Origin of the sequence: Pseudovibrio sp. Alg231-02 (assembly GCF_900143565.1) — a bacterium.
In the GTDB taxonomy this organism is placed as follows: Bacteria; Pseudomonadota; Alphaproteobacteria; order Rhizobiales; family Stappiaceae; genus Pseudovibrio.
Genome location: NZ_FREX01000001.1, coordinates 1,150,248 through 1,207,918, shown reverse-complemented (window position 1 = coordinate 1,207,918; position 57,671 = coordinate 1,150,248). Strand labels below are relative to the sequence as shown.

General features: G+C 50.3%; 51 protein-coding genes (2 of these 51 cut by a window edge). 24 read left to right on the top strand and 27 right to left on the bottom strand.

What is annotated here, in order from left to right:
- The 3 genes from feoB to DHN43_RS05305 form a co-directional block, all read right to left on the bottom strand.
- Positions 1-384 carry the start of a ferrous iron transport protein B gene (feoB, locus tag DHN43_RS05315; RefSeq protein ID WP_108817928.1) on the bottom strand. The gene continues 1,959 nt to the left of window position 1, outside the view, so the window shows 384 of its 2,343 coding nt (coding positions 1-384); the start codon lies at positions 382-384; its stop codon lies beyond the left edge, outside the window.
- Complete coding sequence (locus DHN43_RS05310) at positions 381-701, bottom strand: FeoA family protein (RefSeq protein WP_063295402.1); 321 nt, start codon at positions 699-701, stop codon at positions 381-383. Before DHN43_RS05310 ends, feoB begins: the two co-directional genes overlap by 4 nt.
- Before the next feature lie 142 nt (positions 702-843).
- Positions 844-2,412, bottom strand: coding sequence for a bifunctional aminoglycoside phosphotransferase/ATP-binding protein (locus tag DHN43_RS05305; protein ID WP_208994858.1), 1,569 nt, complete (start codon positions 2,410-2,412; stop codon positions 844-846).
- A 299-nt stretch (positions 2,413-2,711) separates the two neighbouring features.
- Between DHN43_RS05305 and DHN43_RS05300 the strand changes: the two genes are divergently transcribed.
- Positions 2,712-4,385 (top strand): thiamine pyrophosphate-binding protein, encoded by a 1,674-nt coding sequence (locus DHN43_RS05300; RefSeq protein WP_108817926.1) that lies wholly within the window; start codon positions 2,712-2,714, stop codon positions 4,383-4,385.
- Between the two features lie 24 nt (positions 4,386-4,409).
- Here DHN43_RS05300 and DHN43_RS05295 read toward each other — a convergent pair whose 3' ends face one another.
- Positions 4,410-7,127 (bottom strand): bifunctional acetate--CoA ligase family protein/GNAT family N-acetyltransferase, encoded by a 2,718-nt coding sequence (locus DHN43_RS05295; RefSeq protein WP_108817925.1) that lies wholly within the window; start codon positions 7,125-7,127, stop codon positions 4,410-4,412.
- Positions 7,128-7,324: 197 nt separating this feature from the next.
- Positions 7,325-8,155, bottom strand: coding sequence for a universal stress protein (locus tag DHN43_RS05290; protein ID WP_057463776.1), 831 nt, complete (start codon positions 8,153-8,155; stop codon positions 7,325-7,327).
- 450 nt (positions 8,156-8,605) lie between these two features.
- On the opposite strand from DHN43_RS05290, the gene DHN43_RS05285 reads away from it, so the two are divergent.
- The 4 genes from DHN43_RS05285 (at position 8,606) to DHN43_RS05270 (ending at position 12,785) form a co-directional block, all read left to right on the top strand.
- On the top strand, positions 8,606-9,625 hold the full coding sequence (locus DHN43_RS05285; protein ID WP_108817924.1) for a C4-dicarboxylate TRAP transporter substrate-binding protein: 1,020 nt from the start codon (positions 8,606-8,608) through the stop codon (positions 9,623-9,625).
- Between the two features lie 141 nt (positions 9,626-9,766).
- Positions 9,767-10,438 (top strand): TRAP transporter small permease subunit, encoded by a 672-nt coding sequence (locus DHN43_RS05280; protein WP_108817923.1) that lies wholly within the window; start codon positions 9,767-9,769, stop codon positions 10,436-10,438.
- On the top strand, positions 10,435-11,802 hold the full coding sequence (locus tag DHN43_RS05275; RefSeq protein WP_057463773.1) for a TRAP transporter large permease: 1,368 nt from the start codon (positions 10,435-10,437) through the stop codon (positions 11,800-11,802). The genes DHN43_RS05280 and DHN43_RS05275 overlap by 4 nt, the downstream gene beginning before the upstream one ends.
- 149 nt (positions 11,803-11,951) lie before the next feature.
- A complete protein-coding gene (locus tag DHN43_RS05270; protein ID WP_208994856.1) occupies positions 11,952-12,785 on the top strand; it encodes a GNAT family N-acetyltransferase in 834 nt (277 codons plus the stop codon).
- 367 nt (positions 12,786-13,152) lie between these two features.
- Here the strand turns inward: DHN43_RS05270 and xseA are convergent, their stop codons facing one another.
- Positions 13,153-14,688 (bottom strand): exodeoxyribonuclease VII large subunit, encoded by a 1,536-nt coding sequence (gene xseA / locus DHN43_RS05265; protein ID WP_108817922.1) that lies wholly within the window; start codon positions 14,686-14,688, stop codon positions 13,153-13,155.
- Positions 14,689-14,884: 196 nt separating this feature from the next.
- Between xseA and DHN43_RS05260 the strand changes: the two genes are divergently transcribed.
- The 4 genes from DHN43_RS05260 (at position 14,885) to DHN43_RS05245 (ending at position 19,745) form a co-directional block, all read left to right on the top strand.
- Complete coding sequence (locus tag DHN43_RS05260; RefSeq protein ID WP_108818016.1) at positions 14,885-15,613, top strand: 16S rRNA (uracil(1498)-N(3))-methyltransferase; 729 nt, start codon at positions 14,885-14,887, stop codon at positions 15,611-15,613.
- 23 nt (positions 15,614-15,636) lie between these two features.
- Complete coding sequence (locus DHN43_RS05255; protein WP_108817921.1) at positions 15,637-17,472, top strand: adenylate/guanylate cyclase domain-containing protein; 1,836 nt, start codon at positions 15,637-15,639, stop codon at positions 17,470-17,472.
- A gap of 146 nt (positions 17,473-17,618) precedes the next feature.
- On the top strand, positions 17,619-18,437 hold the full coding sequence (locus DHN43_RS05250) for a hypothetical protein (protein WP_208994845.1): 819 nt from the start codon (positions 17,619-17,621) through the stop codon (positions 18,435-18,437).
- Positions 18,438-18,866: 429 nt separating this feature from the next.
- The gene (locus DHN43_RS05245; protein ID WP_063287123.1) at positions 18,867-19,745 is read left to right on the top strand and encodes a LysR family transcriptional regulator; all 879 of its coding nucleotides are present in this window, start codon (positions 18,867-18,869) and stop codon (positions 19,743-19,745) included.
- Between the two features lie 135 nt (positions 19,746-19,880).
- On the opposite strand, the gene DHN43_RS05240 is transcribed toward DHN43_RS05245, so the two are convergent.
- A complete protein-coding gene (locus DHN43_RS05240) occupies positions 19,881-20,204 on the bottom strand; it encodes a DUF1127 domain-containing protein (protein WP_057463768.1) in 324 nt (107 codons plus the stop codon).
- A 194-nt stretch (positions 20,205-20,398) separates the two neighbouring features.
- On the opposite strand from DHN43_RS05240, the gene DHN43_RS05235 reads away from it, so the two are divergent.
- A complete protein-coding gene (locus DHN43_RS05235; RefSeq protein WP_057463767.1) occupies positions 20,399-21,298 on the top strand; it encodes a LysR substrate-binding domain-containing protein in 900 nt (299 codons plus the stop codon).
- Between the two features lie 50 nt (positions 21,299-21,348).
- On the opposite strand, the gene DHN43_RS05230 is transcribed toward DHN43_RS05235, so the two are convergent.
- The 3 genes from DHN43_RS05230 to DHN43_RS05220 form a co-directional block, all read right to left on the bottom strand.
- Positions 21,349-22,287, bottom strand: coding sequence for a DMT family transporter (locus tag DHN43_RS05230; protein WP_199914769.1), 939 nt, complete (start codon positions 22,285-22,287; stop codon positions 21,349-21,351).
- A 125-nt stretch (positions 22,288-22,412) separates the two neighbouring features.
- The gene (locus DHN43_RS05225) at positions 22,413-23,036 is read right to left on the bottom strand and encodes a hypothetical protein (RefSeq protein ID WP_108818015.1); all 624 of its coding nucleotides are present in this window, start codon (positions 23,034-23,036) and stop codon (positions 22,413-22,415) included.
- An 85-nt stretch (positions 23,037-23,121) separates the two neighbouring features.
- Positions 23,122-24,306, bottom strand: a complete 1,185-nt coding sequence (locus DHN43_RS05220) for a Na/Pi symporter (RefSeq protein WP_193757737.1) — start codon at positions 24,304-24,306, stop codon at positions 23,122-23,124.
- A gap of 258 nt (positions 24,307-24,564) precedes the next feature.
- Here DHN43_RS05220 and DHN43_RS05215 point away from each other — a divergent pair, with 258 nt between their 5' ends.
- From DHN43_RS05215 to DHN43_RS05205, 3 genes are all read left to right on the top strand, one after another.
- Positions 24,565-25,362 (top strand): transporter substrate-binding domain-containing protein, encoded by a 798-nt coding sequence (locus DHN43_RS05215; RefSeq protein WP_208981743.1) that lies wholly within the window; start codon positions 24,565-24,567, stop codon positions 25,360-25,362.
- Between the two features lie 173 nt (positions 25,363-25,535).
- Complete coding sequence (locus DHN43_RS05210) at positions 25,536-26,360, top strand: amino acid ABC transporter permease (protein WP_063306523.1); 825 nt, start codon at positions 25,536-25,538, stop codon at positions 26,358-26,360.
- A gap of 110 nt (positions 26,361-26,470) precedes the next feature.
- On the top strand, positions 26,471-27,169 hold the full coding sequence (locus DHN43_RS05205) for a type 1 glutamine amidotransferase (protein WP_108817918.1): 699 nt from the start codon (positions 26,471-26,473) through the stop codon (positions 27,167-27,169).
- A gap of 103 nt (positions 27,170-27,272) precedes the next feature.
- On the opposite strand, the gene DHN43_RS05200 is transcribed toward DHN43_RS05205, so the two are convergent.
- Genes DHN43_RS05200 through DHN43_RS05195 form a run of 3 tightly spaced genes read right to left on the bottom strand, consistent with a single transcriptional unit; the run spans position 27,273 to position 28,856 of the window.
- Positions 27,273-28,175: an MBL fold metallo-hydrolase gene (locus DHN43_RS05200; protein ID WP_108817917.1), complete on the bottom strand. Its 903-nt coding sequence runs from the start codon at positions 28,173-28,175 to the stop codon at positions 27,273-27,275.
- Between the two features lie 15 nt (positions 28,176-28,190).
- Positions 28,191-28,343, bottom strand: coding sequence for a hypothetical protein (locus tag DHN43_RS27270; RefSeq protein ID WP_208994839.1), 153 nt, complete (start codon positions 28,341-28,343; stop codon positions 28,191-28,193).
- A gap of 6 nt (positions 28,344-28,349) precedes the next feature.
- Positions 28,350-28,856: a DsbA family protein gene (locus DHN43_RS05195; protein WP_208994837.1), complete on the bottom strand. Its 507-nt coding sequence runs from the start codon at positions 28,854-28,856 to the stop codon at positions 28,350-28,352.
- A gap of 95 nt (positions 28,857-28,951) precedes the next feature.
- Between DHN43_RS05195 and DHN43_RS05190 the strand changes: the two genes are divergently transcribed.
- Positions 28,952-29,869: a LysR family transcriptional regulator gene (locus DHN43_RS05190; protein WP_108817916.1), complete on the top strand. Its 918-nt coding sequence runs from the start codon at positions 28,952-28,954 to the stop codon at positions 29,867-29,869.
- A gap of 14 nt (positions 29,870-29,883) precedes the next feature.
- Here the strand turns inward: DHN43_RS05190 and DHN43_RS05185 are convergent, their stop codons facing one another.
- Entirely contained in the window at positions 29,884-30,777 is an 894-nt protein-coding gene (locus DHN43_RS05185; RefSeq protein WP_108817915.1) for a LysR family transcriptional regulator, read from the bottom strand.
- Between the two features lie 101 nt (positions 30,778-30,878).
- Here DHN43_RS05185 and DHN43_RS05180 point away from each other — a divergent pair, with 101 nt between their 5' ends.
- Together DHN43_RS05180 and DHN43_RS05175 are read left to right on the top strand one after the other, a co-directional pair.
- Complete coding sequence (locus DHN43_RS05180) at positions 30,879-31,808, top strand: tyrosine-protein phosphatase (protein ID WP_208994828.1); 930 nt, start codon at positions 30,879-30,881, stop codon at positions 31,806-31,808.
- Between the two features lie 273 nt (positions 31,809-32,081).
- Entirely contained in the window at positions 32,082-33,629 is a 1,548-nt protein-coding gene (locus DHN43_RS05175; protein WP_108817913.1) for a hypothetical protein, read from the top strand.
- 73 nt (positions 33,630-33,702) lie between these two features.
- On the opposite strand, the gene DHN43_RS05170 is transcribed toward DHN43_RS05175, so the two are convergent.
- From DHN43_RS05170 to DHN43_RS05160, 3 genes are all read right to left on the bottom strand, one after another.
- Positions 33,703-34,206: a hypothetical protein gene (locus DHN43_RS05170; protein ID WP_108817912.1), complete on the bottom strand. Its 504-nt coding sequence runs from the start codon at positions 34,204-34,206 to the stop codon at positions 33,703-33,705.
- A gap of 147 nt (positions 34,207-34,353) precedes the next feature.
- Positions 34,354-35,424, bottom strand: a complete 1,071-nt coding sequence (gene fbaA / locus DHN43_RS05165; protein ID WP_108817911.1) for a class II fructose-bisphosphate aldolase — start codon at positions 35,422-35,424, stop codon at positions 34,354-34,356.
- Positions 35,425-35,702: 278 nt separating this feature from the next.
- Positions 35,703-36,518: a (Fe-S)-binding protein gene (locus tag DHN43_RS05160; RefSeq protein ID WP_063293686.1), complete on the bottom strand. Its 816-nt coding sequence runs from the start codon at positions 36,516-36,518 to the stop codon at positions 35,703-35,705.
- A 215-nt stretch (positions 36,519-36,733) separates the two neighbouring features.
- Here DHN43_RS05160 and DHN43_RS05155 point away from each other — a divergent pair, with 215 nt between their 5' ends.
- From DHN43_RS05155 to DHN43_RS05145, 3 genes are all read left to right on the top strand, one after another.
- Complete coding sequence (locus tag DHN43_RS05155; protein ID WP_108817910.1) at positions 36,734-37,510, top strand: glycoside hydrolase family 16 protein; 777 nt, start codon at positions 36,734-36,736, stop codon at positions 37,508-37,510.
- Positions 37,511-37,704: 194 nt separating this feature from the next.
- Positions 37,705-38,361 (top strand): oxygen-insensitive NAD(P)H nitroreductase, encoded by a 657-nt coding sequence (gene nfsB / locus DHN43_RS05150; protein WP_063293838.1) that lies wholly within the window; start codon positions 37,705-37,707, stop codon positions 38,359-38,361.
- A gap of 189 nt (positions 38,362-38,550) precedes the next feature.
- On the top strand, positions 38,551-38,994 hold the full coding sequence (locus DHN43_RS05145; protein ID WP_208994827.1) for a GNAT family N-acetyltransferase: 444 nt from the start codon (positions 38,551-38,553) through the stop codon (positions 38,992-38,994).
- Positions 38,995-39,059: 65 nt separating this feature from the next.
- Here DHN43_RS05145 and DHN43_RS05140 read toward each other — a convergent pair whose 3' ends face one another.
- A complete protein-coding gene (locus DHN43_RS05140) occupies positions 39,060-39,458 on the bottom strand; it encodes a c-type cytochrome (RefSeq protein ID WP_108817908.1) in 399 nt (132 codons plus the stop codon).
- 340 nt (positions 39,459-39,798) lie between these two features.
- Here DHN43_RS05140 and DHN43_RS05135 point away from each other — a divergent pair, with 340 nt between their 5' ends.
- From DHN43_RS05135 to glcF, 3 genes are read left to right on the top strand one after another with little or no spacing between them, the layout of a single operon-like run.
- Complete coding sequence (locus DHN43_RS05135; protein ID WP_108817907.1) at positions 39,799-41,295, top strand: FAD-linked oxidase C-terminal domain-containing protein; 1,497 nt, start codon at positions 39,799-39,801, stop codon at positions 41,293-41,295.
- Positions 41,296-41,330: 35 nt separating this feature from the next.
- Positions 41,331-42,530 carry a glycolate oxidase subunit GlcE gene (gene glcE / locus DHN43_RS05130; RefSeq protein WP_108817906.1) on the top strand — a complete coding sequence of 400 codons (1,200 nt, stop codon included), beginning with the start codon at positions 41,331-41,333 and terminating at the stop codon, positions 42,528-42,530.
- Positions 42,531-42,533: 3 nt separating this feature from the next.
- The gene (glcF, locus tag DHN43_RS05125) at positions 42,534-43,844 is read left to right on the top strand and encodes a glycolate oxidase subunit GlcF (RefSeq protein ID WP_108817905.1); all 1,311 of its coding nucleotides are present in this window, start codon (positions 42,534-42,536) and stop codon (positions 43,842-43,844) included.
- A gap of 53 nt (positions 43,845-43,897) precedes the next feature.
- On the opposite strand, the gene DHN43_RS05120 is transcribed toward glcF, so the two are convergent.
- The 3 genes from DHN43_RS05120 to DHN43_RS05110 form a co-directional block, all read right to left on the bottom strand.
- Positions 43,898-44,398 (bottom strand): PEGA domain-containing protein, encoded by a 501-nt coding sequence (locus DHN43_RS05120; RefSeq protein ID WP_108818014.1) that lies wholly within the window; start codon positions 44,396-44,398, stop codon positions 43,898-43,900.
- 362 nt (positions 44,399-44,760) lie between these two features.
- Entirely contained in the window at positions 44,761-45,531 is a 771-nt protein-coding gene (locus DHN43_RS05115; RefSeq protein ID WP_108817904.1) for an adenylate cyclase, read from the bottom strand.
- A gap of 210 nt (positions 45,532-45,741) precedes the next feature.
- A complete protein-coding gene (locus DHN43_RS05110; protein WP_108817903.1) occupies positions 45,742-46,452 on the bottom strand; it encodes a L,D-transpeptidase in 711 nt (236 codons plus the stop codon).
- A gap of 447 nt (positions 46,453-46,899) precedes the next feature.
- Between DHN43_RS05110 and DHN43_RS05105 the strand changes: the two genes are divergently transcribed.
- Entirely contained in the window at positions 46,900-47,649 is a 750-nt protein-coding gene (locus DHN43_RS05105; RefSeq protein ID WP_208994826.1) for a protein phosphatase CheZ, read from the top strand.
- 155 nt (positions 47,650-47,804) lie between these two features.
- A complete protein-coding gene (locus DHN43_RS05100; RefSeq protein ID WP_108818013.1) occupies positions 47,805-48,461 on the top strand; it encodes a DNA-3-methyladenine glycosylase I in 657 nt (218 codons plus the stop codon).
- Positions 48,462-48,544: 83 nt separating this feature from the next.
- On the opposite strand, the gene DHN43_RS05095 is transcribed toward DHN43_RS05100, so the two are convergent.
- From DHN43_RS05095 to DHN43_RS05070, 6 genes are all read right to left on the bottom strand, one after another.
- Complete coding sequence (locus tag DHN43_RS05095; RefSeq protein ID WP_208994825.1) at positions 48,545-49,378, bottom strand: GNAT family N-acetyltransferase; 834 nt, start codon at positions 49,376-49,378, stop codon at positions 48,545-48,547.
- Between the two features lie 209 nt (positions 49,379-49,587).
- A complete protein-coding gene (locus tag DHN43_RS05090) occupies positions 49,588-51,099 on the bottom strand; it encodes a calcium-binding protein (protein WP_159096787.1) in 1,512 nt (503 codons plus the stop codon).
- A gap of 283 nt (positions 51,100-51,382) precedes the next feature.
- Positions 51,383-52,780: a calcium-binding protein gene (locus tag DHN43_RS05085; RefSeq protein WP_108817900.1), complete on the bottom strand. Its 1,398-nt coding sequence runs from the start codon at positions 52,778-52,780 to the stop codon at positions 51,383-51,385.
- A gap of 314 nt (positions 52,781-53,094) precedes the next feature.
- Positions 53,095-55,593: a calcium-binding protein gene (locus DHN43_RS05080; protein WP_108817899.1), complete on the bottom strand. Its 2,499-nt coding sequence runs from the start codon at positions 55,591-55,593 to the stop codon at positions 53,095-53,097.
- Between the two features lie 257 nt (positions 55,594-55,850).
- Positions 55,851-56,816: an ATP phosphoribosyltransferase gene (hisG, locus tag DHN43_RS05075; protein ID WP_108817898.1), complete on the bottom strand. Its 966-nt coding sequence runs from the start codon at positions 56,814-56,816 to the stop codon at positions 55,851-55,853.
- Positions 56,816-57,671, bottom strand: the 3' portion of a protein-coding gene (locus DHN43_RS05070; RefSeq protein ID WP_108817897.1) for an ATP phosphoribosyltransferase regulatory subunit. 266 nt of this gene lie beyond the right edge of the window; the window shows 856 of its 1,122 coding nt (coding positions 267-1,122); its start codon lies off the right edge, out of view; its stop codon occupies positions 56,816-56,818. Before DHN43_RS05070 ends, hisG begins: the two co-directional genes overlap by 1 nt.

The following is a 57,671-nucleotide window of genomic DNA, read 5'->3' as shown; positions in this document are numbered from 1 at the left end:
CACCGCTACAATTGGCACATCAAATGCGAGTGCTTGTAGCAAAATGGCAAGAGAACGCTCCAGCGCAATCGGATCAAGCACAACGGCCAGTGCAGCCGGGCGATCAGACAAAAGCGCCTGACGGGTTATGCGCTCGTCAATGCGGTCATCTTCAGGGGAGGAAAGTGTTGCAACGCCTGGCAGGTCCAGCAGGGCGAGCGTAGAGGTCTGAGTCTGGCAAATGCCAGTCTTGCGATCAACAGTAACACCCGGCCAATTGCCGATAACCTGACTGCGGCCAGTCAGCTTGTTAAACAGACTGGATTTGCCTGAGTTAGCTGTTCCTAGCAAATGAACTTGGGGTTTGTCTTCGCAGCGACAAGAACCAGTGTCGTGGCAGCTCATTGGCTAACCTCTTCCACCAAAATGGTGTCAGCCAGATCAACGCCAACTGCCACGCGCTGAGAGCCAATAGAAAGGATACGTGCCCGCTTGCCACTACCTTCAAAAATGGAAAGTGGACGGTCACTCGTCAGGCCAAGAGATCGCAACTTCAGGGCATCTGCCCGATTTCGCCCAAGGCGAACAACTTTCAATTCAACACCTGCACGCGCTTCTGTCAGCGGCTTGGCCTGTACTGGTGGAACGAATGTTTCGCGGTAAGGCGCGAAGACTTCTTTATGGGGTGCTTGCTCGAATGTTTCTCTGGCTAGCAAAGACATCAACGTCTCCAAAATCTTATTTCTTGAAGACATAAAACTGCAATTGCGAATGACTTGCAATGACGGCAATCAAACAAAAAGGGAAGATTCCCGCATAATAGAGTGCTGCTATCACTTTGGAATTATTATAAAAAATGGAATATTACTGTAATTGAGACAGTCCTGTCACTCTACGCGCTTGTTCTAAAACAGCTTCTTTGGATTTAGCACTATCCAGCCTAACCCAGTGGATCTCGCCCAGGTCGTAACTTTGCTGCACCCGCACCACCTCAGAGTCTGCATCTGATGCGTCGCCGTGTCGCGCATCAACACGGTTGATAAGCGTCTCCACATCAGCTTCCAGCCAGATCCCCTGAAATTCAGCACCCGTCTTCACGGCAAGTTTCTCAACTGAGTCTCTTTCTGCCGGCTTGCTATAAACCCCATCGATAATGACGGAGTGCCCGGCTGCCAACACCACTTCAGCCCGATGCAGCAACTCAGCATAGACCTTATTAGAAAACTCTGGTGTGTATGTCTCTTTACCAGCAGTCTCCACCTCACCGATCTCCAGCATCTCCTTACGCAAAACATCCGTACGCAGATGCACAGCTCCCGGCATGCGCCCAAGTAAGGGGGCCAGCCCTTGAGCAAGCGTGGTTTTACCAGTGCCGGAAAGACCACCAATCACACAAAGAACAGGTGGTGTTGGTTCAAGCGCTCTTTGGCAAATCTTGAAATATTCTTGTGCCTGATACTCGGTCTTCCGCCGTGTTTCACCCTCTTGGTGCAATGACGCCGCTGCCCCGATCTTGGCGCGGATCGCAGCTCGCATCATCAGGTAGAACCTTAATACGCGAAGGTCTTCCAGATGCTTCGGCTGTCGCGCCAGTTGGAGATAGGTGTTCAACACGATGTTCGCTGCTTCGGGCTCTTTTCGCTCACATAAGTCTAGTAGTAAAAAGGCGAGATCATAAAGAACATCTCCCGTCGCGATCGCATCATCAAACTCAACCGCATCAAAAAGAAGCGGCTTCCCGTCATGCATAACGATATTGGCCAGGTGGGCATCACCATGATTGAGACGCACAAGCCCCAACTCGCCGCGGTCCCGGATCATGCCTTCGATATGTTGGTGCTCTTTGCGGGCAGCTTCGTCCAGCGCTAACACTTGATCACCGGGAAAAAACTGCGGGAACTCTTGGAATGCAACAAGGTTTTGGTCGGTGTAATTGAGCAGATCATCAATCCACGGCTGGGCTTCCCGCAGTGTTGTTCGGCTATGGGCATCTACCATCAGTTTCGCTAAGTCTACCGCCAGCTCTCTGCTGATACCCTTTTCCTCAGCAACTCTATCCAGCCCGAGGTGTTCGTTAAAGCGGTTCATATGGACCACCCACTCAACGACAGCGCCATGACCGGCCAGCTCTAAAGAACCATCCCGCTCTAATGTGATGGGCAGGGTACTGCGGTAGATCTGAGGGGCGTACTGGCTGTTGAGTTTGATCTCGGCTTCACAAGCTGTCTTCCGCTTCTCCAGCGTGGAATAGTCAAGGAACGGAAACTTCACATCCCGCTTCATCTTGTAGGCGTCATTCCCAACCAGAAAGGCAATATTCGCATGTGTGTCGATGCGCTTGACCTCTTGCCCCCGGTGCGCCTCCGGAGAGGTGAAAAAGCTGATGATGTCGCTTTGGGTCAGAGTATCCACGTCAAAACTGTCAGCGGTCATGGGTCCATCCATCAAAACTACGCGAAAGCAAACTCTCTGGAGGTGTTGTGCACCTTCAGGCTGCAATTGCCAATCTATCAATCGGGCTTAGGAGGTATTCTAGGGCCATAGATTTATTGTGAAAGTGAAAAACAGGGGTAACTCAACAAACTACTCAATCTGTCATGCAGGCTTCATCATTCACACTGTGTTTTGCCCAGTTCATTCCATCCAGGAATAATAAAGAGAAATACTGCAGATTTTCACGAGAGCATAATCCGCGTATCTTCGCCTCAATCGAATTAGGACTGGAGTGAGGGATGAGCCAGACAATGCGGACCGGTGGTCAGTTAATCGTGGATGCGCTGGAAGATCAGGGCGCCGAGCGTGTCTTCTGTGTGCCGGGTGAGAGCTATCTTGCTGTTCTGGATGCGCTGTATGATGCCTCCGTTCCAATAACCCTGTGCCGTCAGGAAGGCGGCGCCGCCATGATGGCAGAGGCTTGGGGTAAAATGACCGGCAAACCAGGCATCTGCATGGTGACTCGTGGTCCGGGCGCAACCAACGCATCTGCTGGCGTGCACATTGCGCAGCAGGATTCCACACCGATGATCCTGTTTGTTGGTCAGATTGCCCGCGATATGCGCGAACGGGATGCCTTCCAGGAAGTCAACTACCGTCAGATGTTTGGCAGCATCGCCAAATGGGTTGCTGAGATTGATCAAGCGGACCGCATCCCGGAAATGATCTCGCGCGCTTACCATGTCGCAACATCAGGCCGTCCCGGTCCTGTCGTTTTGGCCTTGCCAGAAGATATGCTGATCGAACTGGCTGAAGCACAACGTGTTCCGGCTATGCGCCCAATTGAGACTTATCCATCCAATCATCAGATGGAAGAGTTTAAACAACTGCTGGAAGGGGCCGAGCGTCCATTCTTCATTCTCGGCGGTTCACGCTGGTCAGAAGAGACCTGCGACACCTTTAAGGCTTTTGCTGAAAAGACCAGTTTGCCGGTTGGCGTATCGTTCCGCCGCCAAATGCTCTTTGACAACGGCCATACCTGCTACGCTGGTGATGTGGGCATTGGCATCAACCCGAAGCTCAAAGCTCGCATAGAGAACTCAGATCTCATTGTCCTGCTCGGCGATATCCTCTCCGAGATGCCGAGCCAGTCTTATTCCATGCTGAACATTCCAGTACCGGCACAAAGGGTCGTTCACATCCATCCGGGTGCAGAGGAACTTGGTCGCATGTACCTGCCAACGCTGGGCATCAACGCCAGCCCTGCTGGTTTCTGCGAAGCTCTGGCAGAATTAGACATAAAGCAGCAAACTGGCTGGAAAGCCCAGGTTGAAGAAGCGCATGCTGATTATCTGGCATGGTCAGGTGCTCGCCCAACTGTGACGGGTGATCTGCAAATGGCTGAAGTGATGGAGTGGATAGAGAACAACCTCGACGACACCACCATCTTCACCAATGGCGCAGGCAACTACGCCACATGGGTGCACCGCTTCCATCGCTTCCGCAAATACAACACGCAGCTGGCTCCAACCTCCGGCTCTATGGGCTATGGCCTGCCAGCAGCCGTCGCAGCCAAGCTCAAGTTCCCTGAGCGCGATGTGGTTTGCTTTGCGGGTGACGGATGTCTGCAGATGACCATTCAGGAGCTGGGTACCGCTGCTCAAGATGGTGCGAACATCATTGTGGTCGTTGTCGACAACGGCATCTACGGCACAATCCGGATGCATCAGGAACGTGAGTATCCAGGTCGCATCAGCGCAACCACGCTGCACAATCCAAACTTCGCTGATGTTGCAAAAGCCTATGGCTTCCACTCAAGCACAGTGAAAACGGCTGATGAGTTCGGTCCCGCCTTTGAAGCTGCAAAAGCAAGCGGCAAGCCAGCTCTGTTGCACCTGCATCTGGACCCAGAAGCGATCACGCCAATCCGTTCGCTGTCGCAGATCCGCGAAGCCTCAATGGCGACCAGTTAATCTGAAAATATCGGAGACGGTGATCTAACTCATCGTCTCTCGATCAAGCGTAGTGACGTCCAGAACAACATCCGCAAGCGCATCATCATCAGGAGAGCGCTTTACGCGGAAGCCGAGACTGCGGCACATATCCAGCATGGTGGTGTTCTCGCGTAAAACCTCGCCTTTGACGGTCTGGATGCCGTCGACCTTCGCATAACGAATAATCAACTTCATCAAAACCCAGCCAAGGCCCATGCCTTTGAGGTTGGACTGAACCATCACCGCATACTCGCCCTCTGTATGGTCTGGGTTTGCATGAAGTCGGACCACTCCCAAAATATCACCTGTTTCAGGATCAATAGCTGAAAATGCCATAGCCCGCGCATAGTCCAACTGCACGAGACGAGCTAGGAACGTGTGCGAGAATTCTTTGACTGGAGCAAAGAAACGCAGGCGCAAGTCTTCAACTGAAACCTTCTCAAAGAAGTTCTTCAGTTTGCCTTGGTCTTCAGGCCGGATTGGCCGGATCAGGATCGTCTTACCGTCCTTCAGCTTGTGTGTGTGCTCCCATTCAACAGGGTAGGGCACGATAGACAGGCGAGACGCGCCTTGTCGTCCCGGACGTTTTTCCGGAGCACTGATCGCGACACGCGCGTCAAGGACAACAATGCCATTCTCATCGACCACCACCGGGTTCAGGTCCAGCTCCCGCACTTCCGGGAAATCAACGGCAATCTGAGAGAGCTTCACCAAAAGGTGCTCCACCTCTGCAACATTGGCAGATGGTCGGTTACGGAACCCCTTCAACAGCTTGGCTGTGCTGGTACGGGAAATCATTGCCTTGGCGAGGTTAAGGTCAATCGGCACCAGATCAATCGCCCGGTCGCCAACCACCTCAACGGATGTGCCGCCTTTGCCAAACACGACCACGGGCCCAAACACCGGATCATCCGCAAGGCCAGCATAAGTCTCTAATCCAAACCTGCGCGTCACCATTGGCTGGATCTCAACACCGGTAATGTCTGCATGCGGATAGGAATGTTTCACATTGCCAAGGATCTTCTCAAAAGTTGCTTTCACACCAGCAACGCTGTCAACGCCAAGATGCACGCCGCCAACATCGGACTTGAAAGTTAGATCAGGGCTGCTGACTTTAAGAACAAGCTGATCGTGTTTGTCGAACAGGACCTCAGCAACCTTCGCAGCTTCCTCAACGGTTTTGACCAGATGCAACTCTACCTGGTTGACCGAATAAGCCCGCAGCAGTTCCCTCGTTTGCAAAGGTGTAAGCCACTTCTGCCCGTTCTCCAGCGCAACGCGGATCGTTTCTTTCGCCAGTCGCAGGTTGGGCTTGTAATCGCTGGGCAGGCTGTCTGGGACAGCGGAAAGATGGTCCTTCGCTTCCTTGTATCGAACCAGATGCATGAAGGAGCGGATTGCGCCAGACGGGCTTGGATAACAAGGCACACGTGCTTCATCCAGAACCTGTCGCGGAATATTGGCACCACCAGCCAGCGTAGTCACAAAAGCCTGATGCTTGCCGAGCCGTTTGCGGTCTTCCTGACCTGCTTCAGCAAAGGCTTTCGCAACCTGAGAGAAATCCTCAAAAGCTGTCGGTGCAGCAATGGCCAGCACACCGTCGGAATTCGGGTCTCTCAATAAAGCGCTGATGCCTTCTTTGAACTCCTCAGGACTAGCAGCTTCAGACAAGACCAACGGATTGTCCGCCCGCGCATCAGTCCGGGTCAAAGAGCACAGCTTCTCTTTGGTCTCCTTACTGATAGGAGCCAGTTTACCGCCAACCTTCGCAAGGCGGTCAGCAGCCAGTGTTGCCAGACTACGACCATTCGCGATGATAGAAAGACGCCGCCCCGCTGATGGAGCAACACGGGTGACAGTCTCTGCGGCTTCAAACATCTCATCAAGGTCGTAAACACGAAGCACGCCAGCACGCTGCAAAGCGGCATCATAAACAGAATCGCGCGTTGCCAGACGGCTGGAGTGGGCAGTACCTGAAATGTGTTGGTCACGGCTCGCACCACTGCGAATAACGATCACTGGCTTTGAGCGTGCCGCTGCCCGTGCCGCTGACATAAACTTGCGCGGGTTTGCAATGGTCTCAAGGTGCACAAGGATCGCTTTGGTCCGATAATCCTGCGCATACCAATCCAGCAGATCAGAAACATCAACATCCAAGCGGCGACCAAGAGAAACAACACCAGAGAACCCGATGGAGTTGGCTTTGGCCCAGGACAAGGTGGTGTTGAAGATAGTGCCGGAGCGGGAAATAAGCGCCAGTTCCCCTTTCAAAGCTTGCTCACTTGTCAGGAGCGTAGAGAGCTTGGAATGTGGGGAAGCGATCCCGAGGCTACCCGGGCCGAGAATTCGAATATTGTACGGATGTGCAGCTTTCAAAAGCGCATCAAGGTGTTCATCGCGCCAGCTGTCAAAGCCGCTTGCGGGAATAACCACAGCGCGTGTGCCTTGCTCGCCGAGAAGCCTGATGTCATCTGCAGCTGTAGTATGGTCTCCCAGCAAAATGGCAAGATCTGCTTTGCCATCCACCTCTGGAATAGAAGCGATACTCCTAATTCCATCTGCCGAAGTTCCGGACAAGCCAATAAACGCTTTAGGACCAGAAAACCCACAACCAACAAGGCTGTCGATGAGACGCTGCAGGACCACCTCCTGCTTGCTGTTTGGGCCAACAATGGCAATAGAGCGTGGAGAGGTCAAACCCTCTAGATTGCAGATCGTCATAGCGCATTTCCCGTCAAACTCTGTTGAGTTTTAGGTGCTGTTACTAAGGTATTCAATTCAGACCAATGCCCCTCATAATGGAGCTGGAGGGCGTTTGATCTTCAAAATAGAAGAGAGGTGCGACAGCAAAGCGACACCTCTCTCCCTTTCAAAATGGGCAAGGATCGGGAGACAAAGTGGGACGCCCCCCGACTAAATTAGTGAGCCATCAGAACTGGAATAGTCATGGAATGCAGAATGTCACGGGTCGCTCCACCTACGAGATATTCACGCATGCGGCTGTGACCGTAACCACCCATAACAAGCAGGTCTGTTCCATTTTCTGAGACATAGTTGAGAAGCGCATCGCCAACACCAATTGGTGGGTTGTTGATCACATCAACGTTGATCTCCAGGTCGTGGCGAGCAAGGTACGTTGCAATGTCGGAACCTGGCTCACCTTCAAGAGGCAGACCTTTGTTCACGATCACGATTGTAACATGCTCTGCCATTTCCAGAATTGGAAGCGCTGCATGCACTGCACGTGCTGCTGTCGCGCTGCCATCCCAAGCCAAAACAACTTTCTTCGGCTTAAAATCACCTTTAGAGATGAATGGAACGATCAGCGTAGGTACGCCAGATTCGAACAGCAGACCTTCGATCAGCATTTCGCGCATTGGCTCAGGTGCTTCAGGGTTGTCCTGACCAATCACAACCATGTCGCTCAAGCGGCAGTGACCCATGATGGATTCAAGGCTGCCACCGGTGACGATCTCTTCCACACGAGTTTCAGTGGAGATACCAGCGAGTTCTGCATAGCCTTTGAACTTCTCAGTAGAAGTCTTGGCAGCATCGATGGCCTGATTTTTAGCAACCTGCAAATAATCGGTTGGCATTGGTGCTGCCAGAAAACCGGGCACGATTGGCTCAAATGCCAGCGCAAGCCCTGTCGCATGTGCACCTGCCTGACGGGCAAATTCAACAGCAACCTTAGATGCTGTTTGATCGCCGTTCAGGTCTGTAATGGTGAGAATGTCCTTGATTGCCATAAGCCTTGTCTCCTTGCCCTCTATTTCTTAGCGGTACGGGAGGTTGTCCCTCGCCTGAAATATTAGGTCAGCATTGCAATAGCTGCTTTGATCCTTATCAACCTTAATCATTGGGATAAGGTTTTGAAAAATAATGCAGTTTCACTATTATTATAAGTTAGGGAGTGTAAGGTAGCCCAGTTTCGACCCAAATAGGTATACTTAAAGTCTTTATACTTTAGGCAAAGAAGAACTTATTGGCTGAATAAAAGCAGAGTTTTTATACACTTGCACCCTGCAAAGATATTTTAAACGAATGAACCTAGGGGCATGTGAATAGTCATTAAATCTTCGAATTACTAAGGTTTATTACTGAGAAAATTGTGATATTTCTATATCTGACGGAATTCAGGGAGGGGCTGGATTTGCGCCTATTGCAAGGACGGCCAATTTATTTTCGGGAGTTTATAAATGAAAAATCTTAAGGTTGCGACAGCTGCGCTCGCAGCAACAATGGGCTCCGCATTTGTGGGCGAAGCTCTGGCTGCAGATGTGACCTGGAATGTCTCGTTGTGGGGCAAACGACGCGCATTTACCGAGCACGTTGAAAAGCTATCAGAAGAAGTGGCAACACGCACAAACGGCAAGTTCGAAATCAAGCTGCATTACGGTGGAGCACTCTCCAAATCTCGCGAAAACCTTGATGGCATCTCTATCGGTGCGTTCGAGATGGCGCAGTTCTGCGCATCTTACCATGCAGACAAAAACCCGACATTGACCACCACCGATCTGCCATTCCTCGGCGTGCCGGATCTGGAAACTCAGGTGAAGGTAGATTTCGCGCTCTACAATCACCCTGCAGTTCAAAAAGATCTGGGTCGTTGGAATGCAAAGCTGTTGATGCCATCTCCAATGCCGCAGTACAATCTGCTGGGTAAAGGCGATGCACCTGCAAAGCTGGCCGACTTTGAAGGCATGCGTGTACGTGCTCTTGGTGGCGTTGGTAATGCGATGAAGACCATTGGCGCTGTTCCAACAACCGTGACAGCTTCTGAGGCGTATCAGGCGATCGATTCTGGCACCGTGCAGGCAGTTGCTTTTGCACCTCACGCACATCTGTCATTCAAAACAGTTGAAGCTGGTAGCTGGTGGACCAACAACCTGAACCCAGGCACTGTGAGTTGCCCGGTTGTCGTCAGCACAGATGCCTACGACATGCTGTCACCTGAGTTCCAAAAGGCACTGGATGAAAGCGTAGCTCCTGCAGTTCAGCACTACCTGGACACCTACGCAAAGGTTTATGACAAGTTCTATCCAGCTCTGGAAGCAAACGGTGTAAAGCAAATCTCCTTTACTGAAGAAGAGCTTGAAGGTTTCAAGGCTGTTGCCGGCAAGCCTATCTGGGACAAGTGGGTTGAAGACATGTCTGCAAAGGGTCTTCCAGCAGCAGAACTGCTCACACTCGTACAAAACACAATTGCAGGTAAGTAATTACCTATCAAAAGGCGCACTTTGTTTGGTGCGCCTTTTTTAATCCGATGGGGCTGCTCATCGGAGGTTTATTTAAGAGCCTGCTCGAATGTACTCGCTCAGAGCAGGGCACAACATTTCTCTTAAAATCGGGCTGATAACATGTCCAAATCAAACGGCCCCGCATATCCCAAGTCGGATATGGCCTATCTCCGCTTTAACGGCGTGTTGGGGAAAATCGAAAACCTGTTCAACCTCATTGCAGCAACATCCATCCTCGTCTTGATGTTGCTGGCTGTCGTTCAGGTCGCTGGACGCAACTTGTTCAACCAGCCCGTACCCGGTTTTATTGATATTACAGAGCAAGCCATGGCCGTGTTTGCGTTCATGGGCATCGCTTACTGTCAGCGTGTTGGCGGCCATATCCGTATGGAGTTGGTAATCGGCATCTTCAGAGGTCGTACTCAGTGGATTGCAGAGTTCCTCGGTGTGCTGGCAATCCTCCTCGTTGTATCGGTGTTGATGTATGGCTCCTTCCTGCACTTTGATCGTGCATGGACCTTTGGGGACAGCACGATGGATATTTCTATCCCGACCTGGCCGTCCAAGTTTATTGTTCCACTTGCATTGTCCTTGTTGTGGCTTCGCCTCGTTCTTCAGCTGTTTGGCTACTCCCGCCTGATCATCAACCCGTCAGCCTCAGTTTTGGATTTGCCGCACGTGATGGATGCTGCTCAGCATGCAAAAGCTGAAATTGAGGAGACATTCCATTCCGCCGAAAACGGAGAAGAGGGGCCTGAAATGAGAACACCTGCCCACGGAGGTGCATCATGACCCCGTTTGATATCGGTCTCATCATGACCGGGATGCTCTTGCTCCTCGTCATCATTGGTGTTCGTGTTGCCTTTGCGGCAGCGTTCGTTGGCATTATGGGCATGGTTGCGATCTTTTCCATGCGCCTCGGGTTTGAACGCGGTGTCATGACCGCTGCAAAAATGGCTGGCACGATCCCGCATTCCAAATCTGTAACCTACGCACTGTCCGTTTTGCCCACCTTCATCCTGATCGGCTTTCTGGCCTATTACGCTGGCCTGACAAAGCAGCTGTTTGAAGCCTCAAAGCGCTGGCTTGGTTGGCTTCCAGGTGGTTTGGCAATCGGCACCGTTTTCGCCACAGCAGGTTTTGCTGCTGTATCAGGCGCATCAACAGCAACTTCCGCCGTGTTCGCTCGTGTCGCGATCCCGGAAATGTTGGAAGCAGGCTACTCCAAACGCCTGTCTGCCGCGGTGGTTGCGGCTGGTGGAACACTGGCCTCGCTTATCCCACCAAGTGCGATCCTCGTGATCTACGCCATTTTGGTGGAAGAGAGTGTCGGCAAACTCCTCATGGCTGGCTTTTTGCCCGGTGTTGTTTCCGTTCTCATCTACGCAGCTATCATTTATGTCATCGCCGCATGGCAGGGCGGAGCACCTGCAATCGGTGGCTACAGCTGGAAAGAGCGCTTTGAATCTGTACCCGGCACGTTCCCTATCATTGGCGTGATCCTGATCATCTTCAGCAGCCTCTATTTTGGCTTTGCAACACCAACAGAAGCGGGTGCGTGTGGTGCATTCGTGGTGCTGCTGGCTGCGTTTTACAAAGGCATGCGTACCAAGCAGCTTTTCCTGGCCCTTCACGAGACAGCAAAGCTGACGGTGATGATCTTCACGCTCATCTGGGGTGTACTCGTCTATGTCCGTTTCCTCGGCTTTGCAGGCCTTCCGGATGCATTCCGTGAGTTCATTGTTGCACTCGATTATCCACCAATGATGATCATTGTTTGCATTCTGCTTGGGTATGCTGTGCTTGGCATGTTCATGGATGCAATCGGTATGCTGGTTCTCACTCTTCCAGTGGTCTTCCCAGCGATCATGGCACTGAATGGTGGTCTCGATGTCAGCGCGGCAGAAAGCACACTCGGCATGTCCGGTGCAGCCTGTGCAATCTGGTTCGGCATCATCGTTGTGAAGATGGCCGAGCTCTGCCTGATTACACCGCCCATTGGCTTGAACTGTTTCGTGGTCTCCGGTGTGCGTCCAGACATCCCGGTTCAGGAAGTCTTCCGCGGTGCGACACCGTTCTTTGTAGCGGATGTGGTGACTGTAGCTGTCTTGGTGGCTTTCCCGGCAATCATAACTTTCCTGCCATCCTTGATGTAAAATGGCTGTTCAATTGAGATAATGGAAAACCCCGGTCGGTGGACCGGGGTTTTTTGTTGCGCCATACTCTGTGGTTTCCAACAAAGAGCATTGCCATGAAAATCAAAAAATTATCCAATCAACATCAAGAGGTAGTTTGGTCGTTCTTGATGAAACACGCCTACAGCTCAATGTTTTTGCTCAACAACATCGAACAAACTGGCCTTGAATATACGGGCGAGCTCTATTCGGGAGAGTATTGGGGCGCTTACGATGAAGCTGACGAGTTAAAGGGTGTTTTGGCACAGTTCTGGAACGGTAACTTGATGTCTCAGGCACCTGACTTGAACGCTCTGGAAGCTCTCAGTTCGCACTTCCGTGAATTTGTTAAGCGCCCGGTTGCCGGAATGGTTGGCGATGGTGAGCAAGCCAGATTTGTATTGAACAAACTGAACTTTCCCGCAAATGCCTACAATACCAACCGCAGCGAAGGCCTCTATCAACTGGCCTTGGAGGACCTGCAACTCTCTGAGAAAGCAACTAGCGATCAGTTCAGTCTGATCCCAACGTCAGAAGCTGATACGTTATTACTGTTCGATTGGCTAAAAGCGTATGAGCTGGAAGCCTTTGACGGTGAAGCCAGCAAAGAGCATGACAAACACATCACAAACCGCGTAATGGAAATGCAAAAAAGCGGCAATGCATGGGTCTTGCTGGATAGAGAGCAACCTGTTGCGCTGAGCGGGTTTAATGCAACCCTCGCAGAAATCGTGCAAGTCGGCCCTGTCTGGACACCACCAGAACATCGCAACAATGGATATGCCAGAGCCGCCGTTGCACTCACACTGGATCTTGTGAAGAAGCAAGGCGTACAGAAGTCCGTTCTGTTCACCGATAATCCGGCGGCAGCGAGAGCTTATGAGGCTATCGGTTTCAGGCAAAACGGAAGCTTCCATCTTGCCTTGCTCAAAGAACCAGTTGAATTATCGAGTGTCTCAGCCTGATCTGCTTTTGTCTCGCTTGGGCCACACATACCCCTTAGTCTCTCGGATAGTGATTTCTACCGAGGCTCGGTAGCATCCAGAAACCCATCTCCTTTGCAAAGCAGCAGCGTGAGCCAGTCCATGCAGTCGGAGAGATTAAGCACTCCGATCGTAGCAATGCCTGGTGAAGGAGGTGGTCGATGGATGAAGCTTGAACTTAAGTTCAAAATAGAAAAAGCACGGAACAGACTGGTACTCTGGTTCCGTGCCACTTTCAAGTAATCCACCGGGAAAGGGGGCGGAAGCTCCCTTTCTCTTCCTCAATATAGTCCTGATCTCTCAATCACGCAATAATGAGGAAATAGAGGGTATTCCTCCGTAATCACTTCTAAAATAAGCTGCCTTGCGCGTCTGGATCGACAACATTTTTCTTCTTGCGTGCTGGTTTTATGGCCTGCTTTGCTTTCGTCTGAGCCACATGCTCTTCCAAGTTTTTTGGAGGAGAAGTCGGCTCCGCAGTAGCCTCAACGACAGGTTTTGACACTGGCCTTACTGCTCGTGGCGGTGTTGGTGTTACACCACCTCCATCAGCCACAGCACCAACAGTACCACCCTTCATCTCCAGCTTCAGGGCTTGCCCCGCCTGAACATCCTGCGCGCTAGCCAATGGGACACCAGCCTCATCACGCACCACCGCGTACCCGCGCTCGATTACCCGCTCATAGCTTAGCGATCCTAAAAGTCCGGCAGAGTTGGTGAGACGTAAACGCTGTCGTTGCACCTGGTTAGAAAACGCTGCAACAGCTCGACCTTTCAGTACCTGAAGACGTTCTCGTCCTTGTGCAACCTGACGCTCAAGCGTGATTGGGCGCAATCCGGAAGAAACTGCTGTCAGAGAGTTCCGGTGGATTTGCGTGTTCATCTTCAGGCCGTGCTCAAGACGACCCGCCACCATATCAAAGCGCTGGCGTGGAAGAGCGAGAAGGTCTCGTGGAGCAGGAAGTGCAGCACTTGCTGCCCGCAGTTCTGTCCGGCGTGTTTGGATCAAGCGCAACAGGCCCGTTGAGAGACGACGAGATAAATCGTCCACCTGGGCGGTCATCTCAGCCTTTACCGGAACTGCAAACTCAGCCGCACCAGTTGGTGTCGGTGCGCGCACATCGGCGGCCAAATCAATCAGCGTCCAGTCTGTCTCGTGGCCAACAGCTGAAATCAGTGGGATTTGAGAGTCTGCTGCCGCACGAACCACAGTTTCATCATTAAAGCCCCAGAGGTCTTCAATTGAGCCACCACCACGCGCAACGATCAGAACGTCAGGGCGTGGGATCGCTCCGTTGGCCTCAAGTGCGTTAAAACCGCGAATACCAGCAGCAACTTCGGAGCCGCAGCTCTCACCCTGAACGCGAACTGGCCAAACCAAAACATGCAAAGGAAAGCGGTCGCTGATGCGGTGCAGGATGTCGCGAATAACCGCGCCAGTTGGGGACGTAACAACGCCAATCACGCGTGGCATACGTGGTAAGGCAACCTTGCGCTCTTCTGCAAACAAACCTTCTGCCGCCAGTTTGCGCTTGCGCTCTTCCAGCAGTGCCATCAGCGCTCCAGCGCCGGCTGGTTCAAGGCTATCAATCACCATCTGGTACTTGGATTGCCCGGGAAAGGTGGTGATTTTACCCGTCGCAATGACTTCAAGGCCTTGCTCTGGCTGCACCTTGAGCCGTGAAGCATTGCCACGCCAGATAATGCCGGAAAGCACGGATTTATCGTCTTTTACATCCAGATAGATATGCCCTGAAGCTGGTTTGCTCACACGACCCAACTCGCCCCGCACACGGATATAACCAAACTTGTCCTCAAGCTCGCGTTTGATATCACCGGAAATCTCGGAGACGGTATATTCAGCAATGTTGGAGCGTTCAGACAATGTCAGACTTCTTTCATATGCGGCAAAAAGTAAACCATTCTCTCTTAGTGTAGCCCGTGACAATTGCAAAGGGGAACCGTGAGAAGCGCTTCCACCTGTTGAGACATTGAGTTCTCACCAGCAAATCTTTAAGCGCAAAGTGGTATCTGCCGTGTGCTTGGCATATGGTGCCCCCATGTCCCGCTATGAGTTTCGCATGCAACGCTTATTTGTCGATCAAGATCTCCGCGCAGGCCTTCAATTGGAGGCAGACCGCGCACAGGCCAACTACCTTCTGAATGTCCTTCGCATGAAGGAGGGAGGCGATGTGCTCGTCTTCAACGGCAAGCATGGAGAGTGGCGGGCTCAGATACTGCCGACGGGGCGTAAGTCCTGTCACCTGATTGTGACTGAGCAGTTGCGTGAGCAGACACCGATGCCAGACTTGGACTATCTGTTTGCACCGCTGAAACTGGCGCGTCTGGATTACATGGTTCAAAAGGCTGTGGAGATGGGAGCAGGGCGCTTACGCCCGGTGCTCACCCAGTTCACCCAAAACCCAAAGGTGAAGCTAGAGCGCATGGAATCCAATGCGCTTGAAGCCTGTGAACAGTGCGGCGTGCTTTCAATCCCCTCCGTAATGGAGCCGCAGCAACTTAAGAAACTTCTTTCAACATGGGAGCAAGAAGAAGGTGATCGTCATATTATCTTCTGTGACGAAGGCCATGGGACGCACAATCCGTTGGATGCACTGAAAGATGTTCCTAAAGGACCTCTGGCCGTATTAATTGGCCCGGAAGGCGGTTTCTCTGAGGAAGAGCGTGCGCTTTTGCATAGCAAACAATTTGTACATGCTATCCCGCTTGGCCCACGGATTTTAAGAGCAGACACAGCTGCCGTCGCGGCTTTGGCCGTTGTTCAGGCAAAATTGGGAGATTGGTTCTAAGGTACCTCCAAATGGAGGCCTGAATGGACCTGAACAACAAGACTGCTGACGCTGAAAAGCAACCCCAAAAAGAGAGCTCAAAAAAGAAAGACCGCAAGAGATGGCGCCTGTCCATCTCCGCCGTCTTCAGCATTGGTGCGGCGATGCTGCTGGCCTTAATTGGCGGTTCCATGCTGCTTTATGTATCTGATGCCACAAACCGTCAGACAACCGTCATTATGCGCGAAACCGGGGCTCTCATTGTCGAACGTGGTCTTGAGGTTGTTGAAGATTTCTTCCGCAATGAAGAACGGATGGGGCTGTTAGCGGCCGAAGTCCTGTCAGATCCACTAATCTACAACGCGCCTGTAGCTTTACGTGAGCAGTTGATTTCCATCCTATCACGCCAGACCAATATTAAGCGGATTTCCTACACTTTCCCGACGGGGCGGCGGATCTCGGTTCAGTTAGATCACGCGAGCCAGCCGGTTCAGCAGATGATGGTCATGCCTCCTAATGAACAGGATATGGAAGTCGGCAATCATCGTTGGGCTCCTCCGTATTATGATGAGGGCATAGGCGAAACGTTTATGCAGTTTGCCGTCTACATCAGAAATCCGGTCGACAATACAATCTCTAAACTCACGTTGGATTATCCAATATCTCTACTCGGTCAACTGATGGCTCGCATCAAGTGGCGGGCTTCTCAGATTCCGTTTATCCTTTATGGGCGAGATCAAGTGCTGGCGAGCTCAGAGCAAGCGTTTCTGAGCTTCAAGCCGAGCAAGGCAAAGCCGATCCCATTAATCTCAGATCTGCAGGACACACCTCTGAGCAATATCTGGTCCGAAAATGCCAACCGCAGGTCTCTCAACACCAATTATAAAGCCCACATCGACACAACCACCCATGGCACCTATCTGTATCTTTATGACGATTTGAGAAACGGAAATCGCTTCCCCATCATCATCGGTAGCTATGTATTAGCGTCTGAGTTCAGTGTTCCCTTCGAGAACCTGCACAAAATCTTTGTTGCAGCCACGGCTTTTCTGGCTGTCGGTGTGCTTCTTATGTTTTTGATTGGCCGAAGACTTGCAGGACCGTTTGTGGCTCTCGGAACCCAAGCAAATGCTATCCGTAAACTTAATATGGAAGGGTTGAGTGCGCTGCCAAGATCGCGGCTTAAAGAGGTAGATCAAGCCAACCAGGCCTTCAACTCAGCAGGCGTGGCTCTGAGTGCATTCTCCAGATATGTGCCTAAGGACCTTGTCAGAGTGTTGCTGGAACGAGAATTTGAAGGTCTCAACAGCACGGAGCTTCGCGAGATGACAATCTTGTTCTCTGATATCGCTGGGTTCACTGGTGTTGCCTCTAAGCTGACAGCAGAAGAGACCACGTCCTTACTCAACACGCACTTCCAGGAGCTTGCCGATTGCATAAGCCACACCCATGGAACCATCGACAAATACATTGGTGATGGTTGTATGGCGTTTTGGGGAGCTCCGGAAACCATGGAAAACCACGCGCAAGCAGCTATTGATGCAGTACATCTCATTGCGCAAAGGTTGGAGACAGAGCTTAAAAACGAGGAGGGCGCGACTGAAAAGCCACGATTGCGTATAGGAGTTCACACAGGAACCGTTGTTGTCGGCAACATCGGTGCTATTGAGCGGATGAACTATACTGTCGTTGGAGATGCAGTGAATGTGGCTGCACGTCTACAGGAGCTTGGCAAAACGGTGGATCCTGATGCCCGAGTGATTGCCCTTGCCAGCAACGCGACGGTGGACCATCTCAGGGATAAATCTCATACGAAACATTTGGGAGATTATCAGTTGCGTGGCCGTGAGGAGGCCGTTGATGTCTACCGGATTGTTTAGAGCGGGTATCACTATTGAACCCAATTCAATCAAATTTCGTCTCTTAGACATAATATTTGCAGAATACTACATCCAAAATTAGGGAACTGACGTTACGTCTGATGAGTGATTAAATAGCCGAGAGAAGCTTACGAGGGGAAAACCTCATGTTACGACATCCCAATAACAATATGTTTTCCCTTATGGAAATGCTCAGCCAAAACTATGCAAAAGCCTATAAGGACTACTGTGAGACTAGCCACGGTTTTATGCCCTTCATGCAGAAAGAGGAAATGCCCTCTGGAAAGTCGGGTGCAAAATCTGCAGGTGTTCCTGAGTTCCCATACATGAATTGGGCTGATCCGTCTAAATGGCAAGGGATGACCGGGTTGCCACAGCAGGCTATGCTCTCTCAAGTTATGAGCATGTTCAGTGGTGATAAAAACATCAGTGCAGCCATGCAACGCCACCTCAGTCGCAAAGATGCTATGAATGTTGAAAGCTGGATGGAGCTAATGCCCATTTTACTGATGCTTTCCTATGGCAACATGATGAAGAATTATCTGGCAGGGCCTCAGCGCACTATGATGGAGGCCTACTTGCAAGGCTTTGCAAAAGGATGTCCAGAGTTACATCAGGACACGGATGCTGCGCGTAACCCAATCTTGGATGCACGGGAAGCCTTCTGGTCGCAGATGATGCCATTAGAAAATCCGATGCTTGAATTCTGGACAAATGCTCTGCAGGGCACAAGCACAGCTTCTGATGAGCACAATGAGTCACCAAAAGAATCTACAACGCAAAACACACGAGCCAAGAAGCCATCGTCTCCGGGGAATGGATCAGGCCGTAAGGCGCATCAATCCACTGCGAAGGAATCGGGTGTGCCATCCTTGTCTGGAGGTTTGGCAGCAATGCAACAAGCTCAGGGCGAGGCTTGGCAGCAATATTGCGACGTTTTTTGGCCAACTCGATCTCATAGGTAACAATATTTCACATATACCTGAGGATAACTTTTTGTGATGAAGATCACTAATTGAGGAAGTTGTTTACTGCAATTTCCTCCGTTTCCGTTCAGACCGAGAGTTCAGAACTAGCCTGATCGTCCAAGCTAATACAAACCGACATGAATTAATCTAGCATAACTCTCTATCTATGAGAGAATTACTAGGTGTTTTTTATATCGTAACTCCAAGTTGATTGATCTCTTTCGGGTTTTATTTTGACTATTGGATTCTTTCGTGAGGCTAACCCAGAATAAGAGCAAGTTTGATTATATGAAATATTGTGATAGGTCATCTTAAGCTCCCTAAAAGAGGGAAACGACTGCGATAATAAAGTATTATATTCCAACTCTCGGTTTTCTTTCCACCAGTTTGCTGTATATTCATATCAAATTGTTATGGATTGGGGACATGACAGCACTATTAGACTTAGATTCTCTGCGAACTCTGGTAATGATTGCGGATACTGGGAGCTTCACAAGAGCAGCAGAAGAACTTGATAAAACGCAATCAGCGATTTCCATGCAAATGCGTCGTATGGAAGATAAACTTGAGCGCACGGTCTTCCGGAGAGAAGGGCGGCACTCAAAACTGACAGAGGATGGTGAGCTACTGTTGCGCCATGCCCGTCAGATGCTGCGTTTGAATGACGAGACATTAGCAATGTTCTCGGAGCGCGAAGTGACCGGTAAGGTTCGTCTTGGTCTTGCGGAAGGCATTGACGAAACCAGAACCGCAAAGATTATCTTCGAGTTCTCTAAGAACAATCCAAAAGCTGAAGCATCCATCGTCTGCGCACCGGCAGCAGATCTTCGTAAGGCTTTGGGAGAAGGCAAACTGGATCTTGCCATCATCGGCAGCCTCGCAGATGAAGCCGAAGCTGGTGAGGGGAGTGTTCTTTCCAGCGAGCGTCTCGTTTGGGCAGCTGGCAGCAATTTCAAACTTGCCAGTGAAAGAGAATTGCCATTGGCTGTTGGTCTGGAACAATGCCGCATTCGAAAAGCTGCTGTTGAAGCGCTTGAGGATGATGAACGCGCATTCCGTATCCAATACAGTTCAAGCAATCCAGGTCTTGTTGAAATGACGGCAGCAAGCGGTATGGCAATCACAATTCAGCCGCGCTCATCTCTTGTTGCATCTGATGCTGGGCTGCTGGAACTGGAAGGCCTGCCGCAGTTGCCAAACTACGTGGTCAAGCTGGTTCGCGGTAAGGAAAGCCATTTCAAAGCAGCAAACGCTTTGAGTGATTATCTGGCGAAGTCCTTTGAGAAAACCGCAGCCTCTGCCTGAGTGGTTTGCAAAGAATAAGTCCGAGTTATCGGAAAAGAAAAAGGGCCTGCGCAATGCAGGCCCTTTTTATATGTGGGTGATGAATTTTTGGCGGTTCAATTAGGGGTAGAGCCGCCAATTGAGGCTCCCACAAAATTATGCGCGCTGGCGGCGCTTTTCCATTTCGGCGCAGCGGCGTTCACTGGCACGAATACGCAGATGCCAGCTTGGGTCTTTACCATCACCAGCAGAAAGCGCGCTGAAGACGTCATCACGAGTAATGCCGATGTCGTCCAGCATACGGTCTTCCAAGCGTGCAAGCTCAACCATTGCGCGACGATCCTGGTAGTGTTTCCAGAGCTTTAGAGGCAAAGCTGTCAGCAGGTGCAATGTGTGAGCCAGCGTCAGTGGTTCAAAGGTGCCTGCATTAGCGCGATTTGGGTTGCGATATTCAGAAGGGGTAGGGAATGCAAGCGTCATGGTATCACTCTCCCGTTTGGATAGGCTGCTCTGGCCATCCATTGGAACTGGTATAAGGGGTTATAAAAAGAGGGAACGGTGTCGTTCGATGCGTTAAATATCACCGAAAAGTTGTAGGTAAACAAGAGAATGTTTTCGATTGAAATCCATTCAAGATCGTGATTGATTGATCATCGTCAAATGGGAGGGAGCCCATGCCTTATTCGATCGATGTTGATCAATTGAGAACATTTCTGGCCGTCGCAGAATTGGGAAGTTTTACCAAGGCTGGCGATGCCGTACATAAAACTCAGTCCGCTGTTTCCATGCAAATGAAGAAGCTTGAGGAACGTATCGGACAACCAATATTTGTGAAAGACGGACGTAACTCTAGGATAACAGAGCACGGAAGACGTCTTGTCGAATATGCGCGGCGCATGGTTGCTTTAAATGATGAAACGCTCTCTGCGTTTCATGAGCCTGAGATCGCCGGACGAATCCGGTTAGGTTTACCAGATGACTACGCAGAACGACTGTTGCCACAAGTACTTGCAGCATTTAATCGGCTGAACCCTTGCATCAATTTGGATGTGGAATGTTCCAGCTCTAACGAAATTGGGCGGCGAATCCAAAAGGGTGATCTGGACGTGGGAATCGTCACAAGCGGCGACTGTACCAGTGTACCAGGACAGATTGTGCGCCGTGAGCCCCTTCAATGGATTGGCTCACGTGAGCATATCGTTCATGACCAGCGCCCATTGCGCCTTGCGGTTGGCCCAACAACTTGCTCATGGAGACAGGCAGGCGTTGCCGCGCTTGATCATCTGAACGTTCAGCATCAGGTGGTTTATACCAGCGCCAGCGCCGCAGCTCTTGCTGGTGCCGTGAATGCCGGACTGGCCATCGCGATCCTGCCAGCCAGTGCGTTGCGTCAGGGACAGCGTATTCTTGGAGAAAAAGAAGGCCTACCGCCACTTCCACCTTGCGATATCACCATCATCAGATCTCAAATGGCAATCGAGCCGGTTCATGATGCGCTTTGCCATCACATCGTAGCGTCCATTGGCAACGTCACGATGGAGTATAACGGAATGGAAACAGAAGCTGCTGAATAAGCGACTTCTCTACTGAAGTGCTTTAAGTCCAGTGGTTCAAAACCCCGGGCTTATTTTTTGGCAGAACGACTGAGCACGATCCAGTTCCCACCCAGCGCAAACATCAGGCCAAGAATGGATGTTGCAGTCCAGGTGTAACCTTCCATCGCGGTGGAAACGCCAAGCGCTACAATCGGGAACATCACTGTCGCATAGCCTGCGCGTGCAGAGCCGATCCGGCCCAGCAATGTCAGATAAGCTCCAAAGGCAACGATGGAACCGATGACCACCATATAAAGGAAGCTCCAGATAAACTCCGGCGTAAACGGAACCTCAAAGCTGGCACCTTGTAGCAGGCCGTTCACACCAAGAAGGACAGTGCCGTACACCATACCCCATGCACTGGCTGAGATAACCGAGATCTTTTTGGCAGTCGCACGTGCAGAAACGATGTTGCCAAAACAGAAGCTTAAGGTCCCCAAAGCACATAGACCAAGCCCGCCCAACGCTGCGATATTCCAGGTACTGCCTGCAATCTCTTGATAAAACATCAGACAGATGCCGGAGAAACCAAGAACAGCACCAACCACAAGTGCACGGCTTACCTTCTGTTTGAACAGAATGAAGCCAAGGACGATGTTGAACACGGATGCAAGCGAAAACACCACCGAAAGCAAACCTGATGGCAGCTCTCGTGAACCGTGATAAAACAAAAGGAAGTTGGTTGAAAACAGCAGCAGGCCAAGCCCCGCAAAGCTCAGATGAGCCCGCAGCGGAAAGGCCATCTTATGACCGCCAAAAATGGCCCAGCCCCACATTAGGATTGTCGCAAACAGAAACCGCCAGAAAAGTGCAATCTCAGGGGTAATGACCGCCTGCAACTTCAAGGCGTACCAGCTGAAGCCCCACGCAAATACGGTTGTGCCATAAAGGGCGAGATCGAACATACTAAGTGCTTGAGGCTTTTGAGAAATAGCAATGCCTGCATCAACGTCGCTAGCACTTGTCATGAAATATTCCTGCCAATTCAAAGTGTTCCAAGCAACTTCCTGCATGAAATCGCGAGATGAAACAAATGAATAAACGTCATCTATTCATTTGAAAAACGAATGATTTAGAGGTCTATAGGTCAGTATTAGAGATTAAAGATGCCCCATGTGGGGCTGTAGCCATCTCTCAGGATCGCAATGATCTGTGGAGGCGTAATAAGAGTAACGTCCTCAGGCAACTTTCGGTCAGCCGCCGTATATCCCTCAAAGCTCCAGCTCCACCATTTACGGTTCCTCAGAGCATAAAACCTGTCGCCACAATGAACCACAGTACCTTCCGGCCAATCCTCGTGCGGATTGATCTGTGGAAGGGAAACTGGTGATTTCTTGTGCCCGCACCGTTGCGAATGCAAAACCAGATCCATTTCGTCAGAGCTTGGGGTCACCTCTAATCCTTCGCAGCATTTCCAATGCTCAGCAAAGCGCCGTGCATCCTCCTTGCGGCAGAAGAAACAAGGACGATGGCCCGCGGCCAGCGCAGTCACCTCGTCAAAGAAGAAGAGTTCCGTATAAAACTTGCCCCAGACATCGCGGTGCCAGTCTTTATAGGTGGTAGAGCAACACAGCCACCTGCGAGAGGCATGCGTTCGGCCAGTCAGTTTCTGCGTCTCTGGATCATGAATACGGCCACCACGATTGCCCATGAACATGCCACGGGCAGGGACAGCACACAGCTCACCATTGGGAGCAACACGGTTTTGCAAAGGCATAACAACAAGCTCATGTAAATAGAGAGCAGCTTTTGGCACACGAAAGAGCACAGCGCTGCAATAGGGAAAGATGACTGGAGTTAGGTTATCTGCTCAGTAGGAAGATGCCAAGAGCGGGGATCAAAAAGAAAATGCCGACCACATAGCTCGCGGCCACCACAAATCGGCGTGCACCCAAATCACCAACAAACTCGGCAAGGCGTACTGGCAGATAACGCGTGAATGGCAAACTGTAGATCAGCACAACACCCAGTACGTTATAGACCAGATGAACAATCGCGATCTCAAACGCCAGCTCTCGCTGACCAGTCACAGCAAATGCAGCCAGAATTGCTGTTAAACAAGTGCCAATATTTGCGCCAAGTGTGAACGGATAAACCTGCTTTGTTGTCAGAACGCCAGAACCAGCCAGCGGAACAATAAGGCTGGTTGTTGCTGAAGATGACTGCAGCAGCAAGGTCGCGATCAGCCCTGTGAAAATGCCGGAGGACGGAGCGACAGACGTCATCGTCTCAGCCAGACGACGTGCATGTCCGGCAAGCAATAGCTTGAGCAGCTGGCTCACAAACGTGATGCTGATAACAATCATCACAAAACCAATTGCCGCAATCACGAGGCCGTTCCACGGTTGCGCCAGCCCATAGGCTAGCTCACGGATTTCTCCAATGACGGGCTCGGTTAAGTAATTGACGAAGTTGAAGTTTGCGGTGATCAGATTGTCGGCAGGATCGAGCGCCGTAAAGAAATCACCGACAGCCATCGCGATTTTCTGCAAAAAGCCAAAGGCCAGCTCCAGCGGTAGAAAGATCAGCAGGCAAATCAGGTTGAACGCATCGTGAACCGTCGCCGCACTAAAGGCGCGCCGGAAATCTGCACGGTCCCGCGCATAACCAAGGCTCACGAATGTGTTGGTGAGTGTCGTTCCAAAGTTGGCCCCAATCACAATAGGAATAGCAATGGAGATAGGCATTCCTGCTGCAACTAAGCCAACCACAATGGACGTGGTGACAGAAGAACTCTGCACTAAAGATGTGGTGAGAACGCCAACCAGCACGCCTGCAATTGGATTGGTAGCATAGGAAAAAATCTGCTCGGCTGTCTGATGACCAATAGCAACAAAGCCCGCTTCAATGAGGCCAACAGCACAAAGAAGAAAATAGATCAGGAATCCGACAGAGATCCAGTTGAGCAAACTTATGCCCAGTGGCATGTGGTGCTCATCCTCAAGATAGGGCTCGTCGTTGTTCAGGGGATCTTTTTGCACCGACATATCCGTCTATAAAAGTTCACCACGACCTTTAGCCGTATCTTCTAACACCAGTAGCACAACCTAGGAAATCACCAAGGCTTTCGTTGACCACCTCTGCATTTGCAGGGTAAATACTCAAGCTAACTACGGTATTTTACAGGTCAATCACCTGCATCCTATTGCTCACTGATCGGCTAACTGTCAACATCTGCCGGGTGTGATTCTGCCTGAATTTTCTACGTGGTGGCCAAATTTTCCTTGGAGGGGACATACCCGATGATGAAGAAATTTAAACTAGCATTAGCAACTCTTGCTCTTTCTGTCGGTTTCGGAGCAGCAGCTTCCGCAACGGATCTGCCAGATCTGAAGGGCCGCACCATTGTTGCAGTAACCGAAAATGCATACACACCTTTGAACTTTGCAGACCCCAAGACCGGTGAAGGCATCGGTTGGGAATATGACGCGTTCAACGAAATTGCGAAACGCCTCAACATGAAGGTCGACTGGCGCCTGGCCTCATGGGACAGCATGATTGAAGCTGTTCGTCAGGGCCAGTTTGATGTGGGCATGGATGGCATCACCATAAACGAAGAGCGTGAAAAGCAGATCGACTTCACCGATCCTTACATGACCTCCGAGATGTTCATGCTGGTGCGGGCAAATGAAGACCGCTTCGACAACTCAAAAGCTTTTGCTGACGATCCGGGCTTGTTGGTTGGCGCGCAGCCGGGCACCACAAACTTCTACACCGCTGTTTATGCTGTGTTGGATGGCGATGAAAACAACAAGCGCATCCAGCTGTTCGAAACCTTTGGCGCTTCTGTTCAGGCACTGCGTGCTGATGATGTCGATATGGTGCTGATGGATGCAACTGCAGCAGCAGGCTACATGGGTGCATCGCCAGACAGCTTTAAAGTGGTTGGCGGTCCAATCGGCTCTGAAGATTTCGGCTTCATTCTGACACCGGGTTCTGATCTGCGCGAGCCGATCAACGCAGCACTCAACTCCATGCGCGAAGACGGCACCATGGATGCCCTGAACCAAAAATGGTTCTTCGACTATAAGTCCAAGAACTAACAATAACCTGGTTGATTTTGGCGGGTACTTGCGACCCGCCATTTTGTGTCTGGGTATTGCAGAAGCGTCGAAACCGATTTTCGCACGCAAATACACCCAACAATCTGCTTCTGGTATGACTACGGATTTCCGAATCTCTTCAGGAAATTCAAACGAGATTTAAAGGAAACGCGATGGGCATGCGTTCTGCCACAAGATCCCGGTTGAACAAGCTTCCATGGTGGTTGCTCGCATCATTTGTTCTCGCAGTTTTCTTTCTCTGGCTCATCGCCGCCAACGGTGATTATCGCCAGATCTTTGAGACCCTTCTCAGAGGTGTCGGCATTACCCTGTTTGTCACCTTTGTCTCTTTCATCATCGCCAGCATTGTAGGACTCGTCATCGCATTAGGGCGAGGGTCTAAACACCGCGCTATCCGCGAGTTGTGTTCGTTCTATACCGAGATCATGCGCGGCGTACCCATGCTGGTGCTGCTCTTTTACATTGCCTTTGTCGGTGCCCCACAAATGGTTGCAGCTTACAACTGGCTCATGGGGCCGCTGATTGAATGGGAGATCGTCGACAAGCTGCGGGTGCGCGACCTTTCCATGCTGTGGCGTGCGATCATTGCGCTGTCCATCGGCTACTCTGCCTTCATTGCTGAGATTTTTCGTGCAGGTATTGAGAGCGTGGATGACGGTCAGTTGGAAGCAGGCCGGGCACTTGGCCTTTCCAGATGGCACACGTTCCGCTTCATCATCTGGCCGCAAGCGCTCAAGAACATCCTGCCGCCACTTGGAAATGACTTCATCGCACTCATAAAGGAAAGTGCGCTGGTCTCCGTGCTTGGTGTGCAAGACATCACCCAGCTTGGCAAAATCTATTCTGCCTCCACATTTCAGTTCTTCGAAACTTACAATGTGGTTGCGTATCTCTACCTCATCATGACAGTCTCGCTGTCTCTGGTCGTTCGCGGTTTGGAACAACGCATGAAGCGAGCCTTTGAAAACGAAGCTTAAAACCTGTCCCTAAGAAGCCCACAGAGGTTTTAGGTCGGGTTTCTACCAAACAATGATAAATGCAGCATGCCCAACAAAGAAGGCACAGCTGCTTATGACAGGAAGTTGGAATGACCGTTCTCGTTATTGAAAACTGCGAAAACGTAACGCTTGGCCTGCTGGGACAGGCGCTGGATGAAGCGAAAATGCCGATCGATCTGCGTGTCATGGCAGAAAGTGATCCTCTGCCATCAGACATCTCCAAGTTCAGCGGGCTTGTTGTTTTAGGCGGTTTGCAACATGCCAGAGCAGATGAGGAGTTCCCATTCCTGAAAGGCGTTTGCGACACGATCCTTGCATTTCACGAAGCTGATAAGCCGGTGATGGGCATCTGCCTCGGGAGCCAATTGATCGCACGCACATTCGGCGGCGATAACATTTTGGGCAATCCGGTGGAAGCTGGCTGGCTACCACTGCAAGTCTCAGAGCAAGGCAAACAAGATCCGGTCATCTCCGCCTTCGAAGAAGATGATCACATATTCATTCTGCACACTGATACTTACACTCTGCCAAAAGACGCCGTACATCTGGCATCCAGCGAGATGACACCCAATCAGGCCTTCAAAATGGGTCGTGCCACATACGCCATCCAGTTCCATTTCGAGTGCTCTGTCGATCAGGTGAACCATTGGAACGGCTGCTTCCATGGTCCAATCAACGAACTGGTACCGCACTGGAACGAAATTCTGGAAGAGCAGGGCCCAAAGTTCGGCCCAAGAGCCGACGCGTTGGGACTGGAAATCTCTCGTCGCTGGATTGCTCTTTTGTAAGAAGGGCGAGTAGCAAGAAAAGTGTTTGTGCCTCAGTAAGCTCAATTAGAAAACAATGACAGGAAAGCCCCCGCAGAAAACTGCGAGGGCTTGAAGCCTTCGATTATTCAGCAGGCCATTTCATCTCGCCCATCACCACCTTGGCTCCAAGAGCAAGGTCACTGGTTCTGCGTTCTTCCAGTGCTGGAAACTCTGTCTTCATGAGCGTCACCAGTTCATCAGAGTTTGTTGCAAGAGCTGCATTTTTCTCAACTGCAGCCACATAGGCCTTGGTAAAGGCGATAGAACCCACCGTCTGGCTGTTGGTGTTACCAAGAAAATGCCCAGGGATCACACGTTTCGGGTTCAGAACAAGAAGATCATCAAGACTCTTCTGCCAATCCTTACGTTTCTCTGAGGTCGGATTATCAGCCTGCCATATATGAGAGTTGTCATAGACCAGCACACCGCCAACCACAGTACGCTCTGAAGGAACCCAAAGACTGGTGTGGGACGGGTCGTGTCCATCAAGACCAACAATCTCAACTGGAGTTCCATCCACCTCAAAGCTGTTGCCATCAATGACCTCAGGAACGATCAACTCCTGTGGTGCATCATCTTTCAGGATCGGTCCCCAATAAGCAAACTTGCCCTCAATGGTGGCTTTGATCTTCTCTACCGTCGGCTGCGTGGCAACGATCTTCGCATCAGGAAAGGCCGCATGAAGCGCATCCAGACCGAAATAGTAATCAGGATCACCATGACTGATGTAAATCGATGTCAGCGTCTTGCCACTTTCCTTAATGATTGAAATTAAGTTCCGGGCATCACGACGCTGAAACTGCGCATCCACCAAAACAGCTTCCCTTGGGCCTTCAATCAACACTGAGGTAACTGGGAACAAACCCTCATCACCCGGATTGTAGACCTCAAAGGTGAGGGCAGCAGTATCCTGAGCATAGGTAGCAACAGGCATAAGAGTAGCGGTTGCTGCAAGGCTTGCAGCAAGAGCAAAAGACTTTATCATTTGTTTTCCTTGGGGTTAAAGAGCAGGAGTGTCCTGCTGAATGCTGTGAGAGAAGTTGTTCAAAACTTCCGTTAGTTGCTCGTAAGAGCCATAAAGCAGATCAGTGGGCAGCAGCACGCGCTCACCGAACATGTCTGCAACAAGTGTTGGCACACCACGCGCACCCATCTGGTTTTAAACCACCTGTCCATAAGCAACGCGCTGTGAAGTCTCCGCCTCAACAGACGTCATATGGTCTTGAAGCAGAGTGGCAGCATCTACAAAACCTGCACCGGAAAGCAGATCCAGCAGGATGGAAAGGTCGGTGATGTCTTTGCCTTCCACATACCGGGCATCTTGGATGAGCTTCAGCGCCTCTGGCCCTCTCGCTGGTTCCACGATTGAGCATGCTGTCATGGCAAGTGTCGCAAATGTTGAGTCTAGCGTTTGTCTCTCACCATTTAGAATCTGGCTTTGATAGGCCCGGCTAAATGTCTGCCCTGTCAGCCTCGCAATCTTCTGGTCACTGGCCCACGCATAAGATGCAAAAGAATGGTCTAGAGGGCGAGCTCCAGCACCGCTAAACAAGCCCGCTGGTAACATCTCAACCTCGTAGTCCTTCGCCAAGTCCGCCAGTCTGGGAGTTGTGCCGTAACACCACCCACATAGCGGATCGTAGATGTAGAGGAATGAGTGCGTCATAAGTTTCTCCTTGTTGCAAGGGAACCTAGGACAGCTTGACTATCTGTAGAATACAGATAATTTTGACATACTGTCTGCAAAATAGAGACAATTATATGAGCCTCTACAATCTCAATCTCAATCTCAATCGCCTCCGCCATTTTGTTGAAGTCGTCGAAAGTGGTTCCTTCACCGCAGCAGCGAAAAAGCTCGGCCTGGGAAAAGCCATCGTCAGTCACCAAGTCGCAAAACTGGAAGGCGAGCTCGGCGCAGCCTTACTGGTGCGCACAACACGCTCTCTTCAAGTGACAGAAGCAGGGCAGCGGTTTTATGAAAACGCCGCAGAAATTCTCGATCAGGCAGAACGAGCGGTACAGGAACTCCAGCATGAACAAGAGGTTCCCAGCGGTTTACTCACAGTGACAGCACCAGAAGATTATGGCCAGTGCGTTGTCGCCAAAGCGCTCATGCGATTGAGGGTAAAATATCCAAAAATCAGGGTCAATGCGGTCTTCACGGATGAAAAGTTGGACCAGCTTAAAGAGAAAATAGATGTCTCCATCCGCGTTGGTTGGTTGGAAGACAGCTCTGCTATCGCAAGGAAAATAGGCAGTTTCCAGCAGTTTACTGTGGCCTCACCGCAATATGTTGAAGCGATGGGACCGGTCTCAACACCAACCGATCTGCAAGATAAAGACTGGATCTACCACTGCAAGCTACCTGCGGGAATATCGTGGCGAACAGCTGAAGGGGAGGAGGTGCAATTTGTACTCCAAAATCCGCCGATCACAGTCTGGAACACACTGACTTCGCACGCATGTGCTCTCAGTCACGGCGGTCTGTGTCTCCTCCCGTCCTTTCAGGTCCGCGAAGATCTGGCATCAGGTCGTTTGCAACGGGTTTTGCCGGACTGGCACCATAAGGAAGGTGGAATTTACGCGCTCTTCCCAAACAGCCGCTTTCGCCCAGCCAAGACCAGGGTGTTTGTAGAAGAGCTGATAAAGACGCACAAAGAGGCTCGCGATGTATTTTAAGAAGGTTGCTGACGCTAAACCCAAGTCTTCTGGTGCAGTTGGCACATCCGGTTGATCAGCCACTTACAGGCAGGGGCTTGCGCCTGCTGTTTGCCCCAGACAAGAGAGACCTTGTTAAGAATGGCATTCTGCTGAAAATCATAGGAAAGCTCTTTCAGCGTACCAGCCTTCACCTCATCATCCACCATCTGCGCAGGCAACTCTGCCCAGCCCACACCGCCATGCACCATGGTGTGTGCCACGCGCGGATTATCTGTAATCAGCAGATGCGGCCCTTTCTGGCGTGAAAACTCAGGTGAGTTTCGGTCAGTCTCTGTCCCAGAAATAATCTGTCTGTATCCGCGCAAGTCCACCAACCGGACTTCCTTCAGTTCGGCGAGAGGATGGTCCTTGTGGCAAACCGGAATCCGGCGCTCAAATCCAAGCCCACGGAAGTGGTAGCCTTCCTTGTAGGGGTGCCGCTCGATAATAATCCCCAGTTGAGCGCTCTCTTCCGTCAGCCTGGAAAATACATCACCAAAAGAGGTGGTTTGGACATGCAACTCTACCTTCGGAAACTGCTTGTCGAAATCATGAAAAACCTGATTAATCTCAGAAACATAGGTCCCATACTCAAACACCACTTTGAGGCTGCCTTCCGCCCCTTCACAAAGGGCGCCAGCCTTCACAAGCAAGTCCTGCCTGCTCTGCAAAATGGATCTTGCATAATCCAGTAAGGAAACACCCGAGACAGTCAGCTCTGCACGGTAACTGCTGCGATCAAAAAGATCGGAGCCAAGATCAATCTCCAGATTGGAAATCGCAGCACTTACAGCGGATTGAGCCTTACCCAACCGTCGTGCAGCAGCAGAAAAAGACCCTAACTCTGCGGCAGTCACAAACGCTTCCAACTGGTCAACACTGGGCATCCAACCTCAACACGATCTGAAATTCTGATGGAGTTCAACTTTACTGCATAGGTCAAACTGATCTTTATGTCACCCAAATTTGCAAACTGAGAGGAATGACCATGCGAAAAATAATCGGGCTGGCAACCGCAACAATGATTGGCTCACTCATGACGTCAGGGCTCGCCATGGCAGAAACGATGCCGTGCGAAACCAAACTGCCAATTGACATCCCCTCCAATTGCGATGCCATCAAGGTTATTAAACCAATCGAAAAACTGGAGAACTTTCGCCCACTAACCACGCCGAAAAATGGCCCGGCTTTAAAGCGGCAAACAATCTTTCGCTCTGACCAACTGGACAACCTGACAAAAGCTGATCAGGAAAAACTCAGTGCATTGGGCATTGAGACCATTGTGGATTTGCGTGCTCCGGATGAACTGGAGAAACACCCGAACAAACATATTTCAACAGTAGACTTCAACATCAATCTGCCAATTGGCTCAGACCCGGCAGACGTTAAAAAAATCATGCCTTTAGATGTTGCCTCGCAAATTGGTCCTTTATGGTTCAGCGGAAAGTTTGATGAGATTGACCAACTGCTGAAAGACCATAATGTAAACCTCTACAACACCCGGATTGATCGCTATAAGGACTTTGCCCGTAAGTTTACACCGCAGATCTCCCGCTTCATGCATGTGTTGTTGGAAGAACAGAACTACCCATTGGTGTTCCACTGCGCAGGCGGCAAAGACCGCACCGGTTATGTGGCAGCTGTACTGATGTTGTCTCTGGGCTTTTCTGAGGAAGACGTCATGCGCGACTACCTCACCACCAATCTCTACACTTATGATGAACTGAGCAAGCTAGTCGCAGACGGCCCGCATTCTCTCCGCCCGGCTTTCGGTGCACATAAAGAACAGATCACGGCTGCGCTGCAAGCGGTGAAAGAAGACTACGGCAGCTTTGACACCTACCGCCGCGAAGCATTAGGCATTTCTGATGAAGAGCTGGCCCTCATCAAAAAGAACCTGCTGGCAGACCCAATCTAAGGCCTCCCAGCACCCCTCGTGCTGCCTTCCCCCAACGTTGGCGGCACGAGGTTCCTCTTAAACGAAAGAGAAGCACTCTACGCACCTCCTCGTTGATGATTGTGTGCTTGCAAGTCTGTACCGATTGTCTCCAATTTGAAAGTAAATCAGGACATTCAGGAAAGTTTTCATTTGAGGGAGCGTAGTAGTCTGGCGGCCCGTTAGGAATACAGGCGTTTACTTTCCAAAAAAATGCGGTTGGAAGGGATGCGCAAATGTTGTCGGAGTTGATCTATGTCCCCGCAAACGTTGAACAAACAAGAGCACAAATGGGCCAGTGACATGGCGCGCCATCTTAACCTGAACTTTGCGGAAGAGGGGGGCGATCCCGGAAATGAGCAACAGCAAGCAGCAAATGTAAGCAGTATAGAGGACCCTTGGGAGACGTTAGCCGCTCTGGAAAGGTCAACTGATGAGCTTTTTGCAAACAACAATCTGGTTAAAAACCAAAGCGTTATTTTTGCTCCTTTCAAAAAAGCTGGCCAATCTGCTCGCTCAGTTGTTGCGAGTGCTAAGAAGGACCTTAAAGGTCGCAAAGCACAAAGTGCGAATGCGAAAATTGCCAAGATCAAAGAAAATATTGCATCCATGGAGCAGCTTATTGCCGTGGCCAAATCCAACCATACGGCGTTAGAAGGGCAGATCCCATGGATCAGGGAGGATTATGAGCGATTGGCCGCTGAAATTCCAATCGTAGACAGTCTTGCCATTGCTAAGAAGATACCGAGCAAAAAGCACAAGAAGTTTATCGGAATAGATCAGGAAGCAAGAAGCTTACTTCGAGAAGCAGAAACGTCCTGCGAAAATTTCCAAGTTGATGCGGCGAACAAGCTCCTGAAAAGCCTCCATAAAACTCTTCAAAACTATCAAAAGGAAGTGGACTGGCTGCAAACCCTGCCTGCTGTCAGCGGGTTCGGAGCCAGCGAAACGCCGCACACATCCAAGCGGGATAAGATCGCTGCTGCATTCCATCGCAAACAACCTGAAGACCCCAACGTGGAACTTGTCAGGCCCGAAGCAACAGAGAAAACTAAGGTCTTTATCCAGTCTTGGAAAAAAGAGAACTTCACCGACCCGTCTGCCAGAAAGGACTTGCAAAAGCGCGGGGGAGCTTCTGCTCCGTTCAAGTTTGTTGTCCATACAGGTTCGATGGAAAACCTCATCAACCAAACAGGCTGCTTTGCCTCTGATGCGAATGACACCATGAAGGGGTGGGACACAATCTGCACATCTGTTGTGACGGATGAGAAGTGCTTCGCCTACGGTGCATTTGGTGTGATTTTAGATGTTCCGCCTCAGAATGTGCTGGTTTCCAGCCCGGACGATATCATGAGTGACCTGAATATTGGGCGCGCAGACCGAAAAGAACATATGGTCAACGTCACGCAGGAGCAAAACGAAAAGCTTCTTGATGTACCGGACCACGTGCGAAACGGATATCTCAAGAACCATCTTGGCAAATTTGATTACGACAAAAGGCAGCAACCCGTTGATGACCTGATGGAGAACACCTACCATCAGCACAATGAAGTAATAATTTCAACGAAGGAAGGCGTTCAACATAAGGAAGGCGTGGACGCAACGGCTCCTCTCAAGATTCAGGGGATCTTCATGATCGATTCAGAGCCGTCTCCGGATACCGTTGCGGTGCAGAAATTCAATGGCAAGGAAGCCTTGTCGAAAGAAGAAAAATACGAACTCTTCATGAAGCACGCAGAAAAAGTCGCCAAAAGCCTGGGCGTTCCGATCCTTTTCTTGGACGGCGAGAGTACGACAGCTTAGTTAGTGAGGAGCAAGCTGTGTAAGTGCGGCTTGCTCCGGTACAGATATCAATAACGTCCCATCGAACAGCTTATCAATTAGCTGCGATAATGGCTGCCACAGCGATATCAACAATACCACCAACGATAATAGCTTCGGTTGGCGTTGGTTGAGACATGCTAAATTTATTTCTGGGACCAACTTGTTTGATATTCGCCTGCGCGTGAAGCTGTCTAAGTAACTGTTTGGCATTCAAGGCGCGCTTACCTTTGTGCGTTCCAGCTCTCTTCAATCCAAGGAATTTCGCCTTTATGTAATGGCCAGAACCCTTCTGTGTCCTTTTATGGTCAAGCAGTACAAAATGAGAGTACCCTTCGTCCAACGCAGCTTCAGCAGCATAATAGTTAATTGCCATGCTGAACTCTCTCAGAGGAGCTTCTGACCAGCCTGTCACCCGAAACTGAGGAGCTTTTCTGGTATTCAGATATAACTGAGCGCCATAAGTGTTGACTGTAACATTCGGCTGATAACCATGAGGCTTTGTCGCAACACAACCTGAAATAAGCAGAGCGATCAAAGGAAACAAAAGAATGCGCATTATTAACCCCTAAAAAACAAGGATATCGTGCTAGTTTGAGGTTAAATATCCCTAAATGTAGCTTTGCTTAACTTAAACTTTTAGTTGAAATATAAAAAGCCCGACGCGTCTGCACCGGGCTCTTCAATCTTATAAAATCTAGTCAGCTTACTGGCAGAGGCTCTTGCCAACGCAATTCAGGTCTTCGCAAGCTTCTTTCAGGCGTTCAACAATGCCCAGCTCACCTTCACGCAGCCATTTGCGTGGGTCGTAAGCCTTCTTCGTTGGAGCACCAGTTTCCGGGTCGATCTGGTATTTGAAAGCATTTGCGTTTGCTTCCACATACGCACCAACCTTTTCAGAGAAGGCGAACTGTGTGTCGGTGTCGATGTTCATTTTGAACACGCCGTAGTTCAGGCTCTCTGTGATCTTGGACTTTTCAGAACCGGATCCACCGTGGAACACAAGCGCCAGCGGGTTTGCACCAAGGCTGTGAGTTTCGCTGACCAGCTTCTGGCTTTCACGCAGAATTTCAGGGCGCAGCTTCACGTTGCCCGGCTTGTAAACGCCGTGCACGTTACCGAAGGACGCAGCAACGGAGAAATGGCCAAGCGGGTTCAGACGGTCATAAGCCTGCAGAACGTCTTCAGGCTGGGTGTAGAGCTTCGGATTGTCTGCACCGATGTCATCATCAGAGCCGATACCGTCTTCTTCGCCACCAGTCACGCCCAGCTCAATCTCAAGGCTCATTTCCAGCGGAGCCATCATCTTCAGCAGGCGTTCGCTTTCAGACAGGTTAAACTCGATGTCTTCTGCAGAAAGATCCAGCATGTGAGAGGAGAACAGTGGCTTGCCATTTGCCTTGTAGAATGCCTCACCGTGTTTGATGAGCTCTTCCAGCCAAGGGATCAGGCTCTTGTCTGCATGGTCGGTGTGCAACACAACGCCAACACCGTAATACTCTGCCAGAAGGTGCACGTGCTGAGCTGCAGCAACTGCCCCAAGCACTTTTGCCTGGAAGCTGTCCTTGATGCCTTTACCGGCATAGAACTGCGCACCACCGTTGGAGAGCTGAACGATAATATCTGTATTGTTTGCAGCTGCTGCTTCAAGAACTGCGTTGATGGAGTCCGTTCCAACAACGTTGACCGCAGGCAAGGCGAACTTACCTTCGCGGCATGCTTCAATCAGGGTTTTATAGTCTTCACCAAAGATGACGCCCGGCTTGAGCTTTCCCATTTTTATAGGCTCCTGTGTAACAGCAGATAGGAGAGACAAAGTGCCTCACACTGTGAACTGGCAACAAAGCCGGACCATGGCCTTGGCCAGTTGCCGCGCACACTACTCAGCAATACGCAGAACTACAACATTTGTAAGGGCATTCTGAGGAATTTAATGGATTTAAGAGGCAAATCACTGGCCTTAAGCAGTAATTCCCGTCATGCAGAATTTGTGTTTTTCACAAGCAGCACCGGGAACCACAATCCCTGCGCAAGGTTCGGTGACGACCTAGGGAATCAGAGGATGGACTGACCTGCCATCACACGAGCACTCAAGCCAATCGGCATGGACTGAGTATCACCTGCCAGAACCTCCAAAACCGGCCTGAGCTCAATGGCAGACCCATAGCGGCGTAAATGCGTGGAAAGCTCCATCAGGAGCGCCAGATCTGTCGAGACAAGCGTGCCAGCTCCACAGGAGCGCACCGCATGTAGCAAACCGCTCAGATCACCTGGACCCAGTTCAGGGGAGATCGTTCCCTCTGGAGCGCCTTTGACCTGGGAAGCGCAGATCTGCGGCAGGTCAACAACGCCCACTTGCTCCATCTGACCCAGCAGAGTGCGGGAAGCCACCTGACTGCCAAACAGATTTGGCGCGTCTGACACATCCAGAAACGCGACCTTTCCTGCAAAGCCTTGCAAGCTCTGCCCAAACTCTGGCGCAGCCAGCAACAGATCAGAGACTTCAAAACACTTACGCGTAAACTTGGCGGTGATCTTCGTGAGTTCTTCAGACTGCTCAGAAAGCAGCGGCGCGTAGGCCCGTTCAAACACCTTGGCACAAAAAGGAGAAAGCACAGCCACATAGTCGTAATGACCAAACTGAGAAATCACCTCCTTCGCCAAATCCCGTGCATCATCAAGTTCATTAGAACGAAGCGACACAAGCCCGCAACAACTCTGAATGCTGGGCGCTTCAACCTCATAACCGGCTCTTTCCAGCAAATGAACTGCAGCTTTTATGAGAGACGGGCGAAAGAGATTGGTAGTGCAGGAAACAAACAATCCGACCCGGGCATCCTTCTTGTATTTGGGGCGTCTTGGTCGGGCCATAAGAGGAGAAGTCCTGCTGTTTCTGAGCAATGCATAAATGAAATCGCTAGAACCTGCCTGCCACAATTCAAAGGGGACTTCAATGCATAAAAGGATTGCTCAGGTTTGAGGAAACCACCCTAAATTTACTATCAGCAGTATGGCACGTCGGGTAAGTTCAAAGGCCACAATTTAGCATCAGCAATTTCAATTATTCATTATGTGAAGGCATCTGAATGGTCCTCCAGTCGAACTCTAAGCTTATCTTTGAAGATAATTTTGATGGTCCTGCTCTCGATATAAACAAATGGTTGCCCAACTACCTCCCTCACTGGAGCTCCTTGGAGTTATCTGCGGCGAGTTATGAGATAAGGGACAAAAAGCTTCGTTTGTTCATCTCTGAAAATCAGCAATGCTGGTCGCCAGAATTTGATGGAAAAAACAAGGTATCGGGAATCCAGACTGGGCATTTCGCAGGCCCCCTCAATAGCCCTCATGGGCAACACAGGTTCCGTGATGGGCTAACTGTAAAGTCTGAGGTTCCTGAAATGCAGTTGTTCTTACCGCAATATTGTAGGCTGGACATACGTGTTCGTGCAAAATTAAAACCATGGAATTTAGCAGCGCTTTGGCTGATCGGTTTTGAAGATCAGCCCGATCATTCTGGAGAAATTACGGTTTTTGAGATTTTTGGCAGGAGTGCGACTGCAAATGAAGCTCAAGTCGGGCGTGGAATAAAACGTATTAACGATCCTCTCCTCAAAGATGAATTTGACGACAGCATTTTACCCTTGGATGTTACTGACTGGCACGTCTATTCGATGGACTGGTCTCCAAGTCAGATTGATTTCTTCGCTGATGGCGAACTGGTTACAACAACCTCTCAATCTCCAAATTATCCGATGCAGCTCATGTTGAACTTTTATGAGTTCCCTCACAGTGGCCCAAAGACACCAGAACAAGATGCCTGGATGGAAGTAGACTTCATTCGATGCTTTGCGCAATCAGAATAATATCCACGCTTTTGATCTTGATAGGAGGTAGATAGCGCCTCGGCTAAGTGGAATTACTTTATCAGATGTCGGGTACGGAGCTTAAAGTATACATTTTGTGCCTATGTGCATTTTCTGTGCGTACTTGCTAAGAAAAAACTAATGGTTATCTTCCGGTCAGAACATCACTTAAAATAAGAAACTGGAAAATGAGCATGAACCTGAAAGACGTCGCGCTGAGCCGCTATTCCACAAAGGAATTTGATCCATCAAAGCAGATTTCCGCAGAGCAGTTTGATCATATTAAATCCCTGCTTCGCTTCAGCCCATCAAGTGTGAACTCACAACCTTGGCACTTTATCATTGCAGACACCCCAGAAGGACGTGAGCGCGTTTCAAAGGGTACGCAGGGCATGTTCTCCTTCAACAACGGTAAGGTGCTCAACTCCTCCCACGTCGTCGTCTTTTGCGTCAGAACGGACATCTCTGATGAGTATCTGGACCGTTTGCTGGAAGCAGAAGAACAAGACAAACGCTTCGCTGACCCAGCTGTAAAAGAGACAGTCAAAGCAGGCCGTGCCACCTTTGTAGGTATTCACCGTGACCAGCTCAAAGACGCTGACCATTGGATGGAAAAACAGGTCTACCTCAATATGGGAACCATTCTTCTGGGCGCAGGCGCGCTGGGCATTGATGCTGTGCCGATTGAGGGCGTAGACGTTGACGCGCTTAACGAAGAGTTTGGCCTTCAGGAAAAAGGCTACCGCGCAGTTGCTCTGATTGCCCTCGGCCACCGTCACGAAAGCGACTTCAACGCCGCCCTCCCAAAATCCCGCCTCCCGGAAGGCGAAATCTTCACAGAACTGGCTTAATCAGCTCTGTATTTAACGCCAAAAAAGGGGTGCTTCATGCATCCCTTTTTACATGAAATGACCGAGTTTTATTCTGCAATTGGACTGTACTAAACTACAATCAAAAGCAGGTGCACAAAGTTACCTCAATTGCCTGCCATCAAAAGATGAGGGAATCGAAAAACATATATATTTAGAAAGAGTTGAATGATGATCAGACCGTATCGGGACGCGGACCTTCCAGCTGTACTAGATATTTACGCGAAGTCCAAACTTGATGAGTTTGCCTATGAAGATAAGCAGTTTGAATTACTCCCGCTTGATCAGGACCGCAAGCGGTACACGAGTCTAATCACGTCGCAAATCTCAGTTTATGACGAAGAGAGAATACTGGCTTATGCAGCTCAGGATGGAGCTGATCTCAGGTCATTGTTCGTCCACCCGCAAGGCAGAGGCAAGGGCATCGGTAGAACGCTCATGCAACACATGCTGGAGAGGGCTGAGGGGGAGGCAACTCTCTATGTCGCTAAATCCAACCTGCCGGCCAAGCGGCTCTATGAGCAATTTGGTTTTGTCATTACCAGCGAGTTTCTGACTGATTACAACGGCATCCCGATCCTTGCAAACAAGATGGTGCGCAAGGCAGAGGTCTGAACGCACGCCAATAAAAAAGGGCCGCAGAACTGCGACCCCCGATCTTTAGAATCTCTGGAATCCAATTATTTCTTGGAGCCGTCTTTATTGAACTGAGCGAGGTACGCGATAACGTCCTGACGCTGCTTTTCTTTCTTAAGACCAGCGAAAGCCATCTTACCTTTCGGGATAACTTTCTTCGGTTTTGTAAGGTATGCGTCAAGAGTAGCTTCGTCCCAAGCTTTACCTTCTTCTTTACCTGCCAGAAGAGGCTTGGAATACTTGTAGCCTTCGACTTCACCCCAGCCTGTGCCAACGATACCGTTGAGCTGTGGACCTACCTTGTTCTTGGCTTTTTCACCAACAGCATGACAAGCCTTACATTTTTTGAAAACTTTTGCGCCCTTAGCAACATCGCCTTCAGCGAATGCCGCACCGGAACTCAACAGCAATGCAAGCGCTGCAACGACGCCAAACTGCTTCATATTTTATCCTTCCCACTATATCCTAAGAGATAACCGCGAATAGAGAACAACATAGTCTAACTCATGGGGTAGTTCCCACAGATTCGACGTTACCTTCGTATATATTGTTACGGCATATTGTCGCGGACGGAATTGATCATAAGCATAAACGACTGAAAATAACTTGCTTTGAGTCAAACTCACTAAAATCTGAAGCTGTTGTTTTGTGGGCGACAATAGACTTAATGCGGCTTTTATCTTTGCAAAAATTATGAGAGTCTCATCTATTATATTCAGTAAGTACGGTTGGGTTGGTGGCTTGGAAATATAGTTTCAAATTACAACTCAGGAGGGAGGCCTGATGGCAGCGATCGCGATGCCAAAACCGTCACAGGAAACACTAAAAAAGCGCTCCAAAATCGTCGCTGATTTGCAAAAAATCGTGCGTGGAGAAGGTGTTATCTGCGATGAGATCGAGATGCGTCCCTATGAGACGGATGCCTTGACGGCATACCGCCAGCTGCCGCTTGTGGTGGTCTTGCCTGAGACCGTAGATCAGGTCTCGCAAGTGCTCAAGTACTGCTATGACAATGATGTAAAAGTGGTGCCTCGTGGTGCCGGAACTTCCCTATCTGGCGGTGCATTGCCGTTGGAAGACGGCGTTTTGCTGTCCATGATGAAATTTAATCGGATTTTGGAAATAGATCTGGAAAACCGGGCCGTTGTGACCCAGCCGGGTGTAACCAACCTGGGGATTACGACGGCTGTACAGCAGGATGGCTTCTATTATGCTCCTGATCCGTCCTCCCAAATCGCCTGTTCCATTGGCGGTAATATCGCTGAAAACTCAGGCGGCGTGCACTCCCTCAAATACGGTTTGACCACCAACAACCTGTTGGGACTGGAAATTGTCCTTATCACCGGAGAGGTGATCCGCCTCGGCGGCAAACATCTGGATTCTGAGGCCTACGACTTGATGGCCCTGCTCACAGGCTCCGAAGGATTGCTCGCAGTTGTCACTGAAGTCACTGTCCGCGTTCTACAAAAACCGGAAACAGCCCGTGCAGCACTCATCGGCTTCCCAACCTCAGAGGAAGCTGGCAAGTGCGTGGCTGAAATCATCGGAGCGGGTATCATCCCCGGTGGCATGGAGCTCATGGACAAGCTCGCAATTGATGCTGCCGAGGACTTCGTACATGCCGGATATCCGTTGGATGTTGACGCCCTCATGATCGTGGAACTGGACGGCCCTGAAGCTGAAGTCGATGATTTGCTTAAGCGCGTCAGCGCAATTGCAGAAAAGAACGGCTCATCTTACTTGCGCGTCTCTCAGTCAGAAGAAGAACGCAATACATTCTGGGCAGGGCGTAAGGCTGCCTTCCCGGCGGTAGGCCGCATCTCGCCTGACTATTTGTGCATGGATGGCACCATTCCGCGCGCAGCTCTGCCACAAGTCCTGCAGGAAATGCAGGAGCTGAGCGAAAAACACGGATTACGTGTCGCTAACGTGTTTCACGCAGGTGATGGAAACTTGCATCCACTCATCCTTTATGACGCCAACAAACCGGGCGAACTGGCCGCAGCAGAAGCCTTTGGCGCAGACATCCTGCGTCTTTGCGTAAAAGTAGGCGGCGTCCTCACAGGGGAACATGGTGTCGGCATTGAGAAACGCGATCTCATGCCGGAAATGTACTCTGAGGATGACCTGAAACAGCAGCAACGCGTGAAGTGTGCGTTTGATGAAAAGCAGCTTCTCAATCCGGGCAAGATGTTCCCGGTCCTGCACCGTTGTGCAGAACTCGGCTTTATGCACGTTCATCAGGGCCAACTGCCATTCCCGGATATTCCACGCTTTTAGAGCGTGATCCTAAGACAAGAGAACAGGACGAAACCATGGGAGAGGGTTTCCACCCAACAACAGCTGATGAGCTGGAGGCGGTCGTCAAATGGGCCTCCGCCGAGCGAACACCGCTGGAAGTAATCGGAAGCGGCTCCAAGTGCAACTGGGGTAGGGCGGTGCAGTCCGCGCATACTTTGCGCGTTGACGGCATCTCCGGCGTGATCGACTATGAGCCGGCAGAACTTGTGCTCACTGTGAAGGCAGGCACGCCACTGACTGACGTTCAGACCCTCTTGAAGGAGCACAATCAGGAACTCCCCTTTGAACCAGCAGACCTAAGTGCAGTTCTGGGTGGCCCAAATCAGGCAGGCACCATTGGTGGTGTGCTGGCAACAAACCTGTCTGGTCCGCGCCGTCTGAAGGCTGGCGCAGCACGCGACCATGTACTTGGTCTGGAAGCTGTTTCTGGCCGTGGTGAGATCTTCAAGGCAGGCGGACGTGTGGTGAAAAACGTGACGGGTTATGATCTGTCCCGGGGCTTCTGCTCCTCATGGGGCACTCTTGCTGTTGCCACAAGTTTCTCCATCAAAGTTCTCCCACGAGCAGCCAAAGAATGCACCTTCGTATTGTTGGGCCTGACCCCGCAAGAAGCATCCAGTGCCATGTCAGAAGCTATGGGGTCTTCCGCAGAGGTTTCCTCCGCAGCTCATCTGCCCAAAGGTTTCTGCCCACTCTCACAAGAACACTCCATCACTTTGCTCAGATTGGAAGGCATCCCAGTTTCCATCGACTACCGCTTGAACAAACTGCGCAGCATCCTGAAGCGCTTTCCATCACAAGAGCTCATCGAAGGTCAGGCCTCCCGCAAAACATGGGGTGATCTACGTGACCTCATTCCGTTCGCCGGAAGTGACAAGCCGCTCTGGAAGCTCTCAGTAAGCCCGACTGCTGGTCAACAGATGATTGCCGAGCTGGAAAAGCGCTTTGCAATCCGCTGGATGATGGACTGGGCAGGTGGCCTGGTCTGGGTGGAGATGCAAGGTGAAGAGCCTCACGATGTCCCGCTCCGCCGGCTTATAGCTGAAAACGGTGGTGGTCACGCTACGCTCCTGCGCGCAAGTGCTGAGCTGCGTACGAGCGTGGATGTGTTCCAGCCCTTGCCGGAGACATTAATGGGGCTTTCTAAGCGCTTGAAAGCTCAGTTTGATCCGCACAACATACTCAACCCGGGCCGAATGTACGCGGGGATCTAGGTCATGCAAACCAACTTTACACCAGAGCAACTCAAAGACAGCGCCACAGCAGTTTCCGAACAGATCCTGCGCAAATGCGTGCACTGCGGATTTTGTACCGCAACGTGCCCAACCTTCGCGCTGCTGGGAGATGAGCTGGACAGTCCACGTGGCCGCATCTACCTCATCAAAGAGATGCTGGAAAATGACCGTCCTGCGGATGCCAAAACGGTCAAGCATATCGACCGCTGCCTGTCTTGTTTGTCTTGCATGACCACATGCCCTTCGGGTGTGAACTACATGCATCTTGTAGATCACGCTCGCATTCATATTGAACGCACCTACAAGCGTCCGTTGCAAGACCGGATGCTCAGAGCCGTGCTACAGGCCATTCTGCCCAAACCGGGCCGTTTCCGCCTGGCCATCGCAGCCGCCTTCTATGGTCGTCCACTTGCTGGGCTCATGAAGAAATGCGGCGGTACGCTTGCAAAACTGGGTACCCTTCTGGCGCTGGCTCCAACCAAATCTGCAATGCCCTCCCAGTTCGCAGGACAGGAAACCGTTGCCCCGAAAGTGCAGAAGAAGGGCCGCGTCGCCATCCTGAAAGGTTGCGCACAAAGTGTCCTTGCCCCGTCCATCAACGATGCAGCGACCCGCTTACTTACCCGCATCGGCTATGAAGTGGTCTTCCCGAAAGGTGAGGGCTGTTGTGGTGCGCTCGTTCATCATATGGGCAAGGAAGAAGCCTCTAACGAACAGGCCAAAGCCAACATTGATGCATGGGTGAGAGAGATGGATGGTGAGGGGCTCGATGCCGTCATCATCACCGCGTCAGGCTGTGGGACCACCATCAAAGATTATGGCTTCATGCTGCGCGATGACCCGCAATATGCGGCGAAAGCTCAACAAATCTCACAGATGTCCAAGGATATTGTTGAGTTTCTGATTGAGCAGGACTTAGGCGAAGCACAGCTGCACGAAGAGCTGACCATCGCCTACCACTCTGCCTGCTCCATGCAGCATGGCCAAAAGATCACCTGGCAACCGAAGAAGCTGCTGCAAAATGCTGGCTTTACAGTCAAAGAACCTTTGGAAGGTCACCTCTGCTGTGGCTCGGCTGGTACTTACAACATCATGCAACCCAAAATTGCCACTGCTCTGCGAGATCGCAAAGTTGGCAATCTGGAAGCTACCCAGCCAGACCTTGTCGCCACCGGCAACATCGGCTGCATCACCCAAATCTCCAGCGGCACCCAAATCCCGGTCATCCATAGCATCGAGCTTCTGGATTGGGCCTATGGCGGTCCAAAGCCGATGCTGCTGGATAAGGCGTAAGTATGCTGCTTTACACAAATCCCTCTCAAACAAGATTGAGAGGGATTCGGAGGTTATACGCCGCCTCCACGACGCATAACATTCTCCTGATGAGCTTTCTCATCATCAGCATATTGCTTCCGAATATGTGAGAGATCGCCGACAGGTGTATTAGGGTTTGCTGGGTTTGTTGGCTTAAGCTCAACGAGAACTGGGTTCGGCTTGTGATTAAGCATTGCACCGGTATAAGCGTCCACGCCTACACCAATCACACCTCCGATCAGGGCATTGCCCGCCATGGCTGCTGCGCCGCTTCCCGCAACTTCAGTGGTGACATGTACTTTCTGCGTTTTATAACCTTCTTTGGAAACGGTGACGTTGAACTTTTCTTTGCGTGAAACCTTGAGTGTACAAGGCGAGGAACTGCAGGTCATCCCTATGTCCGTCGAGATCTGTGCATCCTCTGGAGAGGTATAGATTTTGACTTTTTCACTCATACCGCGTGTGACACTGGCACAGCCTGAAAGGACAAAACCTGCTGAAATAAATGACGCAATCAAAAATGTAGTCTTCATCTCAAAATTCCCGCCTGAGAAAACTGAACCGATACCCTCGGCATCGTGGGGGACATGCAACGGTGAAAAATTTGATTCCCAATGCATTTATGAGTTTGATTTTGTGCCTTTCGCAGCTTCAGGCAATTCCTGAAAATGAATATGTTAAACTGATGGTTTTAGGGGTAAAAATCTATTGAGTTCAAACCCACCCTCAATCTCGTGGATTAATTGCAGAACGGCTCAAACACTGACAGTCTAAAACCCAAAAGTTGCGTGAGCTTAATTGAGATCGACATCCAAAATGCAGTCGTACTGCTGTTCATCCAAACGCAGACTAATTGGTTGGGGTGAGGAGTGAGCTACATGATGCCTTCTGCCATTTACTCAGCGAGAATATGCTCATCGGAGTGAATTATGCAGCTGACTTTGCCGCCAAGTTCACCTTCTATTTGTCGTAGCTCCGCTGCAATTTCTGGTGGGATCTGATCTTCGTCAATCGTTGAAGGCGGAACAGCGATGACTTGGGTATGCCAATCTCCGGCAAACACCAAGCCAGTCTCATGCGCAAGCAACAACAAGCTCAGTATACTGGCGAAACAGCCAAGCAGGATGGCTGCAAGCGTATACCGGTTGAGTGATGGTCCTTGATCTTTCAGGCAGTCCTCCAGAACACCGCGGATCTGGGTGATGTCTTCAGAGTTCAAAGGCTCATCCAACAGCTCAATGGGTGAGCGTTCCTCGCTCGTGTGTTGTGAGGGAGAAGTGTTGCTCTCTTCATCAGCCCCGTCAACAACGGGTCGTAGACACTCAAATACAGGTACATAGCCCATGTCTGGCAACCGGATCTGCATGTGATGCACATCAGGGTGTGCGTCGTTGTAACCACGCAGAAGAGACCGCAAGCGCGAGATGTTGACTCGCACAATCGGGTTTTCACGCGGATTAAACCCTTCAGGCAAATTGAAGACCCTCTGTCCGATAACTTGCTCTTTGAGGTCTTCTTCCTGTTTGGAGAGTTTACGCTCGACGAGAAATGTCAGGAGGGCGGTTAGTTTGGGGCTTCGCCTGAAGTTGGGGCTGGACAATATACTGGAAAGAGTTGCAACCACTTCGTCTTTGCTGATGACTAGTCCATTCTTCTTGGCACACATACGCGGCACTCCCAAAACACACAGATGTGGTCTGGGGGAAAAAGTCCCTCAATCAGATGGTCAGCAACGGCACATTCTCATAATAAGTCTGTTTAAAGACAGACCTTTATTTTTTTTGATGCTTTGCCTTGAGCTGGGGTACGGCAAGCAACTTGAAGTTGTTGTCTTATCATAGTTTCCTGTACCCAAGATTGCAACAAACCTGCATGCCTAGCGCACATAGACCTTTGCGCCAACTGGAACCATATTATATAGCTCCGCCACATCTTCGTTTCTCATACGAATGCAACCAGAAGAAACAGCTTGGCCAATCGTCCATGGCTCATTTGATCCATGAATGCGATAGAGTGTGGAGCCAAGGTAAAGTGCCCGCGCGCCCAATGGGTTACGCGGTCCACCCGGCATGTAACGGGGCAGGCTTGGTTGTCTTTTCAGCATCTCTGCAGGTGGCCGCCAGTCTGGCCACTCCCGCTTAAGGGTAACTTTGTGGACGCCAGCCCATTCAAAACCAGGACGGCCAACACCCACGCCATAGCGGCGGGCTTTGCCGTTGCTTTGCACCAGGTAAAGATATCGTGATGTCGTATCGATCACGACAGATCCCGGTGAATAGGAGGTGTTGTAGCTGACTGTTGTCGGCAAGAACTGTTTCGGAATACGGCGATCATACCGCTTTGATGTTGTCCGTGATCGCCTTGCTTGTTTTTTAGAGCTGCGAAGGTTCTGAACCGCCTTGGCTTGAGACCGTGGGATTTGCACAACCCATGGATTTGCAAGATCAGGGCTGAGGACAAGCGGAGGTGCAGAGGCTCGCGGCTTGTATTCTGCCTGAGCAGCAGAACTAAACGCACAGACCAAGCCACCCACGCTGAATAAAGTAACAAGCCAGTTTGATCTGCTCTTTGCCGATGCCTCAAACATTCCACACTCCTCTGGACCTTGCCAATGACCCGATGTCCTCGGAAAACTAGGAGTTGCAGCTCTAGTAACTGTTAAAATTAGCAATGTAATTTATGCTAGTTCAAACTAAGGTTAACCAATTGTTACTGAGCTATGCGGCCAATCGGCGGAATTATCTTTAAAAATCAATGCTGATAAATCTAAGGTAATAATTAACACTCTAAGAAGTAAGTGGGTAGTGACCGGCGTGTAGGAGTGCGAATCGTACCCATCATACATATGGGTGCATGGGCGCGTCTTGCGGCCGGGATTGCTGTTTAAAATCTGTAATTGAGAGCTTGTCTTCGTAAGCCTGTGCCAGTTTGCGAAGGAATGGCGGAAAACAAAAGAGGGCGCATCGCCGGACAGGAGTAGCGACGGTGTGGCCTTTAATAGGAAGCGTATTTGCTTCATGAGTTCGGGGTTGGGATGTCAGTTGTAAGAAAAACCTTTCGTGCAGAGGCTCAGTTCGGAGTGCGCAGCGTACGCACCGAAGTAAGCACTCCGATTCAGGACAATGGTGAAGAGTTGCGTCACCAGCAGGTTATGGAAGAAATTGCCAGCCTGAAAGAGCTGGTGGGATCTCCCTCGACCGACCCACAAGAACTGTCCCGGCGCGTCGCGGAAGAATTGCGTGAGGAAATCGGTGAGGCCGCAAAGCTTAAAGGCGAGCTGGATGCGATTTATCAAGCCATTGCTGAAACCAAGAGTGAAATTGCTGCTCTTCACAGCAAGGCAAGCGTTGATAATGACGAACGTGGCCGTGTGACATTGGAGCTTGGCGCTATTGTGTCAGGAACCGAAGGCGCGACCGAGCAAATCCTGACCGCAGCTGAAGTCATCGACCAAAGTGCGGCAACCGTTATGCCAATGGTTCCAAGTGAGCACGAAGGCCTTGTAACCGACATTCATGAGCAGGTGGTGTCGATCTTTGAAGCCTGTAACTTCCAGGATCTGACCGGCCAGCGCATCAGCAAGGTGGTGAACACCTTGTCATTCGTTGAAGAGCGCATCATCCGTATGATTGAGATTTGGGGCGGTATTGAAAGCTTCAAGGAGATCAGTGATCGCATTTCCTCTGAGAAAGAAGGCGACGATTCTGCACTGCTTCATGGCCCGGCTCTGGATGTGGAAGCTGGTACCGTGACACAGGATGACATTGACGCTTTGTTCGATTGATCTTTTCTAAAAGAGACATGCAGATGGCTTGCTATTTTGGCAAGCCAATGCTTTATAAGAGAACATAACATAAACATTTTGAGTGAGTTGTTGAGGGTGAGTAACAGTTGCCCAACAAGAACCCGCAGAGACAATTGACCATGAAGGGCAAGGCAATGGACCAGAATTCAACACCGATTGCTGAAGGACTGATCCGCGGAGAAGACGGCAAGGACCGTTGCTGGTGGCATGGCGGAGACTCGTTCTATCAGGCCTATCATGATAACGAGTGGGGGCATCCGGTCACCAACGATATCCGCCTCTTTGAAAAAATCTGCCTCGAAGGTTTTCAGTCTGGCCTGTCTTGGATCACTATTCTGCGTAAACGCGAGAACTTCCGCGCCGGTTTTGCAGGTTTCGATTTTGAGAAGGTCGCAAAGTTCACACAAAATGACATCGAACGCCTTGTTCAGGATGCCGGCATCATCCGCCACCGCGGCAAAATTACTTCCACCATCAACAATGCCAATCGTGCTCTGGAAATGCGCGAGGAATTTGGTTCACTCGCAGCCTACTTCTGGAAGTGGGAACCAACCGCGGACCAACGCCCCGAGGTCTGTGACTACGCCAACCTCAAGACCCTCGGTAAAACCGAAATCTCCACGGCCATCTCCAAAGATCTCAAAAAACGGGGCTGGTCCTTCGTAGGTCCAACCACCGTCTACGCCTTCATGCAAGCCATGGGCATGGTCAATGACCACCTGGAAGGCTGCTGTTGCCGGGACATTGTTGAAGCCAAACGTGAGGCTCTCGTGCGTCCTGTGACGGCCTAGCAAGAGTATTGGTGATGAGGTCTATGAGGTGAGGGGGACCACTCACCTCAAACTACTGTTGCAGCTATTCCGTTAAGTCTCAATCATGCAGTGTCAGCCGGGCGCTCAAAGGTGCCTTGTGGCGGAAGGATCGCAAGAACGAGAGTTTCGCGATGCTCGAAGCCGCAACGCCGATAGATCCGCCCTGCAGGACCGTCACTGTGAGCTTGTAAAACAGGTATTGTTGCAGGTGCCTGCGCCTTAGCCCAATCTACCCCAACTGTGACGAGTGCCGCGCATATGCCGCGCTTACGATGGCTGGGGCATGTCTCAACTTCCTGAAAACGCGAAACAGCTGCGTCGGCATAGATACCCAGATCAGCAACCAAGAGATCTCCATCAAAGGCGCCAAACCAGTTCGCCAGTCCTGCCTTAATCTGTCTGCGACGGCTCTCAAAACGTTTCGACACGTAAATTCCGAAGCTATCGCGGTCATAACCTTGCTCAACAGCAGTATCGATCTGAAGCGCGATGACTTGCTTCCAGTCCTCTTCGGCCTCAATTGGGCGTATGTTGATCCCATCGGGCGTAGGAGCACGGTTGAGAGGTTGGGTCAGGCTCAGGACATCGATCTGTTCCAGCTCGTATCCAAGCTTGGACAAGGGGGCGTGCTCTGGCCCGATCTTCATATCAGGCGTATCCCACCCAAACATCGTATGCGCCGCCTCTGGAAGGTCCTTACGAAACTGCGCGATCTGCTGTTCAGGGTCGACCTTATCGCCGCGAAAGAACACCATATTGCCAGCCCAGTAATGAGGCTCATCCGGGATGCGCAGAACAATCCGGTCTGGATGCACCACAACCTCGCTAACGCTCCGCTCCACAAGGAGGTCACTGCGTACCCCCAGCGTTTGCGCCAAATCCTGTCCGTTTCCCACGTCGCGTTCCTTAAAATAACTTTTCTATCAATCAGCGCATTGCTATTGAAGAAACCCACCGCACGCAAGGGAATACCTACCTACATTAAGGGTACCCCAACATCTGTCACCAACTCGCCACCCCTCAAAGCAACCCTCGTGATTTGCGCTATAAAAAAAGCCCCGGCAAGCAATTGCCGGGGCTTCATAACTGTCCAATTTCTAATCACTTAGACAAATGCAAAGTCATCTGCATGAAGATCAGCTACAGAAACATTCTGCAGGGTGATTGAAGTGTCATCATCCACATAGATAACAGTATCCGCACCAACATCACTCGCAGCAGCAAGAACATCTGCAACACTATCGAATGTAGCTGCGAACTGGATCACATCCTCAGAACCGGCACCTGCGGTGAAGTCTGTAATGATGTCGTCGCCAAAATCTGATCTGAAGAAGAACGCATCGTCCCCAGCACCACCTTCAATCACATCATCACCATCTCCTGCAATGACGGTATCGTCACCATCTCCAGCGAAGATGGTGTCATCACCACCGTATCCATGGATCTTGTTGGCATTAGCATCGCCAGTTAAGTGGTCGCTATGCTTGTCGGTGCCCATAATGTTTTCGATAGAGACATAAACATCTCCAGCAGCATCACCTGTGTTGTTGGACTGATCTGTCAGATCCACCGTAACAGCAGACGTAGACCAACGATAGCGGACAGTATCATTGCCTTCACCACCATCAAGATAATCAGCACCAGAGCCATAAGCATTCAGCTCATCATCACCGCCACCGCCTTCTAGGCGGTCGTTGCCACTAAAGCCAAACAGCCCATTATTTCCGTCGTCTCCGACGATAACGTCATCAAAGTGAGACCCGAAAACCTGACTGATGTTTGTGAGATGATCGCCCTCTGCATGGCCGCCAGTGTTCTCGTTGGTAGCTAGATTGACATTCACACCTTCTTCCGAGAGAGTATATCTGATGCCATTGCGACCGCCGCCACCATCAATGGTGTCAGCGCCAGCGCTGCCATAGATTTCCTCATTAGCAGAAGAGCCTGTGAAGGTGTCATTCCCATCAGTGCCATGATACCTGACTCTGCCGTCTTCCTGGATGGAAAAATCCGAGAGTGTTGTCCCATTCGCAAACACAAACTTCTCAATCGGAGAGCCATTGCGTGCGCCATCCTGAATTGTCAGAACATCCGTAATCTGATCTAGAGGTTGGTCCGGGTTTGATGGGTCAATGATATAGATCTTTAGATCATTTGCTCGCTCTTCAGATACGGCAATCTTAATGTTTTCTAGTGAAATGCCATATCCAAACTGGACTGTATCATTACCTGAAGTCTCGATGATTTTATCTTTACCGTAATCTTTGTCGAAAATGTAGGTGTCATCGCCAGCTCCGCCGAATAATCTGTCTTCGCCTTTGCCTCCGTCTAGGTAATCATCGCCATTTTCACCAGCTAGTTGGTCATCATCATTGTTTCCATAAAGTTTATCATTGTCATCCCCACCACTGAGAGTATCGTTGCCATCTCCGCCTTTAAGAGTGTCGTGACCGTTGCCTGCGCTCAGGCGGTCATTTCCATCTTCACCATAGAGGCGATCATGACCATCAGTAGTAATTACTGTGTCATTGCCACCACCTGCGAAGACAACATTTGTATCGTACCCATAGTCGCTAAAATAATCATTGCCATTACCGAGTTCTGTATACTTGGACATTTTCTTCCTCAGTTTCATAAATATTTATGTATATGCAAAATGCACATAAAATTAATGCAGTTTAGAAGTTGCGCTTGGCTGACTAAAAATACAAAATTAGAGAAATCTCAGAATTTTGGGGAAATCCGGTAAAATATCAGGATCCCGAAATCTATATCTAAGCAGTGATACGTAACTTGCCGCTCATCGTGATCGTTAATGTCTATTTGACTGGTGCTGCTTGTAAAAAATAAACCCCAGCGGAGACACGCTGGGGTTTCATAAATGTTCAATTTTCCATCACTTAAACGAATGCAAAATCATCAGCATGGAGATCAGCTACAGAAACATTCTGCAGGGTGATTGAAGTGTCATCATCCACATAGATAACAGTATCCGAACCAACATCACTCGCAGCAGCAAGAACATCTGCAACATTATCGAATGTAGCTGCGAATTGGATCACATCCTCAGACCCGGCACCTGCGGTGAAGTCTGTGATGATGTCGTTACCGAAGTCTGATCTGAAGAAGAACGCATCGTCCCCAGCACCACCTTCAATCACATCATCACCATCACCTGCAATGACGGTATCATCACCAGCTCCAGCGAAGATGGTGTCATCACCGCCGTATCCATGAATCTTGTTGGCATTCGCATCACCAGTTAAGTGGTCGCTATGCTTGTCAGTGCCCATAATGTTTTCGATAGAGACATAAACATCTCCAGCAGCATCACCTGTGTTGTTGGACTGATCTGTCAGATCCACCGTAACAGCAGACGTAGACCAACGATAGCGGACAGTATCATTGCCTTCACCACCATCGAGATAGTCGGAACCATCGGCATATGCATTCAGCTCATCGTCTCCCGCACCGCCTTCCAGATGGTCGTTACCAGCTTGAGCAAATAAATAGTTGTCGTTGTCATCGCCAATCAGAACATCGTCATACCAACTACCAATAATGGCATCAATATTGGTGAGCTGGTCACCTTCAGCAAAACCACCAGTCATCACGCCTGTATCGAGGTTCACTGATACACCTTCAGTTGAAAGAAGGTAGTTCACAATATTATGGCCCTCTTTGCCATCAATTGTGTCTGCTCCAGCACTACCATAGACTTCATCTCTGCCAGTACTACCGATGAAATTATCATCTCCAGCAGTGCCATAATGTTTCGCACGTCCATCTTCTTTAAGTGCGATGTTAGAGAGGGTCGTGCCATCAGCAAACTTAAACTGCATTGATGGAGAGGTATCAAGCGCTCCGTTTCGGATTGTTAGAACATCGGTAATCTCATCGAGCGGTTTATCCGGATTTTCTGGATCAATGAGGTAGATTAAGAGGTCCTGATTTTCAGAACCGCCTGCGACAACTCGAATATGATCCAATGTAATATCTGAGCCAAACTGAACGGTATCATCACCCGAAGTGTCAGCAATAACGTCTTTGTCATAGCCTCTGTCGAAGAAGTAAGTATTGCGCCCGGCACCACCAGACAAAATGTCATCCCCAGTGCCACCATTCAGGTAATCATCACCTTCTCCACCACTTAGGCTGTCATTCCCAGCTTCTCCGTAGAGCCGATCATCGCCTGCAGCAGTTATAATAGTGTCGTTGCCTGCACCGGCTAAAACAAGGTGGTCTTCAGAACTAGTAGTAGTATAGTTCTCATCGCCACTTCCGAGTTGGATATTCATGGCCACAATCCTCGAGTTTCATAAATTTTTATAAATGTGCAGATTGCACGTAATATTTATGCAGCTCATGATTGCGTGTGGCTGACCCAAAGTGAGGTAAGAAATACAAATATTCGGTCTTGTTGGTTCGAAGAAATATTAAAATCCACAATAACTTACAGAGAATTTTCTTTTACAAGGTGCATCGCAATTTAGGATGTAAAGTTTATTCAAAACGGCTGGAGAGGTTTTCGTCATAACTTTCAGTATGTGGTTACGAAAAAGCCCCGGCACGGTAGTGCCGAGGCTTTGAAGTTTAGTGCTATACGCAAAAGTTAAGAAACAAAACTAAAATCATCAGCATGAAGACCAGCAACAACAAAGCCCTGAAGAGTAATAGAGTTGTCTTCATCCAATTGAATGATAGTATTACCTTCTTCATAACGAGCAGCAGCCATCACATCCTCGAAGGTCTCAAATACACCATCTGTGAATTGTATAATGTCGATGTGACCTTGGTTTGCATGAAAATCGATGATTGTATCATTGCCAAAGTTCTCGCCAAAAATGATTGTATCAATGCCATTACCGCAGGTAATAGTATCATCTCCAGTACCACCGGAAATCTGATTTTCACCCTTCACCGCGTCAATAATGTCATCTCCGCCAAAGCCGTTGATGATGTCATCACCATTTGTGCCCCAAAGGATCTCGGCATTATCACTTGCAGTTTCCAGAAGCTTTTTGTGGATGTCTTCCCAGGTCCAGACCGTTCCGTCGAAAAACTGAACTTCGTTGAATAACATCTTTTGACTTGAAGAGAAGAAGGCATCATCCAGACGTAACGTACCACCGTCTGCAAAGGTAAACGTCAGCGAACCACTTACGAGAACTTCGTCAGGAGAGATGGCTGCGTTAAAGATGAGTTTATTGAATGGGCCTGCCTTGCCATTTGCGTAAATAATATCATGACCATCCCCAAGACTATAGTGAACTGTGATATCGCCACCATAGTAGTGAAGGGTGTCATCATCCTTTCCACCTTCAATGTGAGATGCGCCATGGAAGACATAGAGGGTGTCGTTTCCACTGCCGCCTAGCAGCTGAATTGCATGCGGCGAACCGGCATGGAGAGTGTCATTGCCATTCCCACCATCAAGGATATCATCGCCTCCATGAGCTGCTTCGAGCAAATCATCACCATCTCCACCTTTGAGGGTATCATTTCCCTTTCCGCCAATCAGGTGGTCATCTCCGGCACCTCCAATGAGCGTATCGTCACCATCACCACCGTCTAGCAGGTCATTGCCGGTTCTACCTATCAATGTGTCATTGCCAGCTTGCCCGTAGAGACTATCGTCACCTGCGCCAGTTGTAATATAATCATCACCTCCACCAGCGTGAATGATATGGTCGTTTAAGGCATTGGTAGAGAAGTTGTCGACGCTGTCTGGAAATGTAAGTCGGGTAGCAGGTTCACCTTCACCAGCACTGTCTGCAAGCTTCTCGTTGATAACTTCCCAGTTCCAGATAGTGCCGTCTGAAAAGTGGAACTCGCCAAAAGTGAGGGGATTAGGCCCCAAAAAGAATGCATCTTTGATAAGTATGCTGCCGCCATCTTTGAATGTCAGCAGGAGGTCGAGATCATCCCGCAGGTTGCCATACTTATCTGTGCCTTCTCCCTGACGTGTAATTGTGATGTCAGCAGGAGATATCCCAGAACCAAAAATAACCTTTTGATTATAAGAGGCATCCTCATCTTGGTTGGCATGGATGGTGTCGTTGCCATCGCCAAGGTTATAGCGGAAGGTGGTGGTGCCTTCACCGTAGAAGAACTCATCGTCTCCAGCGCCACCTTCAAGGATATCAAGTCCGTTACCGGCTTTGAGGATATCATTGCCCTTGCCGCCAAGCAGTGTGTCATTCCCGTCGCCGCCGTCCAGGGTGTCATCGCCGCCATAACCCCAGAGTTTGTTATTGCCAACATCACCTGTGATGTGATCGCTGTACTTGTCGCTGCCCATGACGTTTTCAATTGAGACAAAAGTGTCGCCAGCAGCATCGCCCTCATTCTTCGTCTGATCAACAAGATTTACCGTGACGGCAGATGTTGACCAGCGATAGCGTACCGTGTCGTTCCCGCTGCCGCCATCTAGGTAGTTGTCTCCGGAACCATAGGCGTTAAGCCAATCATTACCTGCGCCGCCTTCTAGTCTGTCATTGCCGCCCAGTGCATAGAGACCGTTGTTACCGGCATCGCCGATAATCACATCATCATGTTCTGATCCATAAACAGATCGGATGTTAGAAAGCTGATCTCCTTCAGCGTCACCACCGGAACCTTCTCCGGTAATCAGGTTGACTGTTACACCCTCAGAGGAAACGTTGTATCTGATGGTGTTGTGACCGCCGCCACCATTGATGTTATCAGCTCCGGCGCTGCCATAGATATCTTCGTTAGCATCAGTGCCAACAAAAACATCATCAGTATCTGTTCCAGAAAACCTGATTTGGCCGCTGTTCGATACAGTCAGGTCTGAGAAAGCTGTCCCATCAGCAAACTCAAACCGTTCAATACCGTGATCACCAGCAATCCAGTTATCGAAGTAAAAAACATCAGCAATCTCATTAAGCGGCTGATTTGGATTGGCCGGATCGATAAGATAAAAAACCAGATCGCCACCTTCCAGGCGGATCTTAAAATCACTTAGTGTGAGGTCACCATCAAAACGAATTGTGGTGATATCAGGCGCTCCTCCAAAATAGTCTTTGCCTATTCCACGCTTGAAACCGTAGCTGTTGTCACCTTCAAGAGGCATTTTATCTGCAGCCATCTGTTTTCCTCGAATTTCATAAATATTTAAATATGTGCATTGAGCACATATAAGAAATGCACTTCAAGGTTGTGTCTAGGTGACTCAGGGAAAGAGCCAAATTTACATAAATTGGATGGATGAGTATTTTGATATTACTGTAGATGGTCTGCAGATACACAAAAACGCAGATTTACCGGAAGTAACGCAAATCAACGCAATAAAAAACGCACCCCGGTCAGAGGTGCGTTCAAAAATATTTCTCAGTGGTTTAGGTGTTAGCCTGCGACTTTTTGTGCCAGAGGATCAAACAGCGGGTTTGCTGTGTGGAACACATACTCCAGCGGCGTCACAGTCACCATTTGTGCTCCTTCTTCGCGCAGCATGTCTGCACATTCAGGCACTCTGGCAGCAGGGCAATGCAGGACTAAAGAAGAACCTTCAATGCCGAACGGGGCAACACAGCCAAGAGCAGCAACCTTCTCCAGCACCTTTGCAGGGGTTGCGACAACAGTACGCATCTCTTTGAAATTGTGAGCGTTATCCTGCGCCGTGATTCGGTCCAGCATCAAACGGGCGGCCTGCAAAGCACTCTCATTCCAGTTGGCTGTTCTGGACGCCACCAGGTGTGCCTGAGACCTGGCGATCACACCATCCTCAGGGATCTTCAGATTGTTGGCTTTCAGCGTGGAGCCAGTCGAGGTGATGTCCACCACCAACTCAGCAGAACCAGCAGCAGGTGCACCTTCAGTCGCGCCAGCACTCTCAACAATGCGGTAATCCGCAATGCCTTTTTCCGCGAAGAACTGCCGAGTATGGTTCACATACTTAGTCGCAATACGCAAGCGGCGACCATGCCGCGCCCGAAAATCTGAAGCAACATCAGCAAGATCGGACATGGTGGACACATCAATCCACGCCGTTGGAACCGCAATCACAACGTCCGCATGGCCAAAGCCAAGAGCAGTGATGATATGCGTCTTCTCCTCGGGGCGGTCGATGTTCTCGTTGACCAGATCCGTTCCGGTGATACCGAAGTGAACTGTACCTGCAGCAATCTCGCGCGCGATCTCAGAGGCCGAAAGGAAAGCGATCTCAACGCCATCCACGCCCTTTAAGGTTCCACGGTAATTGCGATCACCACCCGGACGCTTCACCTTCAAACCGGCACGTGCAAAGAATGCATGGGTCATTTCCTGAAGGCGGCCTTTGGACGGTATCGCAAGAATAAGATTAGAGCTCATCAGCTTGCTCCCTCAAAAGCGCGGTCCAGCCAGATTGTAAAGCCAACAGCAGGAACAGTACTTGGCGCACCAAGACGTTCCACCAGCTTGTTGTAGCGACCACCACCGATCACTTGTCCAAGATGCTCACTGGATTCATGATGAATTTCAAAGACAAAGTCGGTGTAGTAATCGAGGCGGCGACCGAAATCACCGGAGTACTCCAGCTTTGAAATGTCAATACCACGCGCTGCCATCAGGTCGGTACGCTTCGCCAGACGCTCAATAGAGGCATCCAGATTAAGCCCGGTCTCTTTGGCGAACCCATGCAAGGTCTCAACCGCTTTCGCAGGTGGCGGACCAGACACGTTGAGATACTCGCTCAATCGCGAGATCACATCCTTGTCCACGCCTGATCCAGCAGAAAGGGCGGCTTGCTCCATGAAGCGCTCAGCAATTTCGTGAGCTGTACGTCCACCAACAGCAGAAATGCCCGCAAGTGAAAGCACATCTTCAACAACAGCCACAGCTGCTTCTGGGTCCCGACCCTCAAGAGCAGCAAGAAAGCCCAGCTTCGCATCCGGCTTGGCTTCAACACCACTCATTCGGGTGATAACCTGATCCAGCCGGTCACGCTCACCAAACACATCACGCAGACGACGTTGCCAAACCTTTGGAATCTCAAGCGCTTGCAGAACAGCTGTAAACAGGCCTTCATCACCCACTCGAATGCGAGGGGAGGACAGGCCCAGCTTATCAGCAGTCTCTAGGGCAAGCGCCAGCATATCCGCATCAGCTTGTTCTTCATCCTCGCGGCCAATGGATTCAACACCAGCCTGCATGGTTTCACCCAGTTGCCCGGGTCGATGTCGGAAA

Coding starts and splice junctions, on each gene's coding strand:
- DHN43_RS05310 (WP_063295402.1), bottom strand. CDS start 701: ATGTCTTTGCTAGCCAGAGAAACATTCGAGCAAGCACCCCATAAAGAA.
- DHN43_RS05305 (WP_208994858.1), bottom strand. CDS start 2,412: ATGACCGCTGACAGTTTTGACGTGGATACTCTGACCCAAAGCGACATC.
- DHN43_RS05300 (WP_108817926.1), top strand. CDS start 2,712: ATGAGCCAGACAATGCGGACCGGTGGTCAGTTAATCGTGGATGCGCTG.
- DHN43_RS05295 (WP_108817925.1), bottom strand. CDS start 7,127: ATGACGATCTGCAATCTAGAGGGTTTGACCTCTCCACGCTCTATTGCC.
- DHN43_RS05290 (WP_057463776.1), bottom strand. CDS start 8,155: ATGGCAATCAAGGACATTCTCACCATTACAGACCTGAACGGCGATCAA.
- DHN43_RS05285 (WP_108817924.1), top strand. CDS start 8,606: ATGAAAAATCTTAAGGTTGCGACAGCTGCGCTCGCAGCAACAATGGGC.
- DHN43_RS05280 (WP_108817923.1), top strand. CDS start 9,767: ATGTCCAAATCAAACGGCCCCGCATATCCCAAGTCGGATATGGCCTAT.
- DHN43_RS05275 (WP_057463773.1), top strand. CDS start 10,435: ATGACCCCGTTTGATATCGGTCTCATCATGACCGGGATGCTCTTGCTC.
- DHN43_RS05270 (WP_208994856.1), top strand. CDS start 11,952: ATGAAACACGCCTACAGCTCAATGTTTTTGCTCAACAACATCGAACAA.
- DHN43_RS05260 (WP_108818016.1), top strand. CDS start 14,885: ATGCAACGCTTATTTGTCGATCAAGATCTCCGCGCAGGCCTTCAATTG.
- DHN43_RS05255 (WP_108817921.1), top strand. CDS start 15,637: ATGGACCTGAACAACAAGACTGCTGACGCTGAAAAGCAACCCCAAAAA.
- DHN43_RS05250 (WP_208994845.1), top strand. CDS start 17,619: ATGTTACGACATCCCAATAACAATATGTTTTCCCTTATGGAAATGCTC.
- DHN43_RS05245 (WP_063287123.1), top strand. CDS start 18,867: ATGACAGCACTATTAGACTTAGATTCTCTGCGAACTCTGGTAATGATT.
- DHN43_RS05240 (WP_057463768.1), bottom strand. CDS start 20,204: ATGACGCTTGCATTCCCTACCCCTTCTGAATATCGCAACCCAAATCGC.
- DHN43_RS05235 (WP_057463767.1), top strand. CDS start 20,399: ATGCCTTATTCGATCGATGTTGATCAATTGAGAACATTTCTGGCCGTC.
- DHN43_RS05230 (WP_199914769.1), bottom strand. CDS start 22,287: ATGACAAGTGCTAGCGACGTTGATGCAGGCATTGCTATTTCTCAAAAG.
- DHN43_RS05225 (WP_108818015.1), bottom strand. CDS start 23,036: ATGCCTTTGCAAAACCGTGTTGCTCCCAATGGTGAGCTGTGTGCTGTC.
- DHN43_RS05220 (WP_193757737.1), bottom strand. CDS start 24,306: ATGTCGGTGCAAAAAGATCCCCTGAACAACGACGAGCCCTATCTTGAG.
- DHN43_RS05215 (WP_208981743.1), top strand. CDS start 24,565: ATGAAGAAATTTAAACTAGCATTAGCAACTCTTGCTCTTTCTGTCGGT.
- DHN43_RS05210 (WP_063306523.1), top strand. CDS start 25,536: ATGGGCATGCGTTCTGCCACAAGATCCCGGTTGAACAAGCTTCCATGG.
- DHN43_RS05205 (WP_108817918.1), top strand. CDS start 26,471: ATGACCGTTCTCGTTATTGAAAACTGCGAAAACGTAACGCTTGGCCTG.
- DHN43_RS05200 (WP_108817917.1), bottom strand. CDS start 28,175: ATGATAAAGTCTTTTGCTCTTGCTGCAAGCCTTGCAGCAACCGCTACT.
- DHN43_RS27270 (WP_208994839.1), bottom strand. CDS start 28,343: ATGGGTGCGCGTGGTGTGCCAACACTTGTTGCAGACATGTTCGGTGAG.
- DHN43_RS05195 (WP_208994837.1), bottom strand. CDS start 28,856: ATGACGCACTCATTCCTCTACATCTACGATCCGCTATGTGGGTGGTGT.
- DHN43_RS05190 (WP_108817916.1), top strand. CDS start 28,952: ATGAGCCTCTACAATCTCAATCTCAATCTCAATCGCCTCCGCCATTTT.
- DHN43_RS05185 (WP_108817915.1), bottom strand. CDS start 30,777: ATGCCCAGTGTTGACCAGTTGGAAGCGTTTGTGACTGCCGCAGAGTTA.
- DHN43_RS05180 (WP_208994828.1), top strand. CDS start 30,879: ATGCGAAAAATAATCGGGCTGGCAACCGCAACAATGATTGGCTCACTC.
- DHN43_RS05175 (WP_108817913.1), top strand. CDS start 32,082: ATGTCCCCGCAAACGTTGAACAAACAAGAGCACAAATGGGCCAGTGAC.
- DHN43_RS05170 (WP_108817912.1), bottom strand. CDS start 34,206: ATGCGCATTCTTTTGTTTCCTTTGATCGCTCTGCTTATTTCAGGTTGT.
- fbaA (WP_108817911.1), bottom strand. CDS start 35,424: ATGGGAAAGCTCAAGCCGGGCGTCATCTTTGGTGAAGACTATAAAACC.
- DHN43_RS05160 (WP_063293686.1), bottom strand. CDS start 36,518: ATGGCCCGACCAAGACGCCCCAAATACAAGAAGGATGCCCGGGTCGGA.
- DHN43_RS05155 (WP_108817910.1), top strand. CDS start 36,734: ATGGTCCTCCAGTCGAACTCTAAGCTTATCTTTGAAGATAATTTTGAT.
- nfsB (WP_063293838.1), top strand. CDS start 37,705: ATGAACCTGAAAGACGTCGCGCTGAGCCGCTATTCCACAAAGGAATTT.
- DHN43_RS05145 (WP_208994827.1), top strand. CDS start 38,551: ATGATCAGACCGTATCGGGACGCGGACCTTCCAGCTGTACTAGATATT.
- DHN43_RS05140 (WP_108817908.1), bottom strand. CDS start 39,458: ATGAAGCAGTTTGGCGTCGTTGCAGCGCTTGCATTGCTGTTGAGTTCC.
- DHN43_RS05135 (WP_108817907.1), top strand. CDS start 39,799: ATGGCAGCGATCGCGATGCCAAAACCGTCACAGGAAACACTAAAAAAG.
- glcE (WP_108817906.1), top strand. CDS start 41,331: ATGGGAGAGGGTTTCCACCCAACAACAGCTGATGAGCTGGAGGCGGTC.
- glcF (WP_108817905.1), top strand. CDS start 42,534: ATGCAAACCAACTTTACACCAGAGCAACTCAAAGACAGCGCCACAGCA.
- DHN43_RS05120 (WP_108818014.1), bottom strand. CDS start 44,398: ATGAAGACTACATTTTTGATTGCGTCATTTATTTCAGCAGGTTTTGTC.
- DHN43_RS05115 (WP_108817904.1), bottom strand. CDS start 45,531: ATGTGTGCCAAGAAGAATGGACTAGTCATCAGCAAAGACGAAGTGGTT.
- DHN43_RS05110 (WP_108817903.1), bottom strand. CDS start 46,452: ATGTTTGAGGCATCGGCAAAGAGCAGATCAAACTGGCTTGTTACTTTA.
- DHN43_RS05105 (WP_208994826.1), top strand. CDS start 46,900: ATGTCAGTTGTAAGAAAAACCTTTCGTGCAGAGGCTCAGTTCGGAGTG.
- DHN43_RS05100 (WP_108818013.1), top strand. CDS start 47,805: ATGGACCAGAATTCAACACCGATTGCTGAAGGACTGATCCGCGGAGAA.
- DHN43_RS05090 (WP_159096787.1), bottom strand. CDS start 51,099: ATGTCCAAGTATACAGAACTCGGTAATGGCAATGATTATTTTAGCGAC.
- DHN43_RS05085 (WP_108817900.1), bottom strand. CDS start 52,780: ATGAATATCCAACTCGGAAGTGGCGATGAGAACTATACTACTACTAGT.
- DHN43_RS05080 (WP_108817899.1), bottom strand. CDS start 55,593: ATGGCTGCAGATAAAATGCCTCTTGAAGGTGACAACAGCTACGGTTTC.
- hisG (WP_108817898.1), bottom strand. CDS start 56,816: ATGAGCTCTAATCTTATTCTTGCGATACCGTCCAAAGGCCGCCTTCAG.